At 39.3% G+C, this 57,671-nt stretch carries 34 protein-coding genes, 2 tRNA genes and 3 rRNA genes (2 of these 39 only partly in view); 25 read left to right on the top strand and 14 right to left on the bottom strand.

The features are described 5' to 3' along the window. The 3 genes from PALPR_RS09510 to PALPR_RS09500 all read right to left on the bottom strand — a co-directional run. On the bottom strand, positions 1 to 489 hold the start of the coding sequence (locus PALPR_RS09510; protein WP_013445405.1) for an argininosuccinate synthase. 711 nt of this gene lie to the left of the window's left edge; the window shows 489 of its 1,200 coding nt (coding positions 1–489); its start codon is at positions 487 to 489; its stop codon lies off the left edge, out of view. Between the two features lie 53 nt (positions 490 to 542). Further along, positions 543 to 1,106: a GNAT family N-acetyltransferase gene (locus PALPR_RS09505; protein ID WP_013445404.1), complete on the bottom strand. Its 564-nt coding sequence runs from the start codon at positions 1,104 to 1,106 to the stop codon at positions 543 to 545. Between the two features lie 74 nt (positions 1,107 to 1,180). Then, entirely contained in the window at positions 1,181 to 1,651 is a 471-nt protein-coding gene (locus PALPR_RS09500; RefSeq protein ID WP_013445403.1) for an arginine repressor, read from the bottom strand. Positions 1,652 to 1,996: 345 nt separating this feature from the next. Here PALPR_RS09500 and uvrA point away from each other — a divergent pair, with 345 nt between their 5' ends. The 9 genes from uvrA to PALPR_RS09455 all read left to right on the top strand — a co-directional run bounded on the left by uvrA (position 1,997) and on the right by PALPR_RS09455 (position 16,880). Continuing rightward, complete coding sequence (uvrA, locus tag PALPR_RS09495; protein ID WP_013445401.1) at positions 1,997 to 4,813, top strand: excinuclease ABC subunit UvrA; 2,817 nt, start codon at positions 1,997 to 1,999, stop codon at positions 4,811 to 4,813. Between the two features lie 28 nt (positions 4,814 to 4,841). Continuing rightward, complete coding sequence (priA, locus tag PALPR_RS09490; RefSeq protein ID WP_041620362.1) at positions 4,842 to 7,304, top strand: replication restart helicase PriA; 2,463 nt, start codon at positions 4,842 to 4,844, stop codon at positions 7,302 to 7,304. A 58-nt stretch (positions 7,305 to 7,362) separates the two neighbouring features. After that, the gene (locus PALPR_RS09485) at positions 7,363 to 9,045 is read left to right on the top strand and encodes a WG repeat-containing protein (RefSeq protein ID WP_013445399.1); all 1,683 of its coding nucleotides are present in this window, start codon (positions 7,363 to 7,365) and stop codon (positions 9,043 to 9,045) included. 1,011 nt (positions 9,046 to 10,056) lie between these two features. Next, positions 10,057 to 11,584 (top strand): 16S ribosomal RNA (locus tag PALPR_RS09480). A 245-nt stretch (positions 11,585 to 11,829) separates the two neighbouring features. After that, positions 11,830 to 11,903: transfer RNA gene (locus tag PALPR_RS09475), tRNA-Ile, on the top strand. An 85-nt stretch (positions 11,904 to 11,988) separates the two neighbouring features. Further along, positions 11,989 to 12,063: transfer RNA gene (locus tag PALPR_RS09470), tRNA-Ala, on the top strand. A 297-nt stretch (positions 12,064 to 12,360) separates the two neighbouring features. After that, positions 12,361 to 15,255: ribosomal RNA gene (locus PALPR_RS09465) — 23S ribosomal RNA — on the top strand. 211 nt (positions 15,256 to 15,466) lie between these two features. Next, positions 15,467 to 15,577, top strand: a 5S ribosomal RNA gene (gene rrf, locus PALPR_RS09460). Together the 16S, 23S and 5S rRNA genes with 2 tRNA genes alongside form the textbook arrangement of a ribosomal RNA operon. A gap of 412 nt (positions 15,578 to 15,989) precedes the next feature. After that, a complete protein-coding gene (locus tag PALPR_RS09455; RefSeq protein WP_013445398.1) occupies positions 15,990 to 16,880 on the top strand; it encodes a bile acid:sodium symporter family protein in 891 nt (296 codons plus the stop codon). 140 nt (positions 16,881 to 17,020) lie between these two features. On the opposite strand, the gene PALPR_RS09450 is transcribed toward PALPR_RS09455, so the two are convergent. Continuing rightward, complete coding sequence (locus PALPR_RS09450; protein WP_041620361.1) at positions 17,021 to 18,502, bottom strand: HEPN domain-containing protein; 1,482 nt, start codon at positions 18,500 to 18,502, stop codon at positions 17,021 to 17,023. Positions 18,503 to 18,741: 239 nt separating this feature from the next. After that, the gene (locus tag PALPR_RS09445) at positions 18,742 to 19,665 is read right to left on the bottom strand and encodes a DMT family transporter (RefSeq protein WP_013445396.1); all 924 of its coding nucleotides are present in this window, start codon (positions 19,663 to 19,665) and stop codon (positions 18,742 to 18,744) included. A gap of 226 nt (positions 19,666 to 19,891) precedes the next feature. On the opposite strand from PALPR_RS09445, the gene PALPR_RS09440 reads away from it, so the two are divergent. The 6 genes from PALPR_RS09440 to PALPR_RS09415 all read left to right on the top strand — a co-directional run bounded on the left by PALPR_RS09440 (position 19,892) and on the right by PALPR_RS09415 (position 28,754). Further along, complete coding sequence (locus PALPR_RS09440) at positions 19,892 to 21,094, top strand: alanine dehydrogenase (RefSeq protein WP_148226457.1); 1,203 nt, start codon at positions 19,892 to 19,894, stop codon at positions 21,092 to 21,094. A 60-nt stretch (positions 21,095 to 21,154) separates the two neighbouring features. Continuing rightward, positions 21,155 to 21,544, top strand: coding sequence for a rhodanese-like domain-containing protein (locus PALPR_RS09435; protein WP_013445394.1), 390 nt, complete (start codon positions 21,155 to 21,157; stop codon positions 21,542 to 21,544). A 147-nt stretch (positions 21,545 to 21,691) separates the two neighbouring features. Then, on the top strand, positions 21,692 to 23,926 hold the full coding sequence (locus tag PALPR_RS09430; RefSeq protein WP_013445393.1) for a RelA/SpoT family protein: 2,235 nt from the start codon (positions 21,692 to 21,694) through the stop codon (positions 23,924 to 23,926). Between the two features lie 249 nt (positions 23,927 to 24,175). Beyond that, entirely contained in the window at positions 24,176 to 25,654 is a 1,479-nt protein-coding gene (gene guaB, locus PALPR_RS09425; protein ID WP_013445392.1) for an IMP dehydrogenase, read from the top strand. A 207-nt stretch (positions 25,655 to 25,861) separates the two neighbouring features. Continuing rightward, positions 25,862 to 27,805, top strand: a complete 1,944-nt coding sequence (locus tag PALPR_RS09420) for a foldase protein PrsA (protein WP_013445391.1) — start codon at positions 25,862 to 25,864, stop codon at positions 27,803 to 27,805. Between the two features lie 91 nt (positions 27,806 to 27,896). Continuing rightward, positions 27,897 to 28,754 carry a peptidylprolyl isomerase gene (locus tag PALPR_RS09415; RefSeq protein WP_013445390.1) on the top strand — a complete coding sequence of 286 codons (858 nt, stop codon included), beginning with the start codon at positions 27,897 to 27,899 and terminating at the stop codon, positions 28,752 to 28,754. Positions 28,755 to 29,149: 395 nt separating this feature from the next. On the opposite strand, the gene PALPR_RS09410 is transcribed toward PALPR_RS09415, so the two are convergent. Both PALPR_RS09410 and PALPR_RS09405 read right to left on the bottom strand, forming a co-directional pair. Then, positions 29,150 to 29,683, bottom strand: coding sequence for a hypothetical protein (locus PALPR_RS09410; RefSeq protein WP_041620360.1), 534 nt, complete (start codon positions 29,681 to 29,683; stop codon positions 29,150 to 29,152). A 156-nt stretch (positions 29,684 to 29,839) separates the two neighbouring features. Beyond that, positions 29,840 to 31,171, bottom strand: coding sequence for a TlpA family protein disulfide reductase (locus PALPR_RS09405; protein WP_013445388.1), 1,332 nt, complete (start codon positions 31,169 to 31,171; stop codon positions 29,840 to 29,842). Between the two features lie 617 nt (positions 31,172 to 31,788). On the opposite strand from PALPR_RS09405, the gene PALPR_RS09400 reads away from it, so the two are divergent. Next, on the top strand, positions 31,789 to 33,420 hold the full coding sequence (locus PALPR_RS09400; protein ID WP_013445387.1) for a fumarate hydratase: 1,632 nt from the start codon (positions 31,789 to 31,791) through the stop codon (positions 33,418 to 33,420). Positions 33,421 to 33,526: 106 nt separating this feature from the next. Here the strand turns inward: PALPR_RS09400 and PALPR_RS09395 are convergent, their stop codons facing one another. The 7 genes from PALPR_RS09395 to rplS form a co-directional block, all read right to left on the bottom strand. After that, positions 33,527 to 35,419, bottom strand: a complete 1,893-nt coding sequence (locus PALPR_RS09395) for a TonB-dependent receptor (RefSeq protein ID WP_013445386.1) — start codon at positions 35,417 to 35,419, stop codon at positions 33,527 to 33,529. 32 nt (positions 35,420 to 35,451) lie between these two features. Then, entirely contained in the window at positions 35,452 to 35,796 is a 345-nt protein-coding gene (locus PALPR_RS09390; protein ID WP_013445385.1) for a hypothetical protein, read from the bottom strand. Positions 35,797 to 35,913: 117 nt separating this feature from the next. Further along, positions 35,914 to 37,326 carry a DUF6242 domain-containing protein gene (locus tag PALPR_RS09385; protein WP_013445384.1) on the bottom strand — a complete coding sequence of 471 codons (1,413 nt, stop codon included), beginning with the start codon at positions 37,324 to 37,326 and terminating at the stop codon, positions 35,914 to 35,916. A 168-nt stretch (positions 37,327 to 37,494) separates the two neighbouring features. Then, positions 37,495 to 38,256 carry an exodeoxyribonuclease III gene (locus PALPR_RS09380; protein WP_013445383.1) on the bottom strand — a complete coding sequence of 254 codons (762 nt, stop codon included), beginning with the start codon at positions 38,254 to 38,256 and terminating at the stop codon, positions 37,495 to 37,497. Continuing rightward, positions 38,253 to 39,011: an ABC transporter ATP-binding protein gene (locus tag PALPR_RS09375; protein ID WP_013445382.1), complete on the bottom strand. Its 759-nt coding sequence runs from the start codon at positions 39,009 to 39,011 to the stop codon at positions 38,253 to 38,255. Before PALPR_RS09375 ends, PALPR_RS09380 begins: the two co-directional genes overlap by 4 nt. 13 nt (positions 39,012 to 39,024) lie before the next feature. Further along, the gene (locus PALPR_RS09370; RefSeq protein ID WP_013445381.1) at positions 39,025 to 39,765 is read right to left on the bottom strand and encodes an MlaE family ABC transporter permease; all 741 of its coding nucleotides are present in this window, start codon (positions 39,763 to 39,765) and stop codon (positions 39,025 to 39,027) included. A gap of 183 nt (positions 39,766 to 39,948) precedes the next feature. Further along, a complete protein-coding gene (gene rplS / locus PALPR_RS09365) occupies positions 39,949 to 40,296 on the bottom strand; it encodes a 50S ribosomal protein L19 (RefSeq protein WP_013445380.1) in 348 nt (115 codons plus the stop codon). Between the two features lie 270 nt (positions 40,297 to 40,566). Here rplS and typA point away from each other — a divergent pair, with 270 nt between their 5' ends. From typA to PALPR_RS09320, 9 genes are all read left to right on the top strand, one after another. Beyond that, the gene (gene typA, locus PALPR_RS09360; protein ID WP_013445379.1) at positions 40,567 to 42,366 is read left to right on the top strand and encodes a translational GTPase TypA; all 1,800 of its coding nucleotides are present in this window, start codon (positions 40,567 to 40,569) and stop codon (positions 42,364 to 42,366) included. A gap of 122 nt (positions 42,367 to 42,488) precedes the next feature. Further along, a complete protein-coding gene (locus tag PALPR_RS09355) occupies positions 42,489 to 43,130 on the top strand; it encodes a porin family protein (protein WP_013445378.1) in 642 nt (213 codons plus the stop codon). A gap of 236 nt (positions 43,131 to 43,366) precedes the next feature. Continuing rightward, entirely contained in the window at positions 43,367 to 44,722 is a 1,356-nt protein-coding gene (tig, locus tag PALPR_RS09350; RefSeq protein WP_013445377.1) for a trigger factor, read from the top strand. Between the two features lie 258 nt (positions 44,723 to 44,980). After that, the gene (clpP, locus tag PALPR_RS09345) at positions 44,981 to 45,652 is read left to right on the top strand and encodes an ATP-dependent Clp endopeptidase proteolytic subunit ClpP (RefSeq protein ID WP_013445376.1); all 672 of its coding nucleotides are present in this window, start codon (positions 44,981 to 44,983) and stop codon (positions 45,650 to 45,652) included. Between the two features lie 40 nt (positions 45,653 to 45,692). Beyond that, complete coding sequence (gene clpX, locus PALPR_RS09340; protein ID WP_171805057.1) at positions 45,693 to 46,931, top strand: ATP-dependent Clp protease ATP-binding subunit ClpX; 1,239 nt, start codon at positions 45,693 to 45,695, stop codon at positions 46,929 to 46,931. A gap of 258 nt (positions 46,932 to 47,189) precedes the next feature. Continuing rightward, positions 47,190 to 51,029 (top strand): hybrid sensor histidine kinase/response regulator transcription factor, encoded by a 3,840-nt coding sequence (locus PALPR_RS09335; RefSeq protein ID WP_013445374.1) that lies wholly within the window; start codon positions 47,190 to 47,192, stop codon positions 51,027 to 51,029. 838 nt (positions 51,030 to 51,867) lie between these two features. Further along, positions 51,868 to 53,223: an IPT/TIG domain-containing protein gene (locus tag PALPR_RS09330; protein ID WP_013445373.1), complete on the top strand. Its 1,356-nt coding sequence runs from the start codon at positions 51,868 to 51,870 to the stop codon at positions 53,221 to 53,223. 32 nt (positions 53,224 to 53,255) lie between these two features. After that, on the top strand, positions 53,256 to 56,342 hold the full coding sequence (locus PALPR_RS09325; RefSeq protein ID WP_013445372.1) for a SusC/RagA family TonB-linked outer membrane protein: 3,087 nt from the start codon (positions 53,256 to 53,258) through the stop codon (positions 56,340 to 56,342). Positions 56,343 to 56,357: 15 nt separating this feature from the next. After that, positions 56,358 to 57,671, top strand: the 5' portion of a protein-coding gene (locus PALPR_RS09320; RefSeq protein WP_013445371.1) for a RagB/SusD family nutrient uptake outer membrane protein. It continues 702 nt past the right edge of the window; only the first 1,314 of its 2,016 coding nucleotides appear in the window; its start codon is at positions 56,358 to 56,360; its stop codon lies off the right edge, out of view.

Raw genomic sequence — 57,671 nt, 5'->3', positions numbered from 1 at the left:
ATGTTTTTTCAAATAGTCGATTTCATATTCGCGAGTCAATACCATGTCGCGGGTAGGCGTTAGTATTTTAATACCGGGAGCCAGAACATCAAACGTAAGGTCGAAGCGAACCTGATCATTGCCGGCACCGGTGCTTCCGTGAGCCACGTAATCGGCTCCAATTTCTTTGGCGTAATTAATAATGGCAATTGCTTGAAAAATTCGTTCAGAACTTACCGAGATAGGATAGGTTCCGTTGCGGAGTACATTGCCGAAAACCATATATTTGATGCTCTTCTCATAGTACTCTTGAGTTACATCCAACGCTACGTGAGATTTCGCTCCGAGACGAAAAGCTTTATCTTCAATTACTTTCAATTCATCTTCGCTGAAGCCACCTGTGTTTGCCACAGCGGTGTGTACTTCGTATCCTTTTTCCTGGGCCAGATACATGGCGCAAAACGAAGTATCTAACCCTCCGCTAAATGCTAATAATACTTTTTCTTTCATCTTTTTTATATCTAAGCTTACCGGTCGAGTCTGACCGGAATTTCAATTCAATATTATTTCTCTATATCTTTTGCAGGATCGAACAGCATACCTGTACACAAACAATGTTTGCGACCGGTGCGTTGCAGAATGTCGTAATTCACGCAACTCTGACAGCCTTTCCAAAAAGCCGCATCATCGGTAAGTTCAGAGAATGTTACAGGTTTGTACCCCAGCTCTGAGTTAATTTTCATAACAGCCAGACCAGTTGTGAGTCCGAATATTTTAGCGTCGGGATAACGCTGGCGGGAGAGTTCGAATGCTTTACGTTTGATACGTTTGGCAAGTCCGTGTCCACGGTATTTATCAACAACGATTAAACCTGAATTGGCAACAAATTTTTTATTACCCCAAGTTTCGATGTAGCAAAATCCTGCAAACTCCTCTCCTGCTAAAGCTATAATTGCTTTTCCTTCTGTCATTTTTTGCTCGATATACTCGGGCGAGCGTCTGGCAATACCTGTTCCACGCACTTTGGCCGCATCTGCTATGGTAGTCAAGATTGTATCAACATAACCTAAATAACGCTCATCAGCAATTTGTACCGTAATCTTTTCAACGGCAATCTCTTTGTCCATATTCAATTTTGAATGAGTTCAGTTTAACTTCACAAAGTGTAAACTTCGCAAAGTTTTCCACTTTCATCTATAATTTAATCCTTTTCTGAAAAAGTGATATTCATCATCTCAAGAATATCATCACGTGTTACACCTTCACGAGGGATTACTAAAATTGTATCATCACCTGCTATTGTTCCTAATACATGATCTGTCGCTTTATTGTCTATATCCCAGGCAATGGCGCTTGCATAACCCGGTTTTGTCTTTACTACACCTAGCTGACCTGAAAATTCCATACTTAATACTGCTCCATGAGAAATCAGCGTGTTTACCGTTCCAGTGCTGGGAAGCGGTTTGTTATACGCTGGTAAAATGTACTTGTAGGCACCGTTTGATAAAGGCGTTTTGGCTACTTTTAGTAATTTTAGATCGCGTGATAAAGTTGCTTGCGTTACTTCGCACTGTCGTTCGCTTAGAATCCTCAGAAGCTCTTCCTGGCTCCCGACTAAGGTAGAGCGAAGAATTTCTGAGATTACCTGTAAACGATTTCGTTTATTCTTCATAAATGCATAATTATTTAGATTTGACGCAAAAGTACTATATTTTTTGTATACTGCAATGAATTTATAAAAATTTATTCTATAATTATTCTAAAATACGCGTTTTTGAAATTATTATTCAAATATAATGCATATTTAGGTGATATAAATGTATGAATTTTGTATATGGCATGCGATTCTTTTTTGTGTATTTTAAAGACTTGCTTGATGATACAGAAAAAAGGAAATGTATATTTATTTTCCGCTATTCACTATTAAATATTCATTTCTTAAGTAGTATCTTTGCAAGTCAATCAAAAATGTAAATGCTGTTTGTTGCAGTTGCATTTATTTATGTTATAAAAAATTATGTCCAAACAAGGGAATATCATTATAAAAGGTGCCAGGGTACATAACCTGAAAAATATCGATGTCGAAATTCCACGAAATAAGCTTGTTGTAATTACGGGTCTATCCGGTTCGGGAAAATCATCACTGGCTTTCGATACACTTTATGCCGAAGGGCAACGTCGTTATGTGGAAAGTCTGTCTGCTTATGCGCGGCAGTTTTTGGGACGAATGAGCAAGCCGGAAGTAGATTATATAAAGGGAATTCCGCCTGCCATTGCTATCGAGCAAAAGGTGAATTCGCGCAATCCGCGTTCGACAGTTGGAACATCCACTGAAATTTACGAATACATCAAACTTCTGTATGCCCGTATTGGAAAAACATATTCTCCCGTCTCGGGCGAGTTGGTCAGGAAGCACGAAGCGCAGGATGTGATAGATGCTGCAATGGATTTTGCAGACGGGACTAAGTTGATGGTATTAACTCCCGTAATCCCGACAGGTGACAGGACGCTTGGAGAGCAACTCCAGAGCTTGCTTTTACAAGGATTTAGCCGCTTGGATATAAATGGCGAGACGGTTCAAATATCCGATGCGATTAAAAATACGATTTCTCCCAATGATGCCGATAAAGTTTATCTTTTAATCGACCGTTTGGTAGTGGAACATACGCAAACTGCAATCAGTCGATTGACTGATTCGATAGAAACGGCTTTTTCGGAAGGCGGTGGAGTTTGTGTTCTCAAGGTATTTGCTGATGAAGAACCAAAGTTGCTTTATTTCTCAAAGAAATTTGAAGCAGACGGAATGACCTTTGAAACTCCAACGGTTCATACATTTAGTTTCAATAGTCCCATAGGTGCTTGCCCGGTTTGTGAAGGATTTGGTAAGGTAATCGGTATCGATGAAGATTTGGTGGTGCCAAACAAGACACTTTCCATTTTTGAAGATGCGGTGGTTTGTTGGAAAGGCGAAGTAATGAGCGAATGGAAAAAGGCTTTGATTCGTTCGGCTTCTAAGTTTAATTTTCCTATCCACAAACCCTATTATGAGTTGACCGATGAACAGCGTCATCTGCTTTGGACGGGAAACAAATACTTCGAAGGGTTGAATGCATTTTTCAAACATCTGGAATCTAACCAGTATAAAATTCAATATCGGGTAATGTTGGCTCGTTATCGGGGTAAGACTATTTGTCCGGAGTGTAACGGAAGTCGTTTGAAAAAAGAAGCATCCTATATCCGCATTGCCGATAAATCTATTTCAGAATTGGTGTTGATGTCGGTTGCCAAGCTGAATGAATTCTTTGATAACATTCAGTTGGACGAGCAGGATGCTGCGGTTGCAAAACGATTGCTGCTTGAAATCACCAACCGTATTCACTTTTTACTCGATGTAGGACTGGGTTATCTGACGCTCAACCGTTTGTCAAATTCGCTTTCGGGTGGTGAGAGTCAGCGTATTAATTTAGCTACTTCGCTGGGGAGCAGTTTAGTTGGTTCGTTGTACATTTTGGACGAACCAAGTATTGGCTTACATTCGCGCGATACACATTTGCTCATAAAGGTATTGAAGCAACTTCGTGAACTGGGAAATACGGTAGTGGTGGTGGAGCACGACGAGGAAATCATGCGTGCAGCCGATTACCTTATTGATATCGGTCCAAATGCCGGACGGCTCGGTGGTAAAGTGGTTTTTCAGGGTGTTCCCGATCTTACCGGAAAAGGCGATGCTGTACTTACTGCTGCCGATATGGAGAATTCTTACACGCTGAAATACTTATCAGGGCAGGAAAAAATTGAAGTTCCGGCTCAGCGCCGCAAGTGGAGTAACTTTATCGAAGTTATCGGAGCGCGCGAAAATAACCTGAAAGGAATTAATGTCAAATTCCCATTGAATGTGATGACCGTGGTTACCGGAGTCAGCGGTTCGGGGAAATCTTCATTGGTAAAAAGTGTGTTCTATGCCGCTTTGAAGAAGCATTATGGAGGAGTGGCCGACCGTACCGGTCAGTTTGGTACGCTCAAAGGCAGTATGCATTTGGCCAAAGACATTGAGTTCGTCGATCAGAACCCTATCGGTCGTTCGTCGCGTTCTAATCCGGTGACCTATATTAAAGCCTACGATGAAATCCGAAAGTTATTTGCCGACCAGCAATTGTCCAAGCAAATGAATTACAGTGCGTCTCACTTTTCGTTTAATACTGAGGGTGGGCGATGCGAAGAATGTCAGGGAGAAGGAACGGTAACAGTGGAAATGCAATTTATGGCCGACCTGGTGCTGGAATGCGAGCACTGCCACGGGAAACGTTTCAAACAGGACATATTGGATGTACAATATAAAGGTGCAAACATTTTCGACGTGTTGGAGATGACGGTGAATCAGGCTATCGAGTTTTTCTCGGCACAAACCGGAAACACAGAAAAGAAGATTGTAAAGCGACTGAAACCACTGCAGGATGTAGGGGTTGGGTACGTCAAACTTGGGCAATCGTCCAGCACACTGTCGGGTGGAGAGAGCCAGCGGGTGAAATTGGCTTCGTTTCTGGCCAATGAAAAACCCGAGCCTACTATTTTCGTGTTCGACGAACCTACTACCGGCTTGCATTTTCACGACATAAAAACCCTGATGAAAGCCTTCGATGCACTAATTGCCAAAGGTCATACAGTCATCATTATTGAACACAACATTGAGGTCATTAAATGTGCCGATCATATTATCGACATCGGACCGGATGGTGGTGATAAAGGGGGAAATCTGGTTTTTGAAGGAACTCCCGAAAATATCATTAATTGCGAAGCATCGTATACCGGAATGTTTTTGAAAGATAAAATGTAATATTCTCTTTCCGTTTTCAGGAAATAATTTGATGAAATACGTCGACGTCATATTGCCATTGCCATTGCCCAATACTTTTACCTACTCCGTGCCGGAAGAATGGGCGGATTCGGTGCGTATTGGTATGCGGGTGGTGGTGCCGTTTGGAAAGAAAAAGATGTACACTGCTGTGGTATATCTCGTTCACACGGTGATGCCTACGGTTTACGAAGCCAAAGATATTGTGTGTCTGCTGGATAATGCGCCCATTCTACGTCGTCCGCAAATGAAGTTTTGGGAATGGATTTCGTCCTACTATCAAGCCTTTCTGGGCGATGTGTATCAGGCTGCAGTGCCGGCCGGTTTAAAGTTGGAAAGCGAAACGCGGGTATGCATCAATCCCGATTACGAAGCCGAAACCGTTCTTTCGGAAAAAGAAGAAAAGGTTCTTATGGCTTTGTCCGACGGCAAACCTACTACAGTTCTCGAGCTGAATAAAGTCACCGAAATGCGCGACGTGATGCCGACCTTGAAAGCATTGTTGGATAAAGGTGCAGTAGAAATCAGCGAAGAACTGACCGATAAGTTTCGGGTGAAGACCGATACCTTTGTGCGCATGTCAGCCGAAGCTATGCAGGAAGATAATCTCCGCAAGATTTTTGACGATCTCGGTCGTGCCAAAAAGCAACTGGATGTGCTGATGATGTATATTGATCTGTCAAAATGCCTCATCCCTGCAAAGTATCGCGAAGTTTCGCGCAAAGAGCTGATGGAAAAATCGGGAGCCTCGGCTGCGGTGCTTGCCGGACTGGTGGAGCGGGGCGTATTGGAAACTTACCTGAAAGAAATCGGACGATTGGATATTTCCGATGTGTCGACTTCTGCCGTTTATCCGCTTAATGAATTTCAGCAGGTAGCCATTAAAGAAATAGAAAAGCAATTTATTGAAAAACCGGTGGTGCTGTTGCACGGTGTTACGTCCAGCGGCAAAACCGAAATTTACATACATCTTATTAATAAGGTGCTCGCCGAAGGTAAACAAGTGCTTTATCTTGTTCCCGAAATTGCCCTGACAACCCAACTTACTACGCGCTTGAAGCGGGTGTTTGGTAAACGCCTTGGAGTGTATCACTCCAAATTCTCCGATGCCGAACGGGTGGAGATATGGAACAATGTACTTAATGATAAAACCTACGACGTTATAATAGGCGTGCGGTCGTCCATCTTTCTTCCTTTTCGTCAGCTCGGGTTGATTATTGTGGACGAAGAGCATGAGTCGAGTTACAAACAATACGATCCGGCTCCGCGCTATCATGCCCGCAATGCCGCCATCGTATTGGCATCCATGCACGCTGCAAAAACCTTGCTCGGAACAGCTACCCCTGCCATAGAAACCTATCAGAACGCGCAAACCGGAAAGTTTGGCTTGGTAGAGCTTAGTCAGCGTCATGAAGATATGGCTATGCCCGAAATTCTTGTTGTCGATACCAAAGAAGCGTACAGGAAGAAACAAATGGAAAGCCATTTCACCGACACCTTGCTCGAACGTATTGCCAAAGCGCTTCAGAATAAAGAGCAGGTTATCCTTTTTCAAAATCGTCGGGGGTATGCACCCTATATAGAATGTAAAGCTTGTGCCTATGTACCGCATTGCAAAAACTGCGATGTAAGTCTCACGGTTCATAAAGCTTTTAATACCCTGACTTGCCATTATTGCGGATATACCGAACCGATTCCGAATATCTGTCCGGCTTGTAAAATGCCCGGAACACTTTCCACGAAGGGTTTTGGAACGGAAAAGATCGAAGACGAAATCAAACAGATTTTTCCAGATGCACGTGTTTCGCGTATGGATTTAGATACAACCCGTTCCAAAAAGTCGTATGAAAAGATCATTTCCGACTTTGAACAACATAAAGTCGATATTCTTATTGGTACCCAAATGGTGTCGAAAGGGCTCGATTTCGAGCGCGTAAGCCTTGTCGGAATTCTCAATGCCGACAACATGCTCAATTTTCCGGATTTTCGCGCGCACGAGCGCGCGTTCCAATTAATGGCGCAAGTCAGCGGGCGTGCAGGAAGGAAAAATAAACGTGGTACGGTCATTCTTCAAACTTCGTCGCCGGAGCATCCCATTATCGGGCAAGTTATCCGAAATGACTATCAAGCTATGTTTGCCACGCAGTGCGACGAGCGGAAGCTATTCAAATATCCTCCGTATTTCCGCATTATTCAGATCGTCCTTCGCCATCGCGACTCGATTATTCTCAATCAGGCGGCGGCTCGGATGGCCGTCGATTTACGGGCGGTATTCAATAATCGTGTACTAGGACCAAATGTTCCGGCTGTATCACGTATACAAAATATGTATATCAAGCATATTTTGCTTAAGTTTGAAGTGGAAGCATCCGCCGAAAAGGCAAAAGATATCCTTCGTCAGGTCACCACTAATCTGCAGTCCGAACCCAAGTTTAAATCTTTATGGATAAATCTGGATGTGGATCCGATGTAATTAAAAATAGTATTAGGAAACGCATTATTAAGGTTTGCGTAGTATAAATATTGAAATAATGAAAAGACATTTAAAACTAATCACTTCTTTTTTGTTGATTATTTTTTTGACGGCGTGCAGTTCGTCTACAAAGGAAACTGAGGTAATTGATCTACTTCCGGTGTGTAATGGGAATATTTATCGGTATATCAATCCGGGTGGAAAGATTATCATTAATCCGCAATTTAAAGAATCATCTGTTTTTAGGGACAAACTGGCATTGGTGCAGATTTTCGGTACTAAGCCTTCGTGGGGTTTTATCACTGAAGACGGAAACTTTGCCATAAAAGCAACGTATAAAGAAGCTACAGTTTTCAGTGAAGGCATCGCCTGGGTTATCCCCGAATTCGGAGCACCTCAAGCAATCAGCACTAAGGGGGATACAATATTCAAATTGCCGCAGGCTAAATCTGTACGGATTTTTAAAAACGGATTGGCTGCATTCAGCATTTCTATGGATAGCCTAAATCAGAAATGGGGGTTTGTGGACAAAAATGGTACTGTGAAGATTAGTCCGCAATATTCTACTGTTCGTAATTTCAGCGATGGGAAATGTGCTGTTGCTAATGCAGCCGGCGAATGGGGATACATTGATGCAACAGGAAAGCAAATCATAAATTATCAATACACAAATGCCGGAGATTTTGAGTCCGGCAAAGCCATTGTCTCGTCAGGAAGAAGTTGGGGAGTGATAGATGAAACCGGAAAATACTCTATTAACCCCGTATTTCAGGAAATGAGGAATGACAATGCTGATCAATATCGGGTAAAACAGAATAATAAATGGGGTTGGTGCAATCAAAATGGTAAGATGTTTATCGAACCGCAATTCAACGATGTTGAGCCATTCGGCGACAATGACCTTGCTCCGGTAAAGCAGGGTGATAAGTGGGGATACATTAATAAGTCCGGAAAAATGATTATCGACCCGCAGTTTGACTCCGCATTACCTTTTAATGGAAATATTGCCTGGGCGATGATAGGTGGAAAAGGAGGATTTATTGATAGCAAAGGAAAATACGTTATTCAACCACTTTATGATGGCATTTCTGATGATTATAAATCTTACGTATTGACCGGTTCTTCAAAGTTCGAAACTGTCACGTCTGATTACTTTGATTCGGAAGCTATTATTAATCGACTAAAAAAAGACATTACTATTAATACGGTATCCGGATTGAATTTCAGTTCTCCTTTGTCGGTCATTTATGCCAAGTTTAAAAAGACTGAAGCTGATTTCAACAAAAGCAGTTCGGAACATAAGATTATTGCAGCCGAAAGATTATCAAACGATGCAACACTGGATTTTTTTCTGCTCGGAAACCCATGGAATGAAAAATACAACGGCAACTTTGGATTCTCCTACACGCTGAAACCATCCTATAAACATGTAGGGTTTACCTATCGTATTAAAGTTACCGGAAAATCGGTCGGAAGGGAAGCGGCTGTACTTAAATCTATGGAAACGGTTTTGAGTGGATACACTAAAGATGTAAAACACTCCGGTGAGAATGTATGTATTCTCCAAAGTAAGTCCCAATTAATAGTCATGTTGGCACAGCCCGGAATTATTATTGTGGCTGTTTATCCTGTTACACCTGAAAATTTACAGATGGTAGATTTAAATTATGGGAATGGAATGGAGGCCGATTCTACGGCAATGTCTGCAGATTCATTAGTTTCTAAAGTAAAAAAGCCCTAAAGCAAGAGTAATTTTCATCTAGTCTTATTCGTTTTGTCGACTGTTTTCATTCTTATTTCACTTTATAAGAAGTTCATTTCGGAAAAACTTTGATGTTGGGATCAATGTTTTTTGGACTTTCAGGATTCCGATCTTCATCTTTTCTTCTAAAATCCAAAAGAAATAGGCCGATGTAATGCTATCAAACTGCCCATTTAAGGGTAGCTGTCGGTAGTTTTCATATCGCATCAGTACTTGTTTTCGGTATTCCGGAGCGGTTTTAGAGTAATGCTTGAAACAATTTTGAGAAAACAATAAATTATTTTGCGACAGGAACGAGTTTTTTATCAGGCGTTTAAGGTGATTAGTATGTTTTACAGCAGAAATAAAAGGTAAAATGATTTGGATTGTATGTATAAAGTGACTACTTTTGCACCCGCTTTGAGAGAGAAGCACGGTAGTTAGGTAATGAAAAGAGGTGTCAAATAAATAAAGAAATTATTTTTCTCAAAAAGTTTGGTAGTTTAAAAATAAGCATTACCTTTGCAGCCGCTTTGAGAGAGAAGCTTTGGGTTTAAAAATGGTTTAATAACTGACTGATTAAAAAACAGTTAAGTTGGATAAAATTAAGTTTTCCCGACAAATTTTCTTGAAAATAAAAATCAAAACTTTTCTAATAAAGTTTGGTATATTGAGAAAAAGCAGTATCTTTGCAGCCCGTTTGTCTCACAAAATTTGAGGGTAGAACGAAAGCAAAACAAGTTATAAAATAGGGAGCTATTTTGTAGTAACATTAGAAGTCTTGATAAACAACTGCACTGCGAAGTGCAACTTCCAAATTCCCCTTTAGGGGTTAGGGGTATCAAGCATCGATCTTTGAGAATACATGAACAACAAATAATGTAGTATAAGGAAAGGGAACATTTTTTATAAATGGGAGTATCTGTCAAAGGATACAAAGATTTTTTATACCACGTCAATTTTCTACAATAAATTTAGGAATAGATAGCATCCGAGCAAATAAAAAAAGATACAACGAAGAGTTTGATCCTGGCTCAGGATGAACGCTAGCGACAGGCCTAACACATGCAAGTCGAGGGGCAGCATAAAGGTAGCAATACTTTGGTGGCGACCGGCGCACGGGTGAGTAACACGTATGCAACCTACCTGTAAGAGGGGAATAACCCGGAGAAATTCGGACTAATACCGCATAATACCACTGAACTGCATGGTTTAGTGGTTAAACATTTATGGCTTACAGATGGGCATGCGTATGATTAGCTAGTTGGTGAGGTAACGGCTCACCAAGGCAACGATCATTAGGGGTTCTGAGAGGAAGGTCCCCCACACTGGTACTGAGACACGGACCAGACTCCTACGGGAGGCAGCAGTGAGGAATATTGGTCAATGGGCGAGAGCCTGAACCAGCCAAGTCGCGTGAAGGAAGAAGGTTCTATGGATTGTAAACTTCTTTTGTAAGGGAATAAAAAAGAGTACGTGTACTCTATTGTATGTACTTTACGAATAAGGATCGGCTAACTCCGTGCCAGCAGCCGCGGTAATACGGAGGATCCGAGCGTTATCCGGATTTATTGGGTTTAAAGGGTGCGTAGGCGGACCCTTAAGTCAGTGGTGAAAGTTTGCGGCTCAACCGTAAAATTGCCATTGAAACTGAGGGTCTTGAGTGTAAATGAGGTAGGCGGAATGTGTTGTGTAGCGGTGAAATGCTTAGATATAACACAGAACACCAATTGCGAAGGCAGCTTACTGGGATACAACTGACGCTGAGGCACGAAAGCGTGGGGATCAAACAGGATTAGATACCCTGGTAGTCCACGCAGTAAACGATGAATACTAGCTGTATGCGATATACTGTATGTGGCAAAGCGAAAGCGTTAAGTATTCCACCTGGGGAGTACGTTCGCAAGAATGAAACTCAAAGGAATTGACGGGGGCCCGCACAAGCGGAGGAACATGTGGTTTAATTCGATGATACGCGAGGAACCTTACCCGGGCTTGAAATGCATCTGACCGACTTGGAAACAGGTCTTCTAGCAATAGCAGATGTGTAGGTGCTGCATGGTTGTCGTCAGCTCGTGCCGTGAGGTGTCGGCTTAAGTGCCATAACGAGCGCAACCCCTATTGATAGTTACTAACAGGTTAAGCTGAGGACTCTATTGAGACTGCCACCGTAAGGTGTGAGGAAGGTGGGGATGACGTCAAATCAGCACGGCCCTTACGTCCGGGGCGACACACGTGTTACAATGGGGGGTACAGAGGGTTGCTACTTGGTGACAAGATGCTAATCTCTTAAAGCCTCTCTCAGTTCGGATCGGAGTCTGCAACTCGACTCCGTGAAGCTGGATTCGCTAGTAATCGCGCATCAGCCATGGCGCGGTGAATACGTTCCCGGGCCTTGTACACACCGCCCGTCAAGCCATGGAAGCTGGGGGGACCTGAAGTACGTAACCGCAAGGAGCGTCCTAGGGTAAAACTAGTAACTGGGGCTAAGTCGTAACAAGGTAGCCGTACCGGAAGGTGCGGCTGGAACACCTCCTTTCTGGAGCGATGTTATCGAAACTTAGTAGAAAAGTGGTATACAAGGAAAGTGCAAACTTTTTGAGTACTACATTATGTTGTTTATGATATAAATACAGTCAGCAGTGAACAGTAAACAGTGAACAGTCAGCGGTAATGCAAGTTACAGAGAATGCTGATAACTGATACCTGATGACTGATAACTGAAAACGGTAGTTACACAAGAGAAGTTGATAACTGAAAGCTGATGACTGATAACTGAAATTCAGTCCTATAGCTCAGTTGGTTAGAGCGCTACACTGATAATGTAGAGGTCGGCAGTTCAACTCTGCCTGGGACTACAACAACAGTTCACAGTGAGCAGTGAACAGTGAACAGTTGAAGAACTGATAACTGATAAGTGTTCCCTGATAACTGAAAATACTCGGGGGATTAGCTCAGTTGGCTTAGAGCACCTGCCTTGCACGCAGGGGGTCATCGGTTCGAGCCCGATATTCTCCACAAAAATCGACCAGCGGGTTGTTTTTTTCGAAGAATAGCAAAAAAGTAATACAGATTATTAGTATTGAACCACTAACAATCAACACATTAAATGAATAATTGTCGTGAGACAAAATAATTATTAATTATCAATTATTAATTATTCATTCAATAGCGATCTTTGATATATTGAAAGAAAGAGAGAAAAAGTAGTAAAGCAATGCTTTGCGATAGAGTAATCTAAAGTTAAGCATTGAGTATTTGTAGAGACGCATGTAAATGCGTCTGATAACTATGGATACGAGCAAACAAGAAATAAAAAAAGCAAATAAGAGCGAACGGTGGATGCCTTGGCTCTGGGAGGCGATGAAGGACGTGATAAGCTGCGATAAGCTCGGGGGTGGTGCAAATAACCTATGATCCCGAGATTTCCGAATGGGGCAACCCAACATAGTGAAGCTATGTTATCCCGCTATGCGGGAGGCGAACGAGGGGAACTGAAACATCTAAGTACCCTTAGGAGAAGAAAACAAAAGTGATTCCGCAAGTAGTGGCGAGCGAACGCGGAGAAGCCCAAACCAATGATGTAGTAATGCATTGTTGGGGTTATAGGACTGCGATATTTGGAATAAAAACGAACTGGAACGATTTGGAAAGATCGATCATAGAGGGTGATAATCCCGTACAGGTAAAGTTTTATTTTGATAGCAGTATCCTGAGTAGTGCGGGACACGAGAAATCCTGTATGAATTTGCCGGGACCATCCGGTAAGGCTAAATACTCCCCAGAGACCGATAGTGAACCAGTACCGTGAGGGAAAGGTGAAAAGTACTTCGAATAGAAGAGTGAAATAGATCCTGAAACCGTTCGCTTACAAGCGGTTGGAGCACCTTCGTGGTGTGACAGCGTGCCTTTTGCATAATGATCCTACGAGTTACTTTCACTGGCAAGGTTAAGTATTTCAGGTACGCAGCCGAAGCGAAAGCGAGTCTTAACAGGGCGCCATAGTCAGTGGGAGTAGACGCGAAACCAAGTGATCTACCCATGAGCAAGTTGAAGTTTCGGTAACACGAAATGGAGGACTGAACCGGTATACGTTGAAAAGTGTTCGGATGACTTGTGGGTAGGGGTGAAAGGCTAATCAAACTTGGAGATAGCTCGTACTCCCCGAAATGCATTTAGGTGCAGCGTTGCAATAGTTTATATGAGGTAGAGCGACTGATTGGATGCGAGGGCTTCACCGCCTATCAAGTCCTGATAAACTCCGAATGCATATAAATGTTTTGCAGCAGTGAGGGCATGGGTGCTAAGGTCCATGTCCGAGAGGAAAAGAATCCAGACCATCAGCTAAGGTCCCCAAATATATGCTAAGTTGAATTAACGAAGTCGAACTGCAGTGACAGCTAGGATGTTGGCTTGGAAGCAGCCATTCATTCAAAGAGTGCGTAACAGCTCACTAGTCGAGCGGTTTGGCGTGGATAATAATCGGGCATAAGCATATTACCGAAGCTATGGAATTATACATTGTATAATTGGTAGGGGAGCATTCCAGTACAGCGTTGAAGGCGTAAGGACAACTTACTCTGGAGCGGCTGGAAAAGCAAATGTAGGAATAAGTAACGATAAGGGAGGCGAGAAACCTCCCCGCCGGAAGACTAAGGTTTCCTGATCAACGCTAATCGGATCAGGGTTAGTCGGGGCCTAAGGTATAGCCGATAGGCGAAGCCGATGGAAGAACTGGTTAATATTCCAGTACTACTTATAAGAGTGAAGTGGGGACGGAGCAGTGAAAGTCCTGCGGCCTGACGGAATAGGTCGTTAAAGGGTGTAGATATTGACGGGGGTAGGCAAATCCGCTCCTAGAGTCGAACCTGATAGTACCGAGCGCACTTGTGCAATCGGATATGGATGTAATCAGACTCCCAAGAAAATCCGCTAAACGTTAATCTTATAAGTACTCGTACCACAAACGGACACACGTGGTCAAGTATAGCGTACTAAGGCGCTCGAGTGATTCACAGCTAAGGAACTAGGCAAAATAGCCCCGTAACTTCGGGAGAAGGGGCGCTTCCTCATGTTGAATGAGAAGCCGCAGAGAAATGGCCCAGGCGACTGTTTAACAAAAACATAGGGCTATGCAAAATCGAAAGATGAAGTATATGGCCTGACACCTGCCCGGTGCTGGAAGGTTAAGAGGAGATGTTATCGCAAGAGACGCATTGAATTGAAGCCCCAGTAAACGGCGGCCGTAACTATAACGGTCCTAAGGTAGCGAAATTCCTTGTCGGGTAAGTTCCGACCTGCACGAATGGTGTAACGATCTGGGCACTGTCTCAGCTGTGAGCTCGGTGAAATTGTAGTATCGGTGAAGATGCCGATTACCCGCAACGGGACGGAAAGACCCCGTGAACCTTTACTGCAACTTTACATTGAATTTGGGTAATTAATGTGTAGGATAGGCCGGAGACTGCGAAGCGGGCACGCTAGTGTTTGTGGAGTCACCCTTGAAATACGGCCCTTTGATTATTTGAGTTCTAACTCCCTTGTAGGGAGGACACTGTATGGTGGGTAGTTTGACTGGGGTGGTCGCCTCCAAAAGTGTAACGGAGGCTTCCAAAGGTGCGCTCAGGCCGATTGGTAACCGGTCGTAGAGTATAATGGTATAAGCGCGCTTGACTGAGAGACCGACAAGTCGATCAGGTAGGAAACTAGGGCATAGTGATCCGGTGGTTCCGTATGGAAGGGCCATCGCTCAAAGGATAAAAGGTACTCCGGGGATAACAGGCTGATCATTCCCAAGAGCTCATATCGACGGAATGGTTTGGCACCTCGATGTCGGCTCGTCACATCCTGGGGCTGGAGAAGGTCCCAAGGGTTGGGCTGTTCGCCCATTAAAGTGGCACGCGAGCTGGGTTCAGAACGTCGTGAGACAGTTCGGTCCCTATCTGTTGTGGGCGCAGGAAATTTGCGAAGGTCTGACACTAGTACGAGAGGACCGTGTTGGACGAACCTCTGGTCGATGGGTTGTTCCGCCAGGAGCACTGCCCAGTAGCTACGTTCGGTTTGGATAAGTGCTGAAAGCATCTAAGCACGAAGCCATCTTCAAGATTAGATTTCCATTGAGGGTCGTGGAAGACTACCACGTTGATAGGTCACAGGTGTATAACAGAAATGTAGAGCCGAGTGATACTAATTGCCCGATAGCTTTTTTAGAACCCCTAATCTACCCCTAACCCCTAAAGGGGAATAATAAAGGTAGAGATAAAGGAAACAAACCCGCTCTTTGCGTATTTTTCTCTCTTCTTTTTCAATTATCTATTATAACAAGTTAATTGAGTAATTAAGTGTAATAAGTAATTGGTTTAATACCAATCATAACTAACCAACTAATTAACCAATAATCTGTCAACTAAATAAACCGTATTTAGGTGGTTATAGCGACAGGGTTCCACCTCTTCCCATTCCGAACAGAGAAGTTAAGCCTGTCCACGTCGATGGTACTGCTGCAAAGTGGGAGAGTAGATAGCCGCCGTTTTTAAAGCCTCATACAAGAAATTGTGTGAGGCTTTTTTTTGTGCCCCTAAATCAAATACTGGCAATATATACGATCTGATTTACGTGAGTTCGATATAAGAATCTATATATTTTGTCACTATGTCATTAAAAACAAAGGAATAAGGTTTTGAATTTTATTTTCTCATTCTCTACTAAGGCAATATTATTGAAAGAAATAAGGTCAAACCTTAGTAGAATCAACTATTGCTACCAAACAAAACCTTATTTGTCATCTAAATGATTTGAATATACTCCATTTAGATTGCCGCGTTTTTATTTTCGCTGTAGGGCTACAGTGATGATTTGAGTATGGGGAGCAGATAAAGAATCACTATCAGAGATTATTTATGACAAATAATCTTTGTACTTTTGTAGGTAGAAAAAATGAGCTGATGTTGAAAAGATTAAAACCCTATATGATGCCTACCGCCATTACGGTGGGTGCTGTTTTCTACCAATTCTTCACTATGTTGTCGTTTCTGACACCATACCTCATCTTCATCATGCTCTTTCTTACCTATTGCAAGTTGAAATTTGATAATATCAGGGTTACCCCTTTGCATCTCTGGCTGATACTGATTCAAATATTGGGGAGTATTGCGGTTTATTTGATATTACGTCCTTTTAATGCTATACTGGCTCAGGGAGTAATGATTTGCTTATTGGCGCCAACTGCTACCTCTGCCCCGGTAATCACAGGCATGCTTAAGGGGAATGTAGCCAGTCTGACGGCTTACAGTTTAATAAGTAATTTATCTGTAGCTCTCATAGCACCGGTTATATTTTCGCTGATAGGAAGTTATAATAGTCTGCCTTTTCTTGATTCTTTCATAACTATTTTACGACCGATTTTTGTTCTATTGTTTCTTCCGTTTGCACTGTCATTGTTATTGCAAAGAACGAATCCGCAAGTAGCTGCAAGGATAGGATCATTTTCAGGTTTGTCTTTTTATCTCTGGTCGTTGGCGCTAGGCATTGTTACGGGCAGGACTGTAGAATTTATTGTAAAGCAGAACAGCGCAAATTATTCAATAGAAATACTTATTGCTATTGGTGCTTTTATAATTTGTGCTTCGCAGTTTCTTGTAGGCCGAATGATAGGAAAGCGATATGACGATACAGTGGCCGGAGGACAGGGATTGGGGCAAAAAAACACAATACTTGCCATCTGGATGGCGCAAATGTATCTGAATCCGATAGCATCTATCGGCCCCGGAGCTTACGTACTTTGGCAGAATATTATTAATTCCTACCAGGTATGGCTAAAGCGGAAGACTTTGTAGAATTATCGAAAAATTTGGGCTTTTTATTCTCTTTGCTGAATAGCAGGAGTGCAACTTCATCTTTCAATAAATGACCATTTTTTCTTTTTGTTGTCTTGCCACGGTTCACAGAAACGCACTAGTGGGTTTATTGGTTTTTGTTAGTTATCAGTTTTTGTTTCTTCCAATTTTTCGATTAGAGCCAACTTGTCTTTATATCCAAATTCAAGGTTAAACTGAATCAAGCGAATGAATGCAGTTACAATAATTCTTTGCGCTTCAGATAACTCTTTAAAGTCGATATTTAATCGTTTAGCTTTGTGAATCATTTTGTGCCTAACTTGATAAATGTTGCTAAAAATAATCTTTATTCTTTCTTTTTCTTGTTGTTGATTAGATAGCAAGTTTGCAAGTCTTTTCTTCGTTTTTTCTTCCATTTTCCATTCATCATCGTCTTTAAGAAAGATACTTTCTAATATCGTTATTAGATTTACGCATCTAAGATTCAAATCCCAATTTGAGATTGCAAAACCAAACAAATGAATTGATTGAATAATAATATCATTTAGTTCACAATCTTGTCTCTTTGAAATAAAATCAGAGAATGTTTTTAGACCTAATTGTTTAGCACTATTATAATGTTTTTCTGTAAATGTAAAAGGATAATTATTGTATTTACTATTGATTGATAAACTATCTTCTTTGTCTTGATTATGAGTCAAATAATTAGACTCTAGTTGATAACTCAATTTATGGTTTAAATCGAACATCGTCTTTTTTTCTGCTACAGCAATAGCAGTTTCGCTAAATAACTTCAATACGTCTACTGAAATTTCGGCTACATCCTTTGCGATTTCTTCTGCTTTGTTTCTTTCTCCTGTTACTGTTACTTTGGCTAAAACTTTACCTTGAAAGTCTTTACGATAGATATTACTAAAGGTTTTTTCTGTAAGTGTTTTATTTTTCTCTTTTAGTGATTTGTAAAGAGTATCAAAGTACTCTTTTGTGAAGAATGTAAATTCAACATTCCCTATTTTGAAAGAAGTTTCAATCTCAAGATTTAAAATAGGAAAATAAAAAGTATATGGCTTGACTTGCAAATCAATGGAAGACATTAAACAATCATATAATGAAGATTCTGCTTTTTTGCTATTGTAAACATTGATTACCCATTTAAGAGTCTCTGCTTCAATAAAGCTTAATGAAGCTTTTTTGTTGAAACTTTCTAATGAATTCAAGTTTTCAACAAGAGTCCCAAATTTATGGAAGTCAAATTCATTAAAGCCATAACTACCATTTTCTTTATGAATGAAAATTGAAATAGTATTTCCAATGTGATCAGTTGTTCTTTCGATACCATATCCGACAAGCTTATCTGACAAATCAACAAAACCTCTCTCCTTTATTGAACCAGACAATTCAGGGCGTTCCATTGGAATCTCATTTGGCTTATACGTTACTAAGTCAATAAGTTCAAAAGCTTCTATGTTCAGTTTTTCAATCATTTTATATGCTCTATTTTTTTCAGTCCTAATTTTACTTATGCAAGTCTTTTCATTTTTTGGCTTACCTATAACTCCAAATACGCCTAATCCCCTTGCCCATATTTTTCCGTTAGAAGTGTCATTAATTTTCTGCCACAAACATACTAAAAAACAATTAACGCACAGGCTTTTTTACTAAACTATTTTTCGGTGAGTGGGGCAGAAAAAAGAATAAGGTTTTTAAATGGCTCGCAGTACCATTAAAAACCTTATTTGAGTATAGCCGGAGTGCAACTTTAAGTCGCGCTCCGGTTAGGTGAAAAATTGAAATCTGTTCAAAAAAAATAGAACCTGCCTGCATGAAAGCGGATTCTATTCTAACCGGGGCAAGTGTCCCTCTATTTTCTTTTCGCGAGTCTTTCAGCTTCCATTTGCGCTCTCGATTTGCTTTGCGTAACGATATACACTCCGGCAAAAACCAACACTCCCGACAGGGCTTTTTCGTACCCGAAAGTATCCATACCTATAGCCACCGCAAGCATCGAAGCCACTATGGGTTGAACGTAATTATACATGCTCAGTGTGGTGGGGCGAAGCACTTTTTGTCCGATAGGCACCAGCAGATAACCCAGAAAAGTGGCAAAAACGACCATATATCCTATGCGCCAGTAGGTGTTGGCACTCAGCAATGTAAAGTCGGTTTGCATCAATGGCTTGTAACAAAAAGGCGTACAAACAATGGTGGCGAACAAAAACATCCATTTCATAATGGTGACAGGCGAATATCTTGATATCAGATTTTTGAAAACTGTGAGGTAGATAGCAAACGAAAAAGTGGCTGAAAAAACGATTAAATCACCCCAGAAATTTCCATTTCCGGTGTGCTTCGTCTGACTGCTGAAAACCAACAATAAGGCTCCCGAAGCACCAACCACAACCCCCACGGCCTTCATCAGTGTGATAGGTTCTTTAATGATGATGGCTGCCAGTATCATAGTCAGAATGGGCAGCATGGTGACAACAATGGACGCATCGATGGGCGAAGTCATGGATAAACCAACAAAGAATGGAAGCTGGTTCAATGTCAACCCAAAAAATGAAGCACAGAATAACAATAAAATGTCTTTCGGCGCAACACGCTCCTTTCTGGTAAATAACGATACGCTCCAGAATAGTAACATTCCACCAAATAACCGAAAGAATGTAAGCGTAAACGGACTGAGTATTTCCGGCATCAGCGCTCTGGAAATAGGATTGTTGATACCAAAAATAACATTGGCCGAGAAAAGAGCTATATGCCCTCCAAGTTTTTTATTTTCCATAATTGAGTGCAAAGGTAAGAATTTTCAGTAATGAGTTCAAAAGTCTGTAGTATTTGAAAACTAAGGATGATATATTAAAGAACGATGCAGCAAGTTTCTTGTTTATAAACAAGGAAACAAATAAGCGAAAATAAGCATGACTAACAACGAATAACCATTTTATTATTTGCTTATTCCGAGAATAGTGCTTAGTTTTGTAGTCTAACTCTAAAATATTTACATGGTTATGAAACGAGATCCGAAAGAAAAGCGTTCACTTTTCCCCGAAGAGTGTTTGTTGCGCGAAATTGCCCGTCAACCGCGTCTATCGATTGGAATTCCGAAAGAAAATGCTGATGTAGAAACTCGTTTGGCGCTTACGCCCGAAGGAGTAGCTATTGTTACTGAAGAAGGTCATAGCGTTTACGTTCAGCGAGGTGCCGGTGTCCCCATGTCATATTCCGATTTACAGTACAGCGAAGCCGGAGCGTTTATGGTCGACGATGCTTCGGAGGTGTTTGCTGCCGATATAGTACTTAAAATAGCTCCGCCAACCATCGAAGAACTTAATTTGATGCACGAACGTTCTTCTATATTATCGATGTTGCAATTGTCCAATTTATCAACCGACTGTATTAAGTTGATGATGAAGAAAAAGATGAATGCCATTGCTTTTGAGTTGATAAAGGATGAGCAAAAAACGTTCCCCGTGGTAAGCTCCATTTCCGAAATTGAAGGAAATACAGCGATTGCTGTTGCTGCCGAACTGATGAGTAACGAACGGGGAGGAAAAGGATTGTTGCTCGGTGGAGTCGCCGGAATTTCGCCTACAGAAGTTGTTATTCTGGGTGCCGGAATTGCCGGATCGGTAGCCGCCCGAACTGCTTTAGCTCTAGGTGCATTGGTCAAAATCTTTGATCATGATATTAATAAGCTGCGCAAAATACAGCATTATCTCGGACAGCAGGTTTTTACCTCTGTTATCCACCCCAATGTGCTGATTAAAGCCCTTGCTTCGGCCGATGCGGTGATAGGTAACCTGAGGTACATCAATGGATCCGATCGTTTTATGGTTTCGGAAGATTTGGTCAAAACCATGAAAACCGGTGCGATATTGATTGATATGAGTGTAGATCAGGGTGGTTGTTTTGAAACATCGGAATGTCGCACACTGCAAAATCCGATTTTTGAGAAACACGGAGTTATTCATTATTGTGTTCCCAATATTTCGGCTCGCGTAGCACGCACTTCGTCTATGGCGTTGAGCAATATTTTTGCCCCTATACTGCTGAAAATTGCTCATTCCGGTTGTGTGAAATCGGCTATTTCAGAAAGTGCCGGTTTTCGTCATGGAGCCTATATCTTCGAAGGTGTATTGGTCAATCGACTGATAGGAAGCTATTACGGTATAGCATCGAATGATGTAAGCTTGTTATTGCCGGGTTATTAATTGGACGTACGGGTAGTATAAATCTTAGTCAATAATTTTCTAGAAAATAATTATTTACACATGAAATCAAAGTGTTTAATGTTGGCGTTGAGCCTCTTAATGGCTTTTTCGGCATTCTCTCAATCCAATCCATCGCAGCTAAAGTCATTGCCAACTGCGGAATTTAAAAAACTTGTGGACGCTAAATCTGTTCAATTGATAGATGTACGCACAGCCGAAGAATTTGCTGCAGGTCATATTGCCGGTGCAGTAAATATTGATGTAAATAAGCCTGATTTTGCCGAAAATATAAAAAAACTGAGCAAGAAAAAACCGCTTGCATTGTATTGCCGGAGTGGAAACAGGAGCAAAATGGCAGCGTCAAAAATTGCAGATTTGGGCTTTGTAATTTACGAATTGAATAGTGGTTTTAAAGATTGGATGCAAGCCGGATTCCCTACTATTAAATAGTAATCGCCGGAGCTTAAATGCCTGTAGATTTGATTTTTTTTATATCTTTGCATTACTATTCAATAGTTATCTAAGCCATTTGTAAGAAAAGATTTGATTTTGAATGTTGATTAAAACTGTTGATTGATAATTGATAACTAAAACTGTATGTCGCAAACCGAACTTGAACCGCTAACCGATGATGAGCTCATTCAGCAGGAATTTGATGCATTGCTCGTAGACTATAGTAAGACCAGTCACCGTCAAAAAGTTGAGCTGATTACCAAGGCGTTCAATTTTGCGAAGGCGGCTCATAAAGGTATCAAACGTCGTTCCGGAGAGCCTTATATTATGCACCCTTTGGCTGTCGCGCGCATTGTGGTACGCGAAATTGGTCTGGGTTCAACCTCCATCTGCTCTGCCTTGCTTCACGATGTGGTTGAAGATACCGATTACACGGTCGAAGATATTGAAAATCTTTTCGGAGCCAAAATAGCTCAAATTGTTGATGGTCTGACCAAAATATCGGGTGGTGTTTTTGCAGAAAAAGCATCGGAGCAAGCGGAAAACTTCAGGAAGCTGCTCATTACTATGTCCGACGACATTCGGGTGATTCTTATAAAACTTTCGGACAGACTTCATAACATGCGAACACTCGGTTCCATGCCTTTAGCCAAGCAATACAAAATTGCTGGCGAAACACAATATATCTACGCTCCCCTTGCTCACCGATTAGGACTTTTCCGCATAAAAACAGAACTCGAAAATCTCAGCTTTAAGTTTGAACATCCCGATGCTTTTAAAGAAATAGAAGATAAACTGGCTGTAGATGAGGAATCCCGCAACGAATTTTACAAAGAATTTTCAGAACCGATAAATAAGAAGCTTACGGAGATGGGCTACGAGTTTAAACTTCGGGCTCGTTTAAAGTCTGTTTATTCTATTTGGCGGAAAATGTCCACCCGCAATATTCCTTTTGAAGAAGTCTACGATATTTTGGCCGAACGTATTGTTTTCAAGCCACATGGAGAGTTGACAGAGAAGGAGCAGTGCTGGATGTTATACTCAGCCATAACAGCCATTTACAAACCTCACCCCGAACGTATCCGCGACTGGGTAAGTACGCCGAAAGCCAATGGATACGAAGCATTGCACGTAACGGTGATGGGACCACATGGTAGATGGGTGGAAGTCCAGATTCGGAGTGAAAGGATGAATGATATTGCGGAAAAAGGTCTGGCTGCACACTGGAAATACAAATCGGGAGAGTCTGATGAGTCCGAATTGGATAAATGGCTGAAAACAATTAAAGAATTGTTGGAGCATCCGGAGCCGAATGCGATCGACTTTATGGATACTTTCAAGCTAAATCTTTTTGCTTCCGAAATTTTTGTATTTACCCCCAAGGGTGATATTAAAACCATCGCGCAGGGAGCTACAGCGCTTGATTTTGCATACTCCGTTCACTCCGAGCTCGGAAATCATTGTATCGGAGCAAAGGTAAATCACAAGCTGGTTCCACTTAGCTACAAGCTTAATAGTGGCGATCAGGTAGAAATTCTTACTTCCAAAAAGCAAACTCCACAGCCTGAGTGGTTGGATTATGTAACCACTGCTAAGGCTAAAGCCAGATTAAAAGCACTTTTCAAGAAAGAAGAAAAAGCATTTGTTGTTGAAGGGCAAAAAAGAATAGAAGAGATTCTGAAATCAGTTAACCTTGGGCTCGAAAATGAAAACATCGTTCGTATTCTGAACTATTACAACATCACGCAACGGGGTGAGTTATATTTGCAGGCGGGCAAAGGAATATTGAATCTGGACGACATTAGCAAGGTGATATTTAAACCAAAGACTCAGAATGTTTTTGTGAAATATCTCAAAATGCCTTTTGTCAGCTCCTCCGACAATAAACAAGCGCAGACTGTACCCATTGACAGTAAGATTGACAAGAAAAAACCATTTAAGCTTACCGAAGAGAATGCCGGAAAGACCTACACGCTGGCAGATTGTTGTCATCCCATTCCGGGAGATGATGTATTAGGATATGTGGATGACTCCGAAAAAATAATTGTACACAAACGGCAATGCCCCGTAGCTGCTAAGCTCAAGAGCAGTTATGGTGAGCGGATAGTTTCAGCCGAATGGGCAACGCACAAGGTACTTTCGTTTGTAGAGATACTCGAAATTAAAGGGATTGACAAAAAAGGCGTGTTGATCCAGATTCTGAAGGTTATTTCTGATGGATATGGAGTGAATATCAATAAGATGAATATAGAAACCGATGCTGGTATTTTTGTCGGAAGATTTTATATTTATGTGCATGATACGGAGGACATCAATAATCTCTGTCGGAATATTATTAAAATAAAAGAGATAAATTCTGTTCAGAGAATACAAGAGTAGAAGGTTATATCTTTCTTTATATCAGACTGTTTTCAGCACTCTCCCAAATAAAACATCCCGAAATTCAATCAATTAAAGTTTTTTGTGTTCTTGCTATTTCCCCAGTCGCAAAAAAGATGTAAATTTGCACGCAATAATTTTCATAGATGAGATTGACCTAACTAGTTAGAAATTATAGTCTTTTTTAATTTCGATACTGTTTCTTTTGGTACATCCTCTGAAAATAAGAAACGATAAAAAATAAACACTATGTCATTTATTGCCGAAAGAGTTCAAATTGAAGGTTTGACGTTTGACGACGTATTACTTGTTCCCGCCTATTCCGATGTTTTACCCCGCAACGTCGATCTTACCACTCAGTTTTCACGCCGAATAGAATTAAAAATTCCGATTGTTTCTGCTGCCATGGATACGGTTACAGAATGCAAGATGGCTATTTCTATAGCTCGTGAGGGAGGTATAGGTGTGATTCACAAAAACATGACCATTGCCGAACAAGCCAAACAGGTTGAAATAGTAAAACGTGCCGAAAACGGTATGATTTCTAATCCGGTAACAATTCGTAAAGGAGCAACTGTGGGCGATGCGTTGGCTTTGATGGCCGAATATAAAATCGGGGGTATACCTGTAGTGGATGAGCAGGGATATTTGGTTGGTATTGTTACCAATCGCGATTTACGTTTCCAGCGTGATATGGACAAAGAGGTAGATGCTATAATGACCAAAGAGAACCTCATTACAACTACCCGTTCTACAGATTTGGAAGCTGCTGCCGATATTCTTCAACAGTTTAAGATAGAGAAACTTCCGGTTGTTGATGAAAACAACAAATTGGTCGGATTGCTTACCTACAAAGATATTACCAAAGCCAAAGATAAACCCCGTGCTTGTAAAGATGCTCAGGGTCGTTTGCGTGTGGCAGCCGGTGTTGGTGTAACGCATGATACAATGGATCGAGTAGATGCATTGGTACATGCGGGAGTTGATGCTATTGTTATAGATACTGCTCACGGGCATTCATTGTCGGTGGTGAAAATGTTGAAAGAGGTAAAAGCTAAATATACCGAAATTGATGTAGTGGTAGGTAATATTGCTACCGGTGAAGCTGCCTTAGCTTTGGTTGAAGCAGGTGCAGATGCCGTAAAAGTAGGGATAGGTCCTGGTTCTATTTGTACTACCCGTGTTATTGCCGGAGTAGGTGTACCTCAACTTTCTGCTATCTACGAAGTTTCTAAGGCTTTGGCCGGAACAGGTGTTCCTGTGATAGCTGATGGTGGTATTCGTTATTCAGGCGATATTGTAAAAGCTCTTGCAGCAGGTGCCAACACCATTATGGCCGGTTCACTTTTTGCCGGAGTAGAAGAATCACCGGGTGAAACAATTATTTTTAATGGTCGTAAGTTTAAATCTTACCGTGGAATGGGTTCCCTCGAAGCCATGGATAAGGGTTCGAAAGATCGTTATTTCCAGGATATGGAAGACGATATTAAGAAATTGGTTCCCGAAGGAATTTCTGCTCGTGTAGCATTTAAAGGAGCATTGTTCGAAGTAATTTATCAGATGATTGGTGGTTTACGTGCCGGAATGGGATATTGTGGAGCACACACAATCAAGGAGTTACACAATGCTAAGTTTACTCGTATTACCAATGCCGGTGTTGCAGAAAGCCACCCACATGACGTAACAATTACCAGTGAAGCACCAAATTATAGTCGCGAAAACAACTAGATAATTCTTATTTTATTTAAAATAATGCTGAATAATCTACAGAATTGATTTTTAGTTTAGATATAAAATGATAACTTTGCGAGGTTACTGAGTAAAAGACTAAACACAACAATAATCAAAAGCGTTCGTTTCTATTCAAGCGCTTTGATTATTGTTGATTGTAAAGTTTTTTTATTTTATCGGGTTTTATCAATATCCCAAACATTTATGAAATCATCTGTAATTGCTTTTTTGACTTTTTGGGCCTTATCAGTTGGTTCTTTTGCTCAAACTTCTGACCCCGTTTTAATGACTATCAACGGGAAACCTGTATCGAAATCGGAATTTGAATATATATACAATAAAAACAATACCAATAATTCATTAGATAAGAAAACTCTCGATGAATATGTCGAATTGTTTATTAATTTCAAACTGAAGGTTGAAGAAGCGAAAAAGCAGGGGATAGATACCACCGAAGCATTTATCTCCGAATTATCCGGCTATCGCTCACAACTTACCAGACCCTATCTGACTGATCCGAAGGTCGATGAAATTTTACTGCGTGAGGCTTACGAACGCTCCAAAGAGGACGTAGATGTAAGCCATATTCTGATTCGGATACCTCAAAATGCATTACCAGCCGATACGCTCAAAGCCTGGAACGAAATAAATACGATCTGGAGAAGGTTGGAGCATGAAAATTTTTCCAGGGTGGCAAAAGAAATATCTCAGGATGAATCCGCCGAAAAAAACAGCGGTCGTTTAGGTTGGATCTCAGTTTTCCGAACAGTTTATCCCTTCGAGTCCGCAGCTTATAATACCCCTGTTGGTTCATATTCGAAGCCAATCCGTACAGCCTTTGGTTACCATATTGTGAAAGTACATGCCCGCCGTAAAACCCTGGGCGATGTTCTGGTGTCGCATATAATGATTCTTACCAACAAGGGCGATGATTTCCTCAATAAAAGAGCTAAAACAACGATTGACTCGCTTTATCGCCGCCTGATTGCAGGCGAGGATTTTGGAGCATTAGCCAGAAAGTATTCTCAGGATAAAACAACGTCATCGAAGAACGGAGAACTTCCATGGTTTGGCTCAGGGCGCATGGTTCCCGAGTTTGAAAAAGCAGCATTTGCCCTGAAAAATGTTGGCGAAATTTCAAAACCAATCCAAACAAATGGCGGATGGCATATATTGAAGTTGCTCGATAAAAAAGGGATCGCTTCGTTCGACGAATTGAAAGCAGACCTGGAACGAAAGGTAAAACGTGATGATCGGTCAAAGAGCGGGCAACAGGTTTTTCTGGCAAAACTGCGCAACGAGTATAATTATAAACTAATTCCCGCCAGTCTGAATGAATTTTATAAATTGGCGGCTTCAAAGAAACTGACTGATTCAACTTTCATTGTTGAAGCAACAAAGCTGAATAAACCAATATTTAGTTTTGCATCTAAAAACTACTCTCAAGTCGATTTTGCAAAATTCCTGAAAGAAAATCCGGTATCAGAGAAAAGTTCACCGAAAGAGATTATTGACGAAAAATTGGATGAGTATGTGGATCAGGAATTACTTGACTACGAAGATAGTCAACTGGAAAATAAGTATGAAGATTTCCGACTTCTCATGCAAGAGTATCACGATGGTATATTGCTTTTCGAAGTGAGCAACAGGGAGGTTTGGGATAAAGCTTCGCGCGATACAAAGGGGCTGACAAAGTATTTCAACAGTCATAAGGCGGATTACAAATGGGAAAAGCCACATTTTAAAGGCTATGTTGTTCTTTGCAAAGACAAAGAAACGCTATCAGAAGCCAAACAGATCATAAAGAAATCGCCCAAAGATTCGATAGAAAAATTCCTGAGAGCACGCCTGAACGAACCTATACAGCGAGCAAAAATAGAAAAGGGACTTTTTGTACAGGGTGAGAACAAGGTTGTAGATGACCAGATATTCAAATCCAACGATAAATACATTCCAACTGCCGAATATCCCTACTTTTATGTTAGTGGTAAGTTGCTTAAAACAAAGCCGGAAGATTTCTCGGATGTGCGTGGACTAGTGACTGCCGACTATCAGGAATATCTTGATAAAGCATGGATAAAAGCTCTTCGGGAAAAATATGAAGTGGTAGTTGACCAAAATGTTTTGAAAACGGTTAAGAAAAACTAATTATCTCAGAGCGCAAAAATAAAAGGCCTAACTTTGGCTTTTGTTTTTGCGCTTTGTCATTAAATTACCGCTATAAATTAGCACTTCTTTTATGAAAAAAACTACCCTTCTCTCTTTATTTATATTGAGCCTCATTGTTTTTGTGTCTTGCAAGTCAAAAACCCCCGATGTAGCCAGAAAACCATATCTTGAGGTAGAAGGGAAATTTTTGTATGCAGATGAAATTGAGCAGGTGATTCCTCCCAATGTGAACGACACGGACAGTGCTGAAATTGCACAGAGTTATGTTCGCAAATGGGCAACCGACGTTTTGATGTACGAAAATGCAAAACGTAATATCACGAACAAGGCTGAGATAGATGAGCTCGTAGAGAATTACCGAAAATCGCTGACTATTCATCAATATCAGCAGAGAATGATAGAACAGCGGCTACCGAAAGAACCTGCCGAGGAAGATTTGAAAGCGTTTTACAACGAATACGGGCAGCAGTTGCTTCTGACTGAAAATACACTGAAAGGTCTGTTGTTGGTTGTACCTAAAAATGCCCAGAAAATGGCCAATGTACGTGGCTGGGTGCAATCGGCTAATACTAAGTCACTCGAAAGTATAGAAAAATACAGCATTCGGAATGCTATCAGCTATGATTACTTTGGCGATAAATGGTTGCCTCTTTCCGAAGTATTGAAAAAAATACCCCTTAAAATAGAAGATGCAGCTCACTTCCTTTCTGCGAATAAGTTTGTAGAAACCCAGGATAGTACTCAGCATTATTTTTTGCGCATTCTCTCTTATCGTCTTTCCGGTCAGGTTGAACCCTATGATATGGCCAGAAAAAGAATATCAAACATCTTACTCAATAAGCAGAAAGCAGATTTTATTTCAAAATTTGAAAATGAAATATACGATGATGCTGTGAAAAACGAAACTATCACTTTTTTCAAAAAATAAAGGGGTATTGTTATTAGTTCCTACGACTTTAATGAGGATGTCTCAAAAGAAAAATGGAACGCAAATTACGCAAAAACCGCAAATCGACGTAAGACACAGATTACTGATATAGTGACATCTATAAAAATGAAATTTGCGAAAATTTGTGCCATTTGCGTAATTTGCGTTCAAAAAAAGCACTTATTAGACAGCCTCATTTTTCTTATCTATTTCGTCTCATCCGCAGGTTTACTTTTAGCTCCGGTTACCAGTGAAGCAAAATAATAGGATTGCTTTTCCAAAGCAAGGCACACATTACCACTCGGCTCTGCCGCTTAGCTTGTCAAGAACCAACGGTCAGCGAAGCTAAATGTGCGCCAGCGGGGTGTATGACACCATGTTGGTTGCAGTTTTTATTATTCTTTTAAATAATAGTCCCAATTATTTACCTCTTTTACATCTCTGGACCTATCAAGTTGTACAAAATCGAGTAATATTTTTGTTGCTTGTTCTAAATTGTCCGCTGTACAATATCCTTTTCTCCATTCTAAATTATAATCTTTTGGAGACCAAGGAAATTCTACTTTTTTATCATACTGTTTAAACCAATCTAATAATCTAAAATAATCATTTGGCTTAGGAAGTATTGCTTTAAATGTAAATGTAGGAATATTTGAACTTTTATAAATCTCAATAGCTTTAAACACCTCAATTTCCTCATCTCTAAAAGCCTGTTTCCCAATTGGCCCAACAACTTTAACAATATCAAGATAAAAATATCCAGTTTCAGGTTTAGGAATTCTCTCTAAAATTGCCAATCCATTTTTTACTTTGCCATAGACTTGTTCATTATTATCATCAAGAATCACAGCAACTAACCATTTATCTGGATTATTCCAAAATCGTTTTTCTTTTTGTTTTTGAATCCAGTATTTTATTTTATCAATCATTATCAATTTGTTATGACGGTTTCTAAAATTGCAACCAACGCCCCCCCCCCGCTGGCGCGGGTCTGTGACCCGTGTCAACTCAATTGATTGCTTTCTTTCTTCTGTCTTGGCACGGATTACAGATCCACGCCAGCAGGGTATTACCACCAGTTATTTTTACATCATTGTGTAATTTTTAATATATATTTTCCAGTCAACTCCAAAAGGTATCTTTATGAAGTTGCCTTGTGGTGAAATCAATATTTTTGTTGGATATCCAGAGACCTCAAATAAATCATTAGTTCGTTTGTCAATCTCGCTAACTGGAAATGTATATTTATTTTTAGTCATAAATTCCGACAAGTTTTGAGAACTAAACGAAAATGTGCAAACCTCTAATCTTGAATTACTACTTTTATTATTCTCAACAAAAAAGGATTGTAATTCGGGCAATTCTTTTACACATGGACTACACCAAGTTCCCCAAACATCAATATAAATCCATTTACCAGGTTCCTTAGTTAAGTCTAATTCTTCTTTTTCAAATCGTATTTTTAGTTTTGGAACTGGTTTGCCCTTTTTATGAATATAATTAGCCCAATAGTCAGTAAATAATCTGTTGTATTTTAATTTTTCATAAAATTCCCGTAATGTTTTTATGTTGTAATCTGAGGGGTTGCCAAAAGCTATGTCGCTCAATAAATCTAATGCCTCAGAATTGAGATTATTCTCAACCAAATACTTTTGATATTTTGTTTGAAAACCGAACTCTCTTGTATTACCTGTCAAAAGAGCAGCGTCATAAAAATATGCATGTTTATATTGTCTGTCGTTTTGGTCGGGGCTGTAATCAGAAGCTTTTTTTAAGTATTCTGCAACATTGGGTTTAACTGTATACAGATAGTTATAACTATATGCCAATAAATATCTGTGCCATGCTCTTTTTACCCCTTCTGACCTGCCAACAATAACTTTATTGACATAAGGATATGCTTCCAAATTGTTTATATTTTTGTGTAAGATTATTTCTTTGTTTTTAGCATCAATGGCGTTTTTCTTATCCAGTTCTTGTAAAATTAAAAGGCAGTATCTTTCGGTTTCAGATTTATAATTAGAGCTGTCTTTTAAAATGCTATTTAGTTCTTTCAAAATCTCTTTTAAATCATTTTCATTTTTTTCATTTATTGACTTACTCCATAAATAAATTGGAGAAATGATATTGCTGATTTCATCATTTTTCTTTAGTCGTAATTGCTCCAAATATTTTTGTCCATATAATTTGGGGTCATTTTGTAGTTGTTGGGCAAGCGTATTATGGATACTCTCAATAAACATCGGTGGATACAAACGATATAATTCCAAAGAGGATTCAATTGCTTTTTCTGTTTCTCCATTATGCCATAAGTCACTAAGAGAATCTGTCAATGGAAATGCTTCCTTTGGAATTTGTCCCAAACATAAATTCAAGAGGAATAAACTAAAAGTTAATGTCATCAATATTCTGTTCATAATTGTTCGTTTTTTCGTTTTTTTTGCATGAGGCATAACCCCCGCTGGCACGGGTCGCAGACCCGTGCCAACTCAATTGATTGCTTTCTTTCTTCTGTCTTGGGATTACAAATCCGCGCCAGCAGGGGGCAAATATATATGTTTATTTTTAAATTAAAAAATATTTTGTTTGATTTGTTATTCAAAATTTGATCTTAGTATGAGTTGATTAGACCAAAATAGCCATATAATCCTTTACTAATGGGGGTTGACGATGTGCATAAAATTAAAATATAACGAAAGCTGTTTTGGGGATAAAGTTTGTTCCTGCAAGTATTGATTACAGAAAAATTTCCGTAATTTTGCAACACTTTTCAATCGTCAATTATAAGTAGTTTCCAATATATAATAATACATTATATCACAATAGTACACATAGAAATATTTGTAAAAAAGACTTAGGTCACATAGTAAAAGTATCTGACGATACTTTTGCTCAGTCTGAAATTATCCCGTATTCGGGATAATGCTATGTGTTCTTAGTCTTACATTTTCTATTTAAAACGAGTGTGAACTATGTGACAAAAAATATATCAATAATAATTATCATTTACTTAACTGATTAAAATAATAGAAAAATGGCAAAAGAATTTAAGTACCAGGAACCATTTCCACTGGGAAAAGAAAAAACCGAATACTATTTACTTACCAAAGACCATGTTTCGGTATCTGAATTTGAAGGACAGGAAATCCTGAAAGTAGAACCGGAAGCATTGACCATGTTGGCTCGTGCTGCCATGCGCGACTGCTCATTCCTGCTGCGCCCCGAACATCAAAAACAAGTGGCTGCTATCCTTGCTGATCCCGAAGCCAGCGAAAACGACAAGTACGTGGCGTTGACCATGCTTCGCAATGCTGAGATTGCTGCTAAAGGCATCCTTCCTTTCTGTCAGGACACAGGAACTGCTACCGTTTATGCTAAAAAAGGAAGCAATGTTTGGACCAACGGTACAGACGAAGAAGCCCTTTCGAAAGGTATCTACGAAACATATACCGAAGAAAACCTGCGTTACTCGCAAAACGCAGCGCTCAACATGTACGACGAAGTGAACACCGGCACCAACCTGCCTGCTCAAATTGACCTTGTAGCCGGACATGGAAACGAATACAAATTCTTGTTTATTGCCAAAGGTGGTGGCTCGGCCAATAAATCATACCTTTTCCAGGAAACCAAAGCATTGCTTAACCCGGCTTCGTTGGAAAAATTCCTGACCGAAAAAATGAAAACGCTGGGTACTGCGGCTTGTCCTCCTTACCACATTGCTTTCGTTATTGGCGGAACTTCGGCCGATGCTTGTATGAAAACCGTAAAACTGGCTTCGACTAAATATTACGACGAACTTCCAACTGAAGGAAACGAGCTTGGACAAGCTTTCCGCGACGTGGAAATGGAGCAAAAAGTTCTGAAACAAGCACAAGCTTCGGGCTTCGGCGCTCAGTTTGGAGGTAAGTATTTTGCTCACGATGTGCGTATCGTTCGCTTGTCGCGCCACGGTGCTTCCTGCTTTGTAGGTATGGCTGTTTCGTGCTCTGCCGACCGTAACATCAAAGGTAAAATCAACAAAGACGGTGTTTGGGTTGAACGCATGGAAGATAATCCGGGAGCTTTGATTCCTGAAGAATTGCGTAACGAAGGCGAAGGAAATGCTGTAAAAATAGATTTGAACCTGCCAATGAAAGAGATTTTGGCTACTTTGTCTAAATATCCTGTTGCAACACGCCTTTCATTGAACGGAACTATCGTGGTGGGTCGTGATATTGCACACGCCAAGCTGAAAGAATTGATTGATGCAGGCAAACCGCTTCCTCAATACGTGAAAGACCATCCGATTTACTATGCAGGTCCTGCTAAAACGCCTAAAGGAATGCCTTCCGGTTCGTTTGGTCCTACCACCGCCGGTCGTATGGATTCGTACGTGGATTTATTTCAGGAAAACGGCGGTAGCTTAATCATGATTGCCAAAGGAAACCGCACACAGCAGGTAACAGATGCTTGTAAGAAATACGGCGGATTCTACTTAGGTTCCATCGGTGGTCCGGCAGCTATTTTAGCTCAACAAAATATCAAAAAAGTGGAATGCCTTGAATATCCCGAATTAGGCATGGAAGCTATCTGGAAAATTGAAGTGGAAAATTTCCCTGCATTTATTCTGGTAGACGACAAAGGAAACGATTTCTTCAAACAAATCAAACCAACTATGGTTTGCTAGAATGACCACCCCAAACCCCTAAAGGGGCTTTAAGAAAAAGCGGCTGTACTCTTAAGTGAATACAGCCGTTTTTATGTTCCCCTTTAGGGGTTTGGGGTGGTCATTATTACAATTTCAATCTCACCCCAGCATTAAAATTCCGTCCCGGCTGATTCAACCCACCATAATCGGCATAGGCTTTATCAAAGATGTTATTTACATCGGCAAATACATCAAATCCTTTTCCGTTCCACAGCAATCGACAATCCAGCAACGAATATGCACTAAAGCTTTGCAATTGTTTATTTACGTCGGTATAGCTTCCTGCCCGATCGAGGTAAGAAAACTTCCACGAAGCCGAAAGTTTACCCGCTATTTTATGGTCAAGTGAAACCACCGCCTTGTTTCTCAGATAGTCCAGCGCATATTTCGAGTCGAAAGTGCTGGCATCTTTATTCATTGTGAGGTACGAATAAGCAATTCCTATTTTGCGAATAATAAAGTCCTGAAAAATATATTCAGCGTTCACATCGGCGCCCATTGCATTCACGTTGGTCAGATTTTTATTTCTCCAAACGGTTTCGCCCGGCACTAATATCCAGTCAATCACATTTTGTCCCAATCGATAATAAGCCGTGGCCTGCAACTTCCAGTTCGATTCATTCATTTTGGTTCCCACTTCAAAAGTCTGTGAGTGCTCCGGTTTAATGTTGGGGTCTGCAACCTGAACATTCGGATAAACATAATAAATATCGGTAAATGTAGGTAATCTGACAGCCGAATTGAATGACGCAAATACACGGTACTTGTCGCTGAATCGGTAAGCAATATCTGCTCCACCGGCTCCGTTCAGACCATATTTCGAAGTATATGTTTCCGATACGCCTGCTGAAGCATAGAACTTCCCAACTGTAACTGCATGATTCAAAAATGCAGAAGAGTTCAAACGATTTGTTTCTTTCGTAAAATAGCCACTCTCTTCGAAAGGCACTTTAAGCGAATCGCGTGCTTCACCCAGTTTATTGCTGAGGATATGTTCGTTGCGTAACTCGGCACCCAAAGTAGTTTTACCTAAAGATGTAAGTGCATCAACCGTAAACTTAGCTCCTGTCACGTCCGTTTGATGATAATTCCAACCTGCAGGTTTGTTGTAATCCAGCTCAAACCGGTCGTTATGACGACGCCAGTAAGCCTGAGCGGAATAAGTCAGTTTGTTGCGAGTAATGGACCAATTCAATGCGGTTAAAAACGTTTTAGAGCGTTCGTATTGATTCGGGTATGCCAGCCCGTAAAAACCATTTGCCCCGAAGGCTTTTTGCTGTGCCGCCACTTGCAGGTCGAATTTTCCGGCAGAGTTAGTATTTAAAACGGATTGAACAAAAGCATTGACAAAATCATAATCGGTGTTTCTGGTATATCCATCGCTGCTTTGGTGCGACACCGAAACGAGTGTGTGTAACCGCTCATTTCCGCTGGTATTGGTTACCGATTGACCGAAGGTATTGAAGCTACCGCCTGTCAGTTCGGCTCTCAGCGAATTCGGCTCGTTACTTTCTGTTATTATGTTTATTGCTCCACTAAACGCGTTTGATCCTAACACGCGCGCCGACGATCCTTGTAGAATTTCCACGCGGCTCACATCCGACAAATTCAACGGAATATCCAGGTTGAAATGTCCGGTTTGCGGATCGGTAATGTTTACACCGTTCAGAAGCACCAACACCTGATCGAACGAACCACCGCGCACCGAAATATCTGCTTGCGTACTGTTTGTCCCGCGCTGGCGTATGTCAATTCCGGCAACATAATCCAACAACTGATCGATGCTTTGAACTGCCGAACGTTTTATTTCAGTTCGGTCAATAAAAGTCAGTACTCGTCCCATTTCGGAGTAAAGTTTATTGCGGGTGGCGTTTACCTCAACATCGGAAAGATTTACCGAGTCAGCCTTCTCCTGACTTCGAACGGCTTGAAATGTAACTAAACTAATCAACGAAAAAAGAATGAAAAATTTCCTCATAATGAATAAAATAAAAAACGGTTGAAACGAGACTAGCTCATTTCAACCGTTGGTTTAAATAATAAATATGTGTTTACACCGCACGCAGCGGCACTTTCGAAAGTTTTTTCCAACAAGACAGATTCCTGCAATTGGGCAATTGCAAGTTCCAAATCCGCCTGTTCTTTGAGTTTTTCGGACGATTCCGATTCTGAATCATTCACACAAAGCGAAAACGTAGATGTTCCAATGGCTTTCTGAAGCGATTTATCGCAAATGGAAACAGCCACATTACCAATAGTAACACTACAAGCCAGACTACAAAAAATAGCATATCCTGCCCTGCTCCAGCGACGGAAGCGGAGTGATACTCTATTGTATGTTTGGTTTGATTTCAATTTGATTCTGTTTTTTTGACGGGACAAAAGTATTAAAAAATGCGGTAAAAGCATCAAAAATAAAAAACAGGCATTACTGAATTTCAGTAATACCTGTTTAAATATCAGATATCCAATTTATTGTCTTAGGAAACTTTTTTTGTTAAGTTTACCTGTCCAAACGTCAGAATATGTAGTAGAATTAAATTTTCCTCCAAAAATGAATATTTTATTCGACTTGGTTATCTCTTCTTTAAGCGTAGCAGAATTAATCTTGTCGTACGTTTTAGGTTTGAATACTACAACGGACTGATAGTTGCGCGGATTAGCCCGATAAGCTGAAGGAAGAAGATTAAGCGTTGTATCGGGCACTTGCCAGCTCAATCCTTCGTCTTTAGATATCTTATATAAGCTTGTGCCATCAGATTTCAGTCCGAATGCTAATAATTTATTGTCGTATGAAATTATTGATCCACCAACTACCAAATCTTCTAGGGTTCCATTTTCAGTATCAAAATCCAGCCAGTTAACTCCGGTTACGTCTTCGGTTGTCCAACGGCTATATTCAATTGATCCATTAGCAGAATAGCCATTTGTAACCAATACTCGTTCTTTTCCGGTTGGAGATTTAAAAGAAACGGATGCAAAATCATTTACAGGGAAATTGTTAGGAATAGTGCCTCTCATAGTCCATATAACTCCATCGGTTGAATTTGCAAAATGGTAACTTGCATCACTTGCCTGAACTACAGCCCACAATTGTTCATTGAAAACAAAAAGTAAAGACTTGAATGAAAATTCTGTCAATGACTTCTTGACCCAATTAATTCCATTAGACGAAGAATATAAATTAAATCCATCCTTGCTTACAAATACCTGTCCCTTGAACAGAGTCATATCATTCAGAGGAGTGTTAACAGGTAATCCCGTTACTGTCTTTGGTGTCCAGGTTTGACCATCCGATGAAACATTGAGGAAGCCATTCGTCCCGTCATTTTGATAGTAAAAAAGAGTATCGTTTAGGGTAATCGCTTTTTGGCTTTTAAAATCTGCCTGACCCAAATTATCCGATACTTTGCTCCACAAGTAAGCTTCAGGATTTACCTGGTGCACGTTTGTTTTGACGATATATTTTTTGTAAGTTTTTCCGTCAGAGGCAAAGTTCTTTACAGTTACGGGTTGCCTAAAGTCAATAGTATCCTTTCCGGTTAACCAAACTGAGTCTCTTTTATATTTATTGCCCGGAAGGTAATAAAGTCTAATGGCAGCAGAACTTTTGAAAGTAAAAGTAGGATTAACGCTGTCGATATTAGTGTTGTATGGTAATGAATCGAGATTAACAATGATCGAATCCTTTGATGCAGCATCATACTCACTTAAAGTAAAAATAGCAGTGCTCAAATATTTATTTGAGGTTTTCGGCTTAAATACAAGTGATGAGAAATCAGGACTGGAAGAGACAGCGATTGTATCACTACTTGATCCCAGACACGAACTGAAAATCCCGATAATAAAAGAAAAGAGAATTAACCTGAAAAAAGTAAATTTCATATTGGCAAGTATTTATTGAAAGGACAAAGTTAAAAACATTTTAGTTCATTTAAATCGTTGTGTAAAAGATTTATCATTTTTTATCATTAAGAATAAGTTCTTTAGACACAAAGAAGGAATTATAGTTAAACTTCACATTAAAAATTCATTATAGGAGTCATCGAACGCTTAATTTAATTCTACCGCCACCGGACAATGATCCGAATGCACGGCATCTGTAAGAATAGCTGCCGATTTTAATCTAGTGTGTAGCGATTCTGTTACCCAATGATAATCAATTCTCCACCCCACATTACGGAAGCGAGCGCCTCCTCGATAGCTCCACCAACTATATTTCTCGGCACTTTTATCAAATACTCTGAAAGAATCCACCATACCATCAAGCTCAAACTGATCCAGCCAGGCGCGTTCTTCGGGTAAAAATCCCGAAACGCCATTCTGACGTTCAGGATGATTGATGTCAATCGGTTTGTGACATATATTATAATCGCCACAGACTACCAGATTAGGTCTGGTTTTGCGTAATTCCAAAATAAAGGGTCCGAATGCAGCTAGAAACTGCATCTTGAAAGCCTGTCGCTCATCGCCTGATGATCCTGAAGGAATATACACACAGACTATGGACAAATCCCCAAAATCGGCTCGGATTACACGCCCTTCGGCATCAAAAACCGGATTGTTCATCCCTACAACGACTCTGTCAGGAGCTTGTTTACTCAGTATGGCTACGCCACTGTATCCTTTTTTCTCAGCCGAATGAAGGTAAGATGTATATCCCATTTCGGCAAAGAGCATCGTGTCTACCTGATCAGGTTGAGCTTTGGTTTCCTGAAGACAGAGCACATCCGGATTTTCAGCCTGAAGCCATTCTTGGAAATTTTTACTCAGAGCAGCCCGAATTCCATTTACATTATAAGAAATAATTTTCATTGATTTGCTTTTCTAACTTGTTTGAATAATTGCGACGCAAATACAAAATCGTTCAGCGCCTTATTATCAACGTGGAAAATGTCATCTTTGTTTCCCTGCCAGGCCTTTTCTCCTTTTTCGATAAAAACAATATTTTCCCCTATTTCCATTACCGAGTTCATATCGTGGGAATTTATAATGGTAGTCATTCCAAATTCGTGAGTAATCTCATGAATAAGTTGATCTATAATTAGCGATGTTTTAGGGTCGAGTCCGGAGTTTGGCTCATCGCAAAACAGATACTTTGGTTGCAAAGCAATGGCACGGGCAATAGCAACTCGTTTTTGCATACCACCACTTATTTCTGAAGGAGCCAAGCCATAGGATTTTTCGGCAAGACTAACGTGTTTAAGACAGAATATGGCACGTGCTTCCATTTCATCTTTGGTGGTAGACGAAAACATTTCCAGTGGATACATGACATTTTCGAGCACACTCAAGGAATCAAACAGAGCTGAACCCTGAAATAACATACCCACTTCCCTGCGCAGGATACGAATGTCGCTCATCCGCATATCAGGCAGATTACGTCCATCGTATTCAATCCGTCCGTTGTCAATGCGATGTAGTCCGATGACGCTTTTCATTAAAACGGTTTTGCCCGAACCGCTGGCACCAATTATCATGTTGGTTTTTCCTGTTTCAAAAACCGCCGAAACGCTTTTCAAAACATGGTTACCATCAAAAGATTTATCTACGTTCTTTACTTCAATCATTTTAGTTCCTAAACTAATTAAGCATAATTTTGGTGATAAGAATATTGAAAAACAGAATCAAAACACTTCCGTTTACAACCGCGTTTGTACTGGCCTTTCCCACATCAAGAGCACCTCCATAAGCATAATATCCATAATAGGCTGCTACCGACGAAATGATAAATGCAAAAATCATTGACTTTATCAAGGAGTAAAAAACATAAAATGGGACAAAAGCATACTGTATTCCGGTCAAATAATCCCCCGTCGTCATAATGCTGGTAAGAACTCCAACGAAATATCCTCCAAATATGCCTAATGCCATGCTAAAAACAACCAAAAAAGGCATCATAATGATAAAGGCTGCTATTTTAGGCAAAATCAAATAATTGGCAGAATTAACGCCCATGATTTCCAACGCATCAATTTGCTCAGTAATGCGCATTGTGCCAATTTCAGAGGCAATATTAGATCCCACTTTTCCGGCAAGAATAAGGCATAAAATGGTAGACGAAAATTCCAGTAAAAGTGTATCGCGTGTTACCAATCCGGTAGTATAAACCGGTAGAAGTGGATTAGCGGTGTTCAGTTTTGTTTGCATAGTCATAATAAACCCAATGAAAATGGATATAATAGCTACAATAGGCAGCGACTGCAAACCCAGTTTTTCTAACTCTTTTGGAAATTGCCGGAAAAACATTTTCCAACGATCAGGTTTTGCAAAAACCCGCTTCATTAATAAAACATACTTTCCCGTATTGTTTAATAAACTCATTGCACGTAGTTATTAAGTAGTTAGTGTTTACTGATTAAGATTAATCCGAACAAACATGTTTAAGTTGCAAATATACTCTTTTTTTAATAACGGAGAAACGTAAAAAATCAGAACTGACCTTAATAAAAAAGAGAAACTCGTTTTGCGAATTTCTCTTTTTTATTCTTTTTTTGAAAGATGTAATTATACGCGTCTTTCTTTGATTCTTGCTTTTTTACCGGTAAGTGCACGTAAATAATATAATTTAGCGCGACGAACTTTACCACGTTTGTTGACAGTGATACTTTCGATAAATGGTGAATCTAATGGGAAAATACGTTCTACACCAATGTTGCTTGAAATTTTGCGAACAGTGAAACGTTTTTTGTTTTCGTGTCCAACGATTTTGATTACGTCACCACGAAATTCCTGAACACGTTCTTTGCTTCCTTCAATAATACGGTAAGCAACCGTTACGGTATCTCCGGCTTTAAATTCAGGATGCGTTTTTTCAACAAGAAATGCTTGTTCTGCAACTTTAATTAAGTCCATTATTGCTCTTTGTTTAATTAATATTATGCGCAATATTCACAGACCTCACTTATTCTGTCAGAGATTACGCTAAAATTTGGACTGCAAAAGTACAGTTTTTTTTCTATTAAGCAATAGACTATGCCTCATTTTCATACAATTTTCAAAAAAATAGCTTGGAGTATCTTAAAATAAGATGCTTTACTTGCTCTTTTTCAGATGAATTACAAAACAAAATAGATATTGAATTATTTTGACTAACTTTGCACCCTCAAAAAAAGATTGTGTTACATGCAGAAAATTAGAAACATTGCTATTATTGCCCACGTTGACCACGGAAAAACTACTTTGGTTGACAAGATGTTATTAGCCGGACACTTGTTCCGCGATAATGAGAACGCGGGTGAGTTAATTATGGATAATAATGACCTGGAACGTGAAAGAGGCATTACTATATTAGCCAAAAACGTATCTATCGATTATCAGGGATACAAAATCAATATTATAGACACTCCGGGCCACTCCGATTTTGGAGGTGAAGTGGAACGCGTGTTGAATATGGCCGACGGCGTTCTTCTGTTGGTCGATGCTTTTGAAGGTCCAATGCCTCAAACTCGTTTTGTGTTGCAAAAAGCGCTTCAGATAGGTTTGAAACCTATTGTTGTAATCAACAAAGTAGATAAACCGAACTGTCGTCCGGATGAAGTACATGAAATGGTTTTCGACCTGATGTTCAATCTGGATGCTACAGAGGAGCAACTGGATTTCCATACGATTTATGGATCTGCCAAAAATAACTGGATGTCTGAAGATTGGAAAAACGAGACTGACAGTATTATACCTTTGCTTGATTCCATTATCAAATATATACCTGAACCGATTTATCTGGAAGGTACTCCTCAAATGTTGATTACATCGTTGGATTATTCGTCGTATGTCGGTCGTATTGCGGTTGGTCGCGTTCATCGCGGAACATTGCGAGAAGGTATGGATGTGAATTTGGTAAAGCGCGATGGAAAAGCCATAAAATGTCGTATCAAAGAATTACATACATTTACAGGTTTAGGTCGTACCCGTGCTACGGAAGTAAAATCAGGTGATATTTGTGCGTTGGTTGGAATTGAAGGATTCGAAATTGGTGATTCTATATGCGATTTGCTGAATCCGGAACCATTAGTTCCGATTGCAATTGATGAACCAACTATGAGTATGGTGTTTACAATCAACACTTCTCCATTTTTTGGAAAAGAAGGTAAATTTGTAACATCACGTCATATTCATGATCGTTTAATGAAGGAACTTGATAAGAACCTTGCATTACGTGTAGAGAAAAACCCCGATTCAGACGTTTGGCATGTATACGGACGTGGAGTGCTTCACTTGTCGGTACTGATTGAAACTATGCGCCGCGAGGGTTATGAGCTGCAAGTTGGTCAACCTCAGGTAATTTTCAAAGAAATTGATGGTGTGCGTTGTGAGCCTATCGAGCAATTGAGTATAAATACACCCGAAGAATGTTCAGGTAAAATTATTGAAATGGTAGCTATCCGTAAAGGTGAAATGCTAAGCATGGAAGTAATGAACGATCGAATTCAATTAGAATTTATGATTCCTTCTCGTGGAATTATAGGATTGCGTAACAGTGTGCTGACTTCATCGGCAGGTGAAGCTATTATGTCACACCGATTCTCCGAATATCAACCTTATAAAGGGCATATCGAAAAACGCACCAACGGTTCGATTATTGCAATGGAAGGTGGTACTGCTTTTGCTTATTCATTGGATAAATTACAAGATCGTGGTAGATTTTTCGTTTTCCCACAAGACGAAATTTATGCTGGTCAGGTAGTCGGCGAAAGTTCAAAAGAAGGTGACATGGTTGTAAACGTAACCAAGCCTAAAAAACTTACTAACATGAGAGCTTCGGGTGCTGATGATAAAGCAAAGTTGATTCCGCCAATTGTTTTCAGTTTGGAAGAAGCATTGGAATATATCAAAGAAGATGAATACGTAGAGCTTACTCCAACATGTATCCGTTTGCGTAAAATTTACTTGGACGAAAACGAACGAAAACGTATGACTAGGAAATAATTATTGAAAAACAGATAATTACTAATATTTAAACTGATTTGCGATTTATAGACTATACTATAAATCGCAAATTGTCGTTATAAATGTCTCTATTGTAAAACGAATTGAATTTTTCAGTTGCTATGAATTGCAAGCATATCTCTTTTATTGTTGCGTTATTATTTTGTACTACAGGTCTTTTTGCTCAGTTAGGTATTAAGATGGGTTTAAATATGGCGAATGAAGTCAGATCTTTTAACCGTGCTGATGTTAGTGCGGGGTTTAAATCAGATAACCTGACAGGATATCAAATTGGACTGGTTTATCAGGCTATGCCGAAAAAATCAGGCCTTGGATTTGAAATTGCGGCTCTAATTTCTCAAAAAGGAAGTACTTTCAGCGATAGTACCGGTATTGTCGGAATTATTAAGCAGGGTTATAAAGAAATGAATTATGTAGAAGTTCCGCTGAATTTGCGTTATAGACTTTCGCTGGGAGTTATGGGAGTTTATGCTTTTGGCGGTGTTTACGGAGGTTACTCATACAGCGGAAAAGTGGTGGACGAGAAGACAAATACCACTCAGAAGGAAACTTTTCCTACTACGGATGATCGTATAGATTATGGGTATAACTTTGGGGGAGGATTGGAGATATTCAGGAAAATTCAACTGGGTGCAACCTGGAGTAGAGGGCTTAAAGATACCTCAAAAACCAATATCGGTTTGCCTGTTTCTACTAAAGCCACCAATAAGGTTATGTCCTTCAATTTAGTGTACCTTTTCTGATCCGTTGGATTTTAAAGATAGCAAAGTATACAAACGGAGATTGTCCTTGAAGGATATTTCTCCGTTTTTGCTTTAAACAAAGAGCTTCAGCAGGATTAATTAAATGGTTGAAATTCAAAAATTAAGCCGTTTAGTATTTTTTTAATTCAAAAAGAACGCCGTATCTCTTTTTTTTGTACCTTTGCACCCCATTAAAGAAAGATAAGCATCAGTAAATTACTATATTATTTATATTTATGAATATTGTCAGAAAAGACCTCGATCAAAACAATGCAATTGTAACGTTACGCATTGAAAAAGTGGATTATGCCGAGAAAGTGGATAAAACTTTACGCGACTATCGTAAGAAAGCTAATATTCCCGGCTTTCGCCCAGGCATGGTGCCGGTGGGTTTAGTGAAAAAGATGTACGGAAAATCTGTATTGGCCGATGAAATCAATAAACTGGTATCGGATAATCTTTACAATTATATCCGCGAAAACAACGTGAATATACTTGGCGAACCACTTCCAAACGAAACAGAACAAAAAGCAATCGATTTTGATACTCAGGAAGAATTCGAATTCGTTTTTGATTTGGGTATTGCTCCTGAATTTGAAGTAGAATTGACAAAAAAAGATAAAGTAAAGTTCTACACCATCGCTGTTAGCGATGAGATGATTGATAATCAGGTGAAATCATATACAGGACGTTATGGAAAATACGTTCAGGAAGAAGTAGTTGAAGAAAAAGATATGTTGAAAGGCGAATTGCTCGAAGTGGCAGATGGCAAAGTAAACGAATCGGGCATTAAAGTTCAGGATGCTACACTTACCGCTGCCTATATGAAAGATGATGCTCAAAAAGCACTTTTCGTAGGAGCAAAAAAAGGTGATGTGATTACTTTCAATCCTGCAAAAGCTTTCGAGAGCGAAGCTGAAATCAGCTCATTGCTCAAAATATCGAAAGATGCTGCAAAAGCTATTGATGCTGACTTCCAATTAAAAATTGAAAGCATTACACGCTATCACGAATCTGAAATCAACCAGGAATTGTTTGATAAAGTGTATGGCGAAGGTGTAGTAAGTACAGAGGAAGAATTCAGAGCAAAAATCAAAGAAAACATTCAGGAAAATCTGACCGGTGACAGTGAGTATAAATTCGGTTTGGATGCACAGGAAATGTTGGTAGCGAAATTCGATAATCTTGTTTTCCCTGATACGTTCCTTAAACGTTGGGTGTTAGCTTCAAACGAAAACCTGACAGCCGAAACGCTGGAAGAAGATTATCCTAAGATGATTGCCGATCTAAAATGGCACTTGATCAAAGACAAGTTGGCTAAAGTAAATGACGTTAAGGTTGAAGCGACTGACGTTGAAGAGTTTGCTAAAAAAATGGCTAAGGCTCAATTTGCGCAATACGGAATGATTGGCATGGATGATGAAATCATTGCCAACTATGCTAAAGATATGATGAAGAAAGAAGAAACGCTGAAAAACATCGTTGATAAAGTGGCAGAAGAAAAAGTATTTGCAAAAGTGAAAGATGCAGTAAAACTAGAAAATAAAGAAGTTTCTATAGAAGAATTCAACAAAATGTTCGAAGCTAAATAATTGTCATAAACAATTCTTTATCCGCATTTTGTAGGGCAAAAATCCGATTTTTCGGAAAAAGGCTTTTAACCGCGAAAAATTAAACAAAATAGTTCTATCTTTGTTTCTTTTTTGAGAACGGTTAAAAGCCTTTTTCGATATTCGATTTACCGCATTTGTAGGCTTAAAAAGCTGAAAGAAGAACTGTTTTTTCAATAGAAAGAGTATAAACGATCCTGAAATTCTCTGTTGGAGGACAAGGGACTAAAATTAAATAATATGAATGATTTTCGTAATTATGCAACCAAGCATCTGGGCATGAATGGTCTGGCCTTAGACAAGTATGCTGATATTACCAGCAATTATATTTCACCGTCAATTTTGGAAGAACGTCAGTTGAACGTTACGCAAATGGATGTTTTTTCGCGTTTGATGATGGATCGTATAATTTTTCTGGGCACTCAGGTAGATGATTATACGGCTAATGTAATTCAGGCTCAGTTACTTTATCTTGATTCTGCTGATCCGGGTAAGGATATCTCTATATATCTGAACACTCCCGGAGGATCTGTTTATGCAGGATTGGGGATTTATGATACCATGCAGTTTATAAGCTCCGATGTAGCTACTATATGTACAGGTATGGCAGCTTCAATGGGAGCAGTGTTGTTAGTAGCAGGCGCACAGGGCAAACGTTCGGCGCTGAAACACTCGCGTGTGATGATACATCAGCCAATGGGAGGTGCTCAGGGACAGGCTTCTGATATCGAGATCACAGCCCGTGAGATTCAAAAACTCAAAAAGGAACTTTATACTATCATTGCCGATCATTCTAATAATCCGTTTGATAGAATTGAAAAGGATTCGGACAGAGATTATTGGATGACTTCTACCGAAGCTCTTGAATATGGTATGATTGATAAAGTATTGTTCAACGAGAAAAAGAAATGAAATAAAGCCCTGAATCCTTCTTGAAAGATTTATGGGATAGATTATTATGGCTAAAAATAATAAAAATTGCAGTTTCTGCGGACGACCCGAGTCTCAGGTGGAGTTTTTCATCATGGGTCAGGATGGTGCGCATATCTGCAACGAGTGTGCTGTGCAGGCAGCTGAAATTGTAAAAGAAAATTCGAGTAAGAAATCGAACTTGCCGAACCTTCAAAAGGAAGAACTTCCGAAACCAACTGAAATTAAAGAATACCTCGACCAATATGTAATCGGGCAGAATGAGGCAAAAAAATACCTTTCAGTTGCAGTTTATAATCACTATAAACGACTGATGCAGGCAAAAACCAGTGATGATGTGGAGATTGAGAAATCAAACATTATCATGGTCGGTTATACTGGTACGGGCAAAACGCTTTTGGCGAAAACCATTGCCAAAAAGTTACATGTGCCGTTCACTATTGTTGATGCCACTGTACTCACCGAAGCTGGTTACGTAGGCGAAGATATTGAAAGTATTCTTACCCGGTTGCTTCAGGTGGCCGATTATGACGTAAAAGCTGCTGAACGAGGCATTGTGTTCATTGACGAAATTGATAAAATTGCCCGCAAAGGAGATAATCCAAGTATTACCCGCGACGTTAGCGGCGAAGGTGTTCAGCAGGGGTTGCTCAAATTATTGGAAGGTGCAGTGGTCAATGTTCCACCACAAGGAGGCCGCAAACACCCCGATCAGAAAATGATTGCTGTTAATACGCAGAACATATTGTTTGTTTGCGGAGGTGCTTTTGATGGAATTGAAAAGAAGATTGCATCCCGACTGAATACCAGAGTTGTGGGTTACAATGCCGCTAAAGAACATGAGCAAATTGACAAACATAATATGCTTCAGTATATTGCTCCTCAGGATTTAAAATCTTTTGGGCTTATTCCTGAAATTATAGGTCGTTTGCCTATTCTCACTTATCTGGAGCCGCTGGATAGATCTGCCCTGAGAAGAATCTTGACTGAGCCAAAGAACTCTATCATTAAGCAATACACGAAATTATTCGCTATGGATGATATCGAATTGAACTTTGATGAATCTGTATTAGAATATATTGTAGATAAGGCTATTGAGTTTAAGTTAGGGGCACGTGGACTTCGTTCGATAACAGAAACTATCATGATGGACGAAATGTACGAAATGCCTTCGAAGAATGAAAAGAAGCTGACAATTTTACTTCCATACGCTCAAAGTAAGATTGAAAAGACAAATGTCAACAGGCTGAAGATAGCATAATATTGATTCATATGCTAATTATGTCCATTTTAAATTGAATGTTACAATAGGTTGTTATCTTATAGAAATCAGGATTCGGTCTAAAATAATTATTTAGACTTACTTAGTAGATTAGAGGTTTTATTTGTACTTTTGGTGCAGTTAAACTTCTAATCTATTTTTATTTTTTGTAGTTTTAAAGGATTTGTCTAAACACGATATGTTAATCATGGAATGCTAGATAATATTTTTTATTTCTATTTAGAGTGAATTTCTAACATGAAAAGATATTTTTTATTGTACATTTCTTTCTTAATTGTAATCTGTGTTCAATCTTCGAATATAAGATTTCATAGCATAAACGAGATATTTGGTATATCCATGCTTAATGTATCTTCTATTTGCAAAGACAACAAAGGTTTTATTTGGGCAGCTTCACGAAGTGGCGTCATACGATTGACTGATGATAGCTATCATGCTTATAGCCTACCATTCGAGAAGCATAATGCTATAGTTGTAAGACTGGTATATCAAAATTCAGGATTGCTTGCCTATACCAATAACGGTCAGTTGTTTAGATATAACGAGATATTGGATAAGTTTGATAGTTTGTTCACTATTCGTAAGTTTAATATTGAGATAACCAATGTGCTGGCAGATAGCAAAGGTACTTATTGGCTGAGTACAAATGCGGGGTTGTATAAGTTAACTAAAGGTGTTTTGAGTCTTCAAATTCCTGATGTCGATTTCAGGAATATAATCTGGTACAATGAGAGGCAGATAATTACTATTGCAAATAAGAGAATTTCTCTTTTAGATATTCATACTTGGCGAAATAAAACAATATGTGTATATCCCTCTAATCAATCCATCGAAATTACTAAGTTGTTTTATGACAAGATCCATCGTCGTTTATGGCTTGGTACGCTTTCTAGTGGTCTCTATTATTTAGATTTTCGCAATCATACTTTTCACAGTTCATCTATTAAGGGCTTACCAAGGCAACCTATTTTAGCGATTGAGGCAAATTCAGACGCTACCGTGTTGCTGGGTATTGACGGAAGGGGAGTATGGAAGTTGGACAGTCGCCAAGACAAATTGCTAGATGTTTATACGGAAAGTATGGATAATCCTACATCACTGGCTGGTAATGGAGTGTATGATATCTACTGTGACAAACAAAATGGGCGGGTTTGGGTTTGCTCCTTTTCTGGCGGAATTTCTTATTTTGAACAGACGCCAATGCCGATAGTATTTAAGACTCATCAGGTCAATAACGGAAATTCTCTATGTAACAACAGCGTCAATAAAATATATGAAGACCGTAACGGAAATCTCTGGTTTGCAACAAACGATGGGGTTAGTTGCTGGAATGCACATGCGGATAAATGGCGAACATACTATAACAAGTCTGAACAAACAAGAGTGTTTCTTTCTCTGTGTGAAGATAATGAAGGGCGAATGTGGTGTGGTACTTATTCATCCGGTATTTATGTTATTGATGGAAAGACTGGTAGAGAGATTGCGCATTATACAGCTGCAAATACATCTAACCGTGTCACCGACTTTGTATTTGATATTTTTAAAGATAGTCAGGGTGATATATGGATAGGAGGTCATCGAGGAAATGTTTCTTGCTTTTTTTCCAGAGAAAGGGAATTTAAAACATACTCACTTGGCAATGTTTATTCAATTATTGAATTGTCACCTGGTAAGATACTTTTCGGTTGTGCGCATGGTTTGTCTATTTTAAATAAACAGACTGGGCAAATAGAAACATTTATTACAAGTAGCCCATGTCAGGATATAATTTATTATAAAGGTTTTATTTGGTTGTGTTCAAGTGGTGATGGCTTGCTCCGATTCGATTTGCAAAAGAAGAAATATGAAAAAGTGAAAACCAAAGCTGATTTTCCTTCAAACTTTTTATCAAGTATTATGAAAATTGGAGGTTATTTCTGGATAGGTACGGAAAACGGATTATGTCGATTTAATCCATCTACTAAGGCGATAGACAATATCTCTTCTTTGACTGACATCGCATTTAACAGAGATGCTCACTGTAAACTAAAAAATGGATTTTATGCATGGGGAACAAATCGAGGAGTAGCTATTGTTGATCCGGTTTTGCTCAAATCAAAACCTTTACACGGAAAAATATTTATTCAAGATGTTTTGGTTTCTGGTTTGTCTGTACGAGATAATCATGCTTTTAAATTAACGGCACCTGTCGATGCGTTAAAAGAAATCACCTTGAAATACAACCAAAATAACCTTACAATGCAGCTATTGCCTTTGGGGCAGGTAGCTCTGAAAACAAAGTTTTCGTGGATCATGGAAGGACTTGATGTTGTGTCGAATTCTCCTTCAGATTATAGAACGTTAGCTTATTCCAATATTCCTTCAGGCAAGTTTTTATTAAAAATAAGAATGTTTGATGAGTCAGGGTCTAGGTTAATAGCCGAAAGGGAATTTATTGTTCGAGTTACACCTCCCTTTTGGGGTACGTGGTGGTTTTACCTTTTGTCAATAGCACTCGTATTAGGCCTTTTCTATTTCTTCGTGCGTTTTTATGTTAACCGCCTAAAACGACGTCATGCCGAAGATAAAATGTACTTTTTTACTAATATGGCGCATGAAATACGTACCACTATAACGCTAATAAAGTCACCCCTTGAAGAATTGAATAAAATTAAGTTTCCTGCCAAGGAGAAATACTACCTTAATTTGGCTACAGAACAGGCAAGACGTCTTTCGACCACAGTTACTCAGTTGCTTGATTTTCAGAAGGCGGATATTGGAAAGGATCAATTATCATTGAAAATGGTAGATGTTGTTCAATTGATTCGGTATAGAGTCTCGATGTTTGAAACATTTGCTAGAGGTAAGAATATTGAGTTGAAATGCATAACAAACCCAAGCATATATAGGACTGCTGTAGATGAATTTAAAATAGAACGTGTTGTGGATAACTTGATTTCTAATGCTATTAAGTATTCTTATTCCGATAGACCTGTAGAAGTATTGTTTACGGCTGACGACACAAATTGGATGTTGGATGTCAAAGATTACGGTATTGGGATTGATAAAGATACTCAGCATAAACTCTTTCAGGAATTTTTCAGGGGCAAGAATGTTATTAATACTAATATTGTAGGATCAGGTATAGGTCTTCTTCTGACGAAAAACTATGTTTCACTTCATGGCGGTTCTATTCAATGCATCAGTAAAGAGAACGAAGGGTCTACTTTTCGAATTATTTTGCCGTTTAGAGAAATAACCACATCTGCCGAGGAACAACAAGTTAATATGTCAATAGATTCGATTCAGTTATTTGATTCTGAGTTGTTTATCGAAAATCCTGAAAATAAGATGCGACTCTTAATTGTAGAAGATAATGTAGATTTGCAGAATTTTATGATTTCTGCCCTTTCTGCAGAATTTGATGTTTCAGCGGCAAAAGATGGTGTAGTTGCATGGGAGATAATTAAAAATGAAATTCCAGATATTATAATTTCTGATGTAATGATGCCTAATATGGATGGCTTTGAGCTTTGTCGTTTAATTAAGTCTACTTATGAAACTTCTCATATACCAGTGGTGCTACTTACAGCTCTTGCTGGTAAAGCCGAACAGTTACACGGATTAGGCTTGGGAGCTGACAGCTATCTGACAAAACCGTTTGATATGTCACTGGTAGAACAAAATATAAAATCTATCATTAGAAATCGAGAAATTGTCAGAGATAAGGCTCTCAGGCCAATAGAGAAAGATTGTAAGGAGATTTTTTTCATAAATGAATTGAATGACAATTTTATAAAGAAAGCTGCAGAAGTAGTATGGGTAAATATGACCAATATTGAGTTTGATAAAATACAATTTGCGTCCGAATTAAATGTTAGTCCATCGCTACTATATAAAAAAGTAAAGTCTCTTACAAATAAATCTCCTAATGAATTTGTCAACTCAATTAAGATGAACTATGCCCTGGATTTATTGCAAGGTCATTTACACAGCGTTACTGAAATTAGTGAAATGTGTGGCTTTTCAAGTCTTGATTATTTTGGAAAGGCTTTTCGAAAATACTTTGGTAAATCTCCCTCTGATATTATAAAATAAATTCGACCAATTTCTTCATTAAGTCTTATACCCGAATTGCTAAATGTCAATTTAAATTAGACATTTAGCAATTCGGGTGTCTTGTTCTACTCCGGTTTTGGGGAAAAGCCGTCTTCTAATGTAGCTTCTTATGCTCCATAAAATTGTGTTATGCTGATTTTTTTTGATTTTTATTAGTACTCAGGAATTAAAAAAATGAAAGCTGATTTTTCAGTACCTTTCTTTGTCTCTCCCATAATGATAATTTGAATAACTTTAGCTTTTGTGAGGTAAAGTGCTATTTATTATAGTATTATCTAATACGTCCGCTTTGTTGACTATTGAAGTCCGTCTGTGATATTTATCTATTTTGTCGAATTATATATCTAAAATGTCGACTCCTTCCCCGCGTATCATTTTATCTTTGCCAAGCGAGAAATAACTAATTATCGTTAATTGATTTTGCCATTGATAGGGCAAGTTTGATTTCTACCTGATATTGGTTTTTTAAGTTCATAGGATGGTGATTTTTTTATTTAAAATCATTAAATAATGGACTTCTAAAATATTTATAATTTCAGAATCTAAATTGAATTTGATTTATTGTTTCTAGTTATTTGTCTTGTTAATCTTTTTATTTAGCGAAAATAATTTTAGGACTTGTACTTAGTTTCTACAAGTTCAAAATAAGCAATACACACGTGTGTTTGAAATTAGTTTAATCAAACTATGTGTGTCTATATATTTTTACTAACTTCAATTTAATTACAATGAGAAAACACGTTTTTTTAATGAATTTGTTTTTCTTTTCCTCGTCGCATGTAGTAGTAGCTACGAGGCAATAGAAAAAATTCCTAAGGTGGAAAATAAGTATGATTCAACTCAGCCTACAGCGGTGAGTTCGATTGATCCTACTTATGGAGTAATTGATCAAACCTTTATTTTAAATGGAAATTTTCCCGGCGCAATTTCCGACATCAAAGTCTATTTTGGGAAAAAAAGGGCAGTTCTTACTGCTACAAATGGACAATGTATTACCGGTCTTGTTCCCAAAGAGCCTAATGGTTACAACCAAATATCTGTGGTAATCGGGAAAGACAGTATCGCACCTAATGGTTTGTTATTCAGGTATCATCAAAGCAAATCGATGAAGACTATTTGCGGAAAGTTAGGACCCGATAATAAATGGATGAATGACGCTGATTACGCAGGTACTCCTATTGACGCTGTATCTCTTGGCGAAACCCACTATGTACAAACAGTTGCAGGAGTAAAATCTGACAACGTATTTTTGATAGAAGCTGGATGGGGTAATAAATTGTTTCTTCTTTCTATCGATGATGGAACGATCACTAAACTTTCTACTCCTGCAGCTTTATGTCACCCTGCAGTACCTACTTCTCGAGATAAATTTTATGCCACGACTTTTTGGAATGGCAACCGCACAATCTATGCATTTAAAAAAGAAAATAGTTGGACGTTTAATACTACAGGTATTACAATTACGTCAGCCGACTATCCGGGCGATAAAGTGTGCTCAATGACATTCGCCGAGGATGATAATCTTTTATACTGCGTAGACTCACAAGGACGTATTGCTGAAATTAACTTGTCTGATAAGAGTTACAAAATATACACTACTGCAGATCAGAAACCATCAGGATTAGCTGCTGCCAATTTTGGAGGTCTTATAATTCCGGCTGCAGCAACAGCGAAGACACCACTAGCAAAGCAAAGTCCTAAGAGCTTCGATACTTGGGAAGGTTCTTACATAACTTATAGTAAATATCATCATTGTTTCTTTCTCTCGTTTGCTGCTGAACATGCAATTTATAAATATGTAAAAAATTCTGACAATACTTGGACTTGTTCGTTGTATGCCGGAGGTAACGGTCCGGGAGTCTCTGTAGGTGACAGACTTGTCGATGCTCAGTTCAATTCCCCTCATGGTTTGGTTGTCAATGCAGATGGTGAAATATTTGTTGTCAGTAAAGGATCCAACTTTTGGACTAAAGGTGGAGATGCCCGTATACAAAAGATTTCGGGAGATGCTGTAGAAATAGCGGCAGGGAATAGTAATGGTACGTTAACAAATGGTACTACTCCGATAGAGGCTACTTTCCAATATCCTCGTGATATTGCAATTGATGTAGACGGCAACTATTTCATTGCTGGGGGTCAAGAGGGTACGGTTAGGAAACTATCCATCGAATAGAAAATAAATGTTAAACCATTAATTAGATTTCAATGAACAAATATATAAAATTTGTACTTTTTCTTGTGGCTGTTTTCTGTCAGTTGCCCATGTATGCTCAATCAGGTTTGACTGCTAGCGGTACGATAATGACTGAAAATGGAGAGCCACAGGTTGGTGCTAGTGTTGTGATAAAAGAAAACCCGAGTAAAGGAACAATTTCAGATTTAGACGGTCACTTTAGAATAACCGGTTTGCAAAAGAACCAAACGCTGGTTTTCTCCTTAATAGGGTTTGCAAAATATGAGGTTAAGATACAAAAGTCTGACGAGAGGATGAGAATCGTTATGAAAGAAGTAGTCAATGAACTGGATGAGGCTGTTGTGGTTGGTCATAGTACGCAGCGTAAAATATCTGTAACCGGTGCAATTACGAATGTAGAAGTGAAGGAATTAAAGGCTCCGGCTACATCTATAAATAATATGCTTGGTGGTCGTGTACCCGGTATTATTTCTCAACAATTAACTGGTGAACCTGGAAAAGATAATGCTGATTTCTGGATTCGCGGTATTAGTACATTCGGAGCAGGTTCAAGTGCTTTGGTACTTATTGATGGAGTGGAAGGAAATCTTACTACTGTTGATCCAGAGGATGTTGAAAGCTTTTCTATATTGAAAGATGCATCAGCTACTGCAGTATATGGTGTTAGAGGAGCTAATGGCGTGGTGCTTGTAACCACCAAAAAGGGTGTAGCGGGTAAACTTTCAGTTAGTTTCAAAGCTAATGCCGGTATATCTTATTCTCCCCGGATGCCTAATTATGTAGAAGGTAATACTTATGCAGCTCTTGCTAACGAAGCTTCTATGTCGAGAGGTGGCGATCCTATCTACAACTCTGTTGATTTGGCTTTGTTTAAAAATGGGATGGATCCCGATCTTCATCCTAATGTGAATTGGAGGGATATTATTTTAAAGGATAATACATGGAATCAACAATATCATATAGGTATTTCCGGAGGAGCACAAGTTGCCCGTTACTATATGAGTTTGGGAGTACTGAATAAAGATGCATTATTTAAACAGGATAAAGGAATCAACAAGTATGACACAAATGTAGCTTACAAGCAATACAATTTTCGTGCGAATGTTGATGTTAATTTAACTAAGAGTTCGATCTTGACACTGGGATTGGAAGATATAATGGTCGATCAAAACTACCCGGGCTATGGAAACAGCAGCCAGTCGCTATGGGATTCACAAGCTAATATGACGCCTGTAACTGTACCGATAATTTTTTCAAGCGGCCAACTGCCTGCCTACGGTCCCAACAACGACCAAATAAGTCCTTACGTGTTGCTCAACTATTCAGGCTTCAAGAAATATCATAATAATACAACTAAGCTTAATGTACAGTTTCAGCAGGACTTGAGTATGATTACTAAAGGTCTTAATTTCACCGCTCTTTTCAATATGACAAATTACAGCGAAATGACATCAACCAGGTCAAAAACTCCCGCGCTGTATTATGCCCGAACAAGAAAACGTGATGGTACGCTGGCTTTGGAGAAAAAGCGGGATTCGGCAGATCCTTTGTTTTCAATAGATACGTATATAGACAGAAAATACTATTTTGAGGCACATGCCAATTACGAACGAGTGTTTGATAAAGTACATCGTGTTACAGGTTTGGCGCACTATTATATGGAAGATTATATTAGTTCTTACGATAGGTCTATTCCGTGGGACTGGAAACCATTAACAGATCTTACTGCAATTCCAAAACGCTATATTGGATTTTCAGGTCGTGTAACTTATTCTTTCAAAGATACCTATATGTTTGAGGGAAATATTGGTTATACTGGTTCAGAAGCTTTTGAAAAAGGTAAAAAATTCGGTTACTTTCCTGCGATTTCTTTGGGATGGGTTCCAACGCAATATCAAATTGTGCAAGAGAAACTTTCATTTCTTGATTTTCTCAAATTCAGAGTCTCTTATGGATCTGTGGGTAACGACCGAATGAATACCCGGTTTCCTTATCTGACAATAATGGGACCAAGCACCAGCGGTATTTGGAACTCAGGCGCTGGTTATACAGAAACTCAGGTAGGATCAAGTAATCTGAGGTGGGAAACGTCCAAAAAATCGAATTTTGGTATCGATGGAAAGTTTTTTAAAAACCGTTTTGATTTTGCTGTTGACTTTTTCAAAGATATTCGTTCCGGAATTTATCAACAGCGGGCGAGTACTCCCGAAGAAATGGGATTGGTTACATTACCTTTTGCGAATATGGGTAAGATGAAAACCTGGGGTGTTGATGGGCATCTTTCATTTACCCAGACAATCAATAAAGATATGTATTTTGTGCTGCGTGGTAACTTCACGCAATCCAAAAATGAATTAGTGCAATATGAAGAGCCGATTGTTCGCTATCCTTACCAGTCATCTGTAGGATACCAATGGCATGCCAATAGAGGATTAGTAGCGCTTGGTTTATTCAAAGACGCAGCGGATGTGCAAAATAGTCCGAAACAGACTTTTACCAGTGTGGTATTGCCCGGTGATATTAAATACAAGGATGTAAATGGCGATGGCATTATCAACGATTATGATGTAGTGCCATTAGGCTATTCGGACACACCGCAGATACAATATGGTTTTGCTACGGAGTTCAATTGGAAAAATTGGAATTTCAGCGTGCTTTTCGAAGGAGTAAGTCGGATAAAATATTTTAATGGTGGCAACGGATTCTATCCTTTCAAGGGAAGAGAAGTCGGTAATGTGCTGGATATTGTGTCTGATCGCTGGACATCGAGAGAAATTTCAGGGACTGCTGCAACTGAAAATCCGAATGCCCGTTTCCCAAGACTTACGTATGGGGACAATGCTAATAACAATCGAAATTCTACCTTCTGGTTAAATGATGGTAGCTATTTGAGGCTAAAGAATGTTCAGATCTCTTATCAGATGAAAGGTAAGTTAATGGAAAAAGTAGGGATTAAAAATACCACATTTAGTATAATCGGAGAAAATTTACATGTTTGGGACAAAGTGAAAATATTTGATCCCGGTCAAGCAAATCAAAACGGTGCGGTGTATCCCATGCAGAGAGTTTTTACATTACAAATGAATATGCAATTTTAAAAAGATACACAGATTATGAAAATAAAAAAATGGATTTGTATTAAGTGGTTTTCGGTACTATTTGTATGTGCTTTAGCATGTACCTCTTGTGAAAGCTACTTAGATATTGATAAATATGTATATGATAAAATGACAATTGACTCAATTTTTGTTAATAGAGAAAGAATTCTTCAATATGTCAACGGAACTGCAGCGTATTTGCCTGATGAATCTCAATTAATTGGTGACTGGAATTATAGATCGAAATCTCCAAGTGGTTTGAGTACCGATGAAGCGATAGTACCATGGGCAGATAGTTTTCATGGTGGAACTCAACTGTATGTAGATGGCATCACACCTCAGTATACTGCTGATATTAATCCTTGGTCGGATTATTATAAAGGTATTCGTAAGTCAAATATTATACTTGCTAGAATTGGGACAAATTCGGATTTAACAGAGTCGGATCGTCAGGATTACACTGGCCGGGCTTATTTTATGCGAGCCTATTTCTATTATAGCTTGGTGAGACTCTATGGACCGGTGCCAATCTTACCAGAGACTGCATTTGATACAGATGCAACTGTAGATGAAGTTTCTTTTGAGCGTAACTCTTGGGACGAATGTGTAGAATATATTTGTAGCGATATGGAAAAAGCTGCAAAGTTACTTCCTACCAACAGATCAATTGCGTATCCTTTTTTGCCAACTAAGGGTTCTGCTTATGCTTTAATAGCTCGTATGCGGTTGTATTCTGCCAGCCCATTGTTCAATGGTGGTGCCAGTACAGTTGAAGAGCTATCAAATTGGAAACGGCCTGATGGTACTTATTTTATTTCTCAGAAAGCTGATCCTGCACGTTGGGGTATTGCTGCTGCAGCTTTTAAGAGAATTATCGACATGGGTAAATATAAACTCAACACTTGGCCTAAAATCGTAAATTCTAAAGGAACCGGTACATTGCCTCTTCCTACAACAACTGGTGATGTGAATCTGACTACTATGAATTTTCCCAATGGAGCAATGGATATTGATCCCTACAAGTCGTATAAATCACTATTTGATGGTAGTTTACGACCTGAAAGTATTGATGAGTTGATTTACTGTAGTGCAAGGAGTGGAAGCGATGATTCATATTACTATCCTACAAAACATTCGGGTAAATCTTCGTATGCTGTAACAACTGATATGATTGAACAATATCGTATGGCAGATGGAAGACAGTTCAATGACGCTACTGCTGAAGAAAAATCGTTCAATCCTGTAGGTTCCGGTGCTGTTTTTTCGGATGATTATGTGCTTGATGCTAACAGAGCAAAGATGGATGATAACCGTGAACCACGTTTTTAT

It is taken from the genome of Paludibacter propionicigenes WB4 (assembly GCF_000183135.1).
Classification (GTDB): domain Bacteria; phylum Bacteroidota; class Bacteroidia; order Bacteroidales; family Paludibacteraceae; genus Paludibacter; species Paludibacter propionicigenes.
This window is presented reverse-complemented; position numbering and strand designations above follow the sequence as displayed.

Bases quoted from the DNA above. Each gene is read 5' to 3' on its own strand.
- PALPR_RS09505 (WP_013445404.1), bottom strand. From the start codon at position 1,106: ATGGACAAAGAGATTGCCGTTGAAAAGATTACGGTACAAATTGCTGAT.
- PALPR_RS09500 (WP_013445403.1), bottom strand. From the start codon at position 1,651: ATGAAGAATAAACGAAATCGTTTACAGGTAATCTCAGAAATTCTTCGC.
- uvrA (WP_013445401.1), top strand. From the start codon at position 1,997: ATGTCCAAACAAGGGAATATCATTATAAAAGGTGCCAGGGTACATAAC.
- PALPR_RS09485 (WP_013445399.1), top strand. From the start codon at position 7,363: ATGAAAAGACATTTAAAACTAATCACTTCTTTTTTGTTGATTATTTTT.
- PALPR_RS09455 (WP_013445398.1), top strand. From the start codon at position 15,990: ATGTTGAAAAGATTAAAACCCTATATGATGCCTACCGCCATTACGGTG.
- PALPR_RS09445 (WP_013445396.1), bottom strand. From the start codon at position 19,665: ATGGAAAATAAAAAACTTGGAGGGCATATAGCTCTTTTCTCGGCCAAT.
- PALPR_RS09440 (WP_148226457.1), top strand. From the start codon at position 19,892: ATGAAACGAGATCCGAAAGAAAAGCGTTCACTTTTCCCCGAAGAGTGT.
- PALPR_RS09435 (WP_013445394.1), top strand. From the start codon at position 21,155: ATGAAATCAAAGTGTTTAATGTTGGCGTTGAGCCTCTTAATGGCTTTT.
- PALPR_RS09430 (WP_013445393.1), top strand. From the start codon at position 21,692: ATGTCGCAAACCGAACTTGAACCGCTAACCGATGATGAGCTCATTCAG.
- guaB (WP_013445392.1), top strand. From the start codon at position 24,176: ATGTCATTTATTGCCGAAAGAGTTCAAATTGAAGGTTTGACGTTTGAC.
- PALPR_RS09420 (WP_013445391.1), top strand. From the start codon at position 25,862: ATGAAATCATCTGTAATTGCTTTTTTGACTTTTTGGGCCTTATCAGTT.
- PALPR_RS09415 (WP_013445390.1), top strand. From the start codon at position 27,897: ATGAAAAAAACTACCCTTCTCTCTTTATTTATATTGAGCCTCATTGTT.
- PALPR_RS09410 (WP_041620360.1), bottom strand. From the start codon at position 29,683: ATGATTGATAAAATAAAATACTGGATTCAAAAACAAAAAGAAAAACGA.
- PALPR_RS09405 (WP_013445388.1), bottom strand. From the start codon at position 31,171: ATGAACAGAATATTGATGACATTAACTTTTAGTTTATTCCTCTTGAAT.
- PALPR_RS09400 (WP_013445387.1), top strand. From the start codon at position 31,789: ATGGCAAAAGAATTTAAGTACCAGGAACCATTTCCACTGGGAAAAGAA.
- PALPR_RS09395 (WP_013445386.1), bottom strand. From the start codon at position 35,419: ATGAGGAAATTTTTCATTCTTTTTTCGTTGATTAGTTTAGTTACATTT.
- PALPR_RS09385 (WP_013445384.1), bottom strand. From the start codon at position 37,326: ATGAAATTTACTTTTTTCAGGTTAATTCTCTTTTCTTTTATTATCGGG.
- PALPR_RS09380 (WP_013445383.1), bottom strand. From the start codon at position 38,256: ATGAAAATTATTTCTTATAATGTAAATGGAATTCGGGCTGCTCTGAGT.
- PALPR_RS09375 (WP_013445382.1), bottom strand. From the start codon at position 39,011: ATGATTGAAGTAAAGAACGTAGATAAATCTTTTGATGGTAACCATGTT.
- PALPR_RS09370 (WP_013445381.1), bottom strand. From the start codon at position 39,765: ATGAGTTTATTAAACAATACGGGAAAGTATGTTTTATTAATGAAGCGG.
- rplS (WP_013445380.1), bottom strand. From the start codon at position 40,296: ATGGACTTAATTAAAGTTGCAGAACAAGCATTTCTTGTTGAAAAAACG.
- typA (WP_013445379.1), top strand. From the start codon at position 40,567: ATGCAGAAAATTAGAAACATTGCTATTATTGCCCACGTTGACCACGGA.
- PALPR_RS09355 (WP_013445378.1), top strand. From the start codon at position 42,489: ATGAATTGCAAGCATATCTCTTTTATTGTTGCGTTATTATTTTGTACT.
- tig (WP_013445377.1), top strand. From the start codon at position 43,367: ATGAATATTGTCAGAAAAGACCTCGATCAAAACAATGCAATTGTAACG.
- clpP (WP_013445376.1), top strand. From the start codon at position 44,981: ATGAATGATTTTCGTAATTATGCAACCAAGCATCTGGGCATGAATGGT.
- PALPR_RS09335 (WP_013445374.1), top strand. From the start codon at position 47,190: ATGAAAAGATATTTTTTATTGTACATTTCTTTCTTAATTGTAATCTGT.
- PALPR_RS09325 (WP_013445372.1), top strand. From the start codon at position 53,256: ATGAACAAATATATAAAATTTGTACTTTTTCTTGTGGCTGTTTTCTGT.